The organism is Streptococcus sp. ELY_137, assembly GCF_058314515.1.
In genome coordinates this window covers 1-49,430 of record NZ_JBZFUL010000015.1, presented here as the reverse complement: position 1 = coordinate 49,430, position 49,430 = coordinate 1, and the positions used below count along the sequence as shown (strand labels likewise).

47 protein-coding genes, 1 tRNA gene, 1 rRNA gene and 3 pseudogenes are annotated in these 49,430 nt (G+C 41.2%); 7 read left to right on the top strand and 45 right to left on the bottom strand.

Annotation, left to right across the window (positions count from 1 at the left end):
• Positions 1-112: pseudogene (locus tag AC4HAO_RS09520) on the top strand (IS982 family transposase); the annotation flags it as partial.
• A gap of 94 nt (positions 113-206) precedes the next feature.
• On the opposite strand, the gene rnmV reads toward AC4HAO_RS09520, so the two are convergent.
• From rnmV to AC4HAO_RS09430, 18 genes and pseudogenes are all read right to left on the bottom strand, one after another.
• A complete protein-coding gene (gene rnmV, locus AC4HAO_RS09515) occupies positions 207-785 on the bottom strand; it encodes a ribonuclease M5 (RefSeq protein WP_491135223.1) in 579 nt (192 codons plus the stop codon).
• A gap of 42 nt (positions 786-827) precedes the next feature.
• Complete coding sequence (locus tag AC4HAO_RS09510) at positions 828-1,277, bottom strand: ASCH domain-containing protein (protein ID WP_491135222.1); 450 nt, start codon at positions 1,275-1,277, stop codon at positions 828-830.
• An 18-nt stretch (positions 1,278-1,295) separates the two neighbouring features.
• Complete coding sequence (locus AC4HAO_RS09505; RefSeq protein ID WP_491135221.1) at positions 1,296-2,069, bottom strand: TatD family hydrolase; 774 nt, start codon at positions 2,067-2,069, stop codon at positions 1,296-1,298.
• Positions 2,070-2,138: 69 nt separating this feature from the next.
• Positions 2,139-2,675, bottom strand: a complete 537-nt coding sequence (locus AC4HAO_RS09500; RefSeq protein WP_491135220.1) for a DUF1307 domain-containing protein — start codon at positions 2,673-2,675, stop codon at positions 2,139-2,141.
• Positions 2,676-2,790: 115 nt separating this feature from the next.
• The gene (rpmH, locus tag AC4HAO_RS09495; RefSeq protein ID WP_002885866.1) at positions 2,791-2,925 is read right to left on the bottom strand and encodes a 50S ribosomal protein L34; all 135 of its coding nucleotides are present in this window, start codon (positions 2,923-2,925) and stop codon (positions 2,791-2,793) included.
• A gap of 101 nt (positions 2,926-3,026) precedes the next feature.
• Entirely contained in the window at positions 3,027-3,434 is a 408-nt protein-coding gene (locus AC4HAO_RS09490) for a DUF3021 domain-containing protein (protein ID WP_491093579.1), read from the bottom strand.
• A gap of 9 nt (positions 3,435-3,443) precedes the next feature.
• Positions 3,444-3,899, bottom strand: a complete 456-nt coding sequence (locus AC4HAO_RS09485; protein ID WP_491093615.1) for a LytTR family DNA-binding domain-containing protein — start codon at positions 3,897-3,899, stop codon at positions 3,444-3,446.
• Between the two features lie 164 nt (positions 3,900-4,063).
• A complete protein-coding gene (locus AC4HAO_RS09480) occupies positions 4,064-4,909 on the bottom strand; it encodes an ABC transporter permease (RefSeq protein ID WP_491135219.1) in 846 nt (281 codons plus the stop codon).
• On the bottom strand, positions 4,909-5,763 hold the full coding sequence (locus AC4HAO_RS09475; protein WP_491093581.1) for an ABC transporter ATP-binding protein: 855 nt from the start codon (positions 5,761-5,763) through the stop codon (positions 4,909-4,911). The genes AC4HAO_RS09480 and AC4HAO_RS09475 overlap by 1 nt, the downstream gene beginning before the upstream one ends.
• A gap of 171 nt (positions 5,764-5,934) precedes the next feature.
• Positions 5,935-6,363 (bottom strand): annotated as a pseudogene (locus AC4HAO_RS09470) (Jag family protein); the annotation flags it as partial.
• A gap of 227 nt (positions 6,364-6,590) precedes the next feature.
• Positions 6,591-7,068 (bottom strand): annotated as a pseudogene (locus tag AC4HAO_RS09465) (Jag N-terminal domain-containing protein); the annotation flags it as partial.
• 55 nt (positions 7,069-7,123) lie between these two features.
• On the bottom strand, positions 7,124-7,924 hold the full coding sequence (locus AC4HAO_RS09460; RefSeq protein ID WP_447451963.1) for a YidC/Oxa1 family membrane protein insertase: 801 nt from the start codon (positions 7,922-7,924) through the stop codon (positions 7,124-7,126).
• Positions 7,902-8,267, bottom strand: coding sequence for a ribonuclease P protein component (gene rnpA / locus AC4HAO_RS09455; RefSeq protein ID WP_447451751.1), 366 nt, complete (start codon positions 8,265-8,267; stop codon positions 7,902-7,904). The genes AC4HAO_RS09460 and rnpA overlap by 23 nt, the downstream gene beginning before the upstream one ends.
• A gap of 125 nt (positions 8,268-8,392) precedes the next feature.
• Positions 8,393-9,787, bottom strand: coding sequence for an argininosuccinate lyase (argH, locus tag AC4HAO_RS09450; protein ID WP_491135218.1), 1,395 nt, complete (start codon positions 9,785-9,787; stop codon positions 8,393-8,395).
• Positions 9,788-10,383: 596 nt separating this feature from the next.
• Positions 10,384-11,580 carry an argininosuccinate synthase gene (locus AC4HAO_RS09445; RefSeq protein ID WP_491135217.1) on the bottom strand — a complete coding sequence of 399 codons (1,197 nt, stop codon included), beginning with the start codon at positions 11,578-11,580 and terminating at the stop codon, positions 10,384-10,386.
• Between the two features lie 470 nt (positions 11,581-12,050).
• A complete protein-coding gene (locus AC4HAO_RS09440) occupies positions 12,051-12,800 on the bottom strand; it encodes a response regulator transcription factor (RefSeq protein WP_447451748.1) in 750 nt (249 codons plus the stop codon).
• Positions 12,801-13,202: 402 nt separating this feature from the next.
• Positions 13,203-14,660 (bottom strand): glutamate--tRNA ligase, encoded by a 1,458-nt coding sequence (gltX, locus tag AC4HAO_RS09435; protein ID WP_491135216.1) that lies wholly within the window; start codon positions 14,658-14,660, stop codon positions 13,203-13,205.
• Positions 14,661-14,782: 122 nt separating this feature from the next.
• Positions 14,783-15,334 carry a cysteine hydrolase family protein gene (locus AC4HAO_RS09430; RefSeq protein ID WP_491135215.1) on the bottom strand — a complete coding sequence of 184 codons (552 nt, stop codon included), beginning with the start codon at positions 15,332-15,334 and terminating at the stop codon, positions 14,783-14,785.
• Between the two features lie 114 nt (positions 15,335-15,448).
• On the opposite strand from AC4HAO_RS09430, the gene AC4HAO_RS09425 reads away from it, so the two are divergent.
• Positions 15,449-15,841 (top strand): Lrp/AsnC family transcriptional regulator, encoded by a 393-nt coding sequence (locus tag AC4HAO_RS09425; RefSeq protein ID WP_491093587.1) that lies wholly within the window; start codon positions 15,449-15,451, stop codon positions 15,839-15,841.
• Between the two features lie 96 nt (positions 15,842-15,937).
• On the opposite strand, the gene AC4HAO_RS09420 is transcribed toward AC4HAO_RS09425, so the two are convergent.
• The 16 genes from AC4HAO_RS09420 to AC4HAO_RS09345 all read right to left on the bottom strand — a co-directional run bounded on the left by AC4HAO_RS09420 (position 15,938) and on the right by AC4HAO_RS09345 (position 32,179).
• Entirely contained in the window at positions 15,938-16,603 is a 666-nt protein-coding gene (locus AC4HAO_RS09420; RefSeq protein WP_491135214.1) for a LiaF transmembrane domain-containing protein, read from the bottom strand.
• A gap of 8 nt (positions 16,604-16,611) precedes the next feature.
• Complete coding sequence (locus AC4HAO_RS09415) at positions 16,612-17,058, bottom strand: LytTR family DNA-binding domain-containing protein (RefSeq protein ID WP_491093589.1); 447 nt, start codon at positions 17,056-17,058, stop codon at positions 16,612-16,614.
• Between the two features lie 236 nt (positions 17,059-17,294).
• Positions 17,295-18,041 carry a TIGR00266 family protein gene (locus AC4HAO_RS09410; RefSeq protein WP_491093590.1) on the bottom strand — a complete coding sequence of 249 codons (747 nt, stop codon included), beginning with the start codon at positions 18,039-18,041 and terminating at the stop codon, positions 17,295-17,297.
• A gap of 107 nt (positions 18,042-18,148) precedes the next feature.
• Complete coding sequence (locus tag AC4HAO_RS09405) at positions 18,149-18,646, bottom strand: beta-class carbonic anhydrase (RefSeq protein WP_491093591.1); 498 nt, start codon at positions 18,644-18,646, stop codon at positions 18,149-18,151.
• A 153-nt stretch (positions 18,647-18,799) separates the two neighbouring features.
• On the bottom strand, positions 18,800-20,440 hold the full coding sequence (locus AC4HAO_RS09400) for a CHAP domain-containing protein (RefSeq protein ID WP_491135213.1): 1,641 nt from the start codon (positions 20,438-20,440) through the stop codon (positions 18,800-18,802).
• 106 nt (positions 20,441-20,546) lie between these two features.
• A complete protein-coding gene (gene sufB / locus AC4HAO_RS09395; RefSeq protein WP_491135212.1) occupies positions 20,547-21,959 on the bottom strand; it encodes a Fe-S cluster assembly protein SufB in 1,413 nt (470 codons plus the stop codon).
• A gap of 21 nt (positions 21,960-21,980) precedes the next feature.
• Positions 21,981-22,541 (bottom strand): nitroreductase family protein, encoded by a 561-nt coding sequence (locus AC4HAO_RS09390; protein WP_491135211.1) that lies wholly within the window; start codon positions 22,539-22,541, stop codon positions 21,981-21,983.
• On the bottom strand, positions 22,507-22,629 hold the full coding sequence (locus tag AC4HAO_RS09385; protein WP_491093595.1) for a nitroreductase family protein: 123 nt from the start codon (positions 22,627-22,629) through the stop codon (positions 22,507-22,509). Before AC4HAO_RS09385 ends, AC4HAO_RS09390 begins: the two co-directional genes overlap by 35 nt.
• A 19-nt stretch (positions 22,630-22,648) precedes the next feature.
• Positions 22,649-23,083 carry a Fe-S cluster assembly sulfur transfer protein SufU gene (gene sufU, locus AC4HAO_RS09380; RefSeq protein WP_491093596.1) on the bottom strand — a complete coding sequence of 145 codons (435 nt, stop codon included), beginning with the start codon at positions 23,081-23,083 and terminating at the stop codon, positions 22,649-22,651.
• Entirely contained in the window at positions 23,070-24,296 is a 1,227-nt protein-coding gene (locus AC4HAO_RS09375; RefSeq protein ID WP_491135209.1) for a cysteine desulfurase, read from the bottom strand. Before AC4HAO_RS09375 ends, sufU begins: the two co-directional genes overlap by 14 nt.
• A 379-nt stretch (positions 24,297-24,675) precedes the next feature.
• A complete protein-coding gene (gene sufD, locus AC4HAO_RS09370; protein WP_491135208.1) occupies positions 24,676-25,938 on the bottom strand; it encodes a Fe-S cluster assembly protein SufD in 1,263 nt (420 codons plus the stop codon).
• A gap of 74 nt (positions 25,939-26,012) precedes the next feature.
• The gene (gene sufC, locus AC4HAO_RS09365) at positions 26,013-26,783 is read right to left on the bottom strand and encodes a Fe-S cluster assembly ATPase SufC (protein ID WP_491093599.1); all 771 of its coding nucleotides are present in this window, start codon (positions 26,781-26,783) and stop codon (positions 26,013-26,015) included.
• A gap of 229 nt (positions 26,784-27,012) precedes the next feature.
• Positions 27,013-28,176, bottom strand: a complete 1,164-nt coding sequence (locus AC4HAO_RS09360) for a glycosyltransferase family 4 protein (RefSeq protein ID WP_447451734.1) — start codon at positions 28,174-28,176, stop codon at positions 27,013-27,015.
• A complete protein-coding gene (locus AC4HAO_RS09355; RefSeq protein ID WP_447451733.1) occupies positions 28,173-28,991 on the bottom strand; it encodes an adaptor protein MecA in 819 nt (272 codons plus the stop codon). The genes AC4HAO_RS09360 and AC4HAO_RS09355 overlap by 4 nt, the downstream gene beginning before the upstream one ends.
• A gap of 370 nt (positions 28,992-29,361) precedes the next feature.
• On the bottom strand, positions 29,362-30,204 hold the full coding sequence (locus tag AC4HAO_RS09350) for an undecaprenyl-diphosphate phosphatase (RefSeq protein ID WP_491093601.1): 843 nt from the start codon (positions 30,202-30,204) through the stop codon (positions 29,362-29,364).
• A 49-nt stretch (positions 30,205-30,253) separates the two neighbouring features.
• Positions 30,254-32,179: a DUF2207 family protein gene (locus tag AC4HAO_RS09345; RefSeq protein WP_491135207.1), complete on the bottom strand. Its 1,926-nt coding sequence runs from the start codon at positions 32,177-32,179 to the stop codon at positions 30,254-30,256.
• A 289-nt stretch (positions 32,180-32,468) separates the two neighbouring features.
• On the opposite strand from AC4HAO_RS09345, the gene AC4HAO_RS09340 reads away from it, so the two are divergent.
• The 3 genes from AC4HAO_RS09340 to brnQ all read left to right on the top strand — a co-directional run bounded on the left by AC4HAO_RS09340 (position 32,469) and on the right by brnQ (position 36,324).
• Positions 32,469-34,004, top strand: a complete 1,536-nt coding sequence (locus AC4HAO_RS09340) for an ABC transporter substrate-binding protein/permease (RefSeq protein WP_491093603.1) — start codon at positions 32,469-32,471, stop codon at positions 34,002-34,004.
• The gene (locus tag AC4HAO_RS09335; RefSeq protein WP_447451729.1) at positions 34,004-34,744 is read left to right on the top strand and encodes an amino acid ABC transporter ATP-binding protein; all 741 of its coding nucleotides are present in this window, start codon (positions 34,004-34,006) and stop codon (positions 34,742-34,744) included. Before AC4HAO_RS09340 ends, AC4HAO_RS09335 begins: the two co-directional genes overlap by 1 nt.
• A 185-nt stretch (positions 34,745-34,929) precedes the next feature.
• Positions 34,930-36,324 carry a branched-chain amino acid transport system II carrier protein gene (gene brnQ / locus AC4HAO_RS09330; RefSeq protein WP_491135205.1) on the top strand — a complete coding sequence of 465 codons (1,395 nt, stop codon included), beginning with the start codon at positions 34,930-34,932 and terminating at the stop codon, positions 36,322-36,324.
• Between the two features lie 240 nt (positions 36,325-36,564).
• Here the strand turns inward: brnQ and AC4HAO_RS09325 are convergent, their stop codons facing one another.
• The 4 genes from AC4HAO_RS09325 to AC4HAO_RS09310 form a co-directional block, all read right to left on the bottom strand.
• Positions 36,565-37,455, bottom strand: a complete 891-nt coding sequence (locus AC4HAO_RS09325) for an SPFH domain-containing protein (protein WP_447451727.1) — start codon at positions 37,453-37,455, stop codon at positions 36,565-36,567.
• Between the two features lie 56 nt (positions 37,456-37,511).
• On the bottom strand, positions 37,512-38,762 hold the full coding sequence (gene ilvA, locus AC4HAO_RS09320) for a threonine ammonia-lyase IlvA (RefSeq protein ID WP_491093605.1): 1,251 nt from the start codon (positions 38,760-38,762) through the stop codon (positions 37,512-37,514).
• A gap of 148 nt (positions 38,763-38,910) precedes the next feature.
• Positions 38,911-39,405: a Fur family transcriptional regulator gene (locus AC4HAO_RS09315; RefSeq protein WP_447451725.1), complete on the bottom strand. Its 495-nt coding sequence runs from the start codon at positions 39,403-39,405 to the stop codon at positions 38,911-38,913.
• A gap of 73 nt (positions 39,406-39,478) precedes the next feature.
• Positions 39,479-39,913, bottom strand: coding sequence for a CoA-binding protein (locus tag AC4HAO_RS09310; protein WP_447451724.1), 435 nt, complete (start codon positions 39,911-39,913; stop codon positions 39,479-39,481).
• Positions 39,914-40,074: 161 nt separating this feature from the next.
• On the opposite strand from AC4HAO_RS09310, the gene AC4HAO_RS09305 reads away from it, so the two are divergent.
• Positions 40,075-40,725, top strand: a complete 651-nt coding sequence (locus AC4HAO_RS09305) for a TetR/AcrR family transcriptional regulator (RefSeq protein ID WP_491135203.1) — start codon at positions 40,075-40,077, stop codon at positions 40,723-40,725.
• Positions 40,726-40,817: 92 nt separating this feature from the next.
• Positions 40,818-41,870, top strand: coding sequence for an Acg family FMN-binding oxidoreductase (locus tag AC4HAO_RS09300; protein WP_491135202.1), 1,053 nt, complete (start codon positions 40,818-40,820; stop codon positions 41,868-41,870).
• Positions 41,871-41,927: 57 nt separating this feature from the next.
• Here AC4HAO_RS09300 and AC4HAO_RS09295 read toward each other — a convergent pair whose 3' ends face one another.
• The 7 genes from AC4HAO_RS09295 to rrf form a co-directional block, all read right to left on the bottom strand.
• A complete protein-coding gene (locus tag AC4HAO_RS09295; RefSeq protein ID WP_491135201.1) occupies positions 41,928-42,374 on the bottom strand; it encodes a DUF3021 domain-containing protein in 447 nt (148 codons plus the stop codon).
• An 11-nt stretch (positions 42,375-42,385) separates the two neighbouring features.
• Positions 42,386-42,823, bottom strand: a complete 438-nt coding sequence (locus AC4HAO_RS09290) for a LytTR family DNA-binding domain-containing protein (RefSeq protein ID WP_491135200.1) — start codon at positions 42,821-42,823, stop codon at positions 42,386-42,388.
• Between the two features lie 334 nt (positions 42,824-43,157).
• Positions 43,158-45,797 carry a DNA polymerase I gene (polA, locus tag AC4HAO_RS09285; protein WP_491135199.1) on the bottom strand — a complete coding sequence of 880 codons (2,640 nt, stop codon included), beginning with the start codon at positions 45,795-45,797 and terminating at the stop codon, positions 43,158-43,160.
• Between the two features lie 311 nt (positions 45,798-46,108).
• On the bottom strand, positions 46,109-47,827 hold the full coding sequence (locus tag AC4HAO_RS09280) for an ABC transporter permease/substrate binding protein (protein WP_491135198.1): 1,719 nt from the start codon (positions 47,825-47,827) through the stop codon (positions 46,109-46,111).
• Positions 47,828-47,829: 2 nt separating this feature from the next.
• Positions 47,830-49,035, bottom strand: a complete 1,206-nt coding sequence (locus AC4HAO_RS09275) for a quaternary amine ABC transporter ATP-binding protein (protein ID WP_491093612.1) — start codon at positions 49,033-49,035, stop codon at positions 47,830-47,832.
• A 191-nt stretch (positions 49,036-49,226) separates the two neighbouring features.
• Positions 49,227-49,300 (bottom strand) — tRNA-Asn (locus AC4HAO_RS09270).
• Positions 49,301-49,306: 6 nt separating this feature from the next.
• Positions 49,307-49,422: ribosomal RNA gene (rrf, locus tag AC4HAO_RS09265) — 5S ribosomal RNA — on the bottom strand.
• Positions 49,423-49,430: the final 8 nt, after the last annotated feature.

Below are 49,430 nucleotides of genomic sequence, written 5' to 3'. Positions count from 1 at the left end.
GTCACTTTGTCGTTTATTTGATATTGAAAGACCACTAGCTAGAAGTCTTACTGGAATGGAATTGTTTTTACAGCAAGCTTTCTTTGCACATAACTGCAGATATTTCAACTAGCACCACAGGTATTTTTTATATTCAAAGTATATCGAAATAATAACTAAAACAATAATAACTGATATTATATTTGTCATATTTAATCTCCAAAATATCACTCGCTTTCACTCTCATATCTCTCCATCACTTCTTCCGCTTCCGCCAAGGTCACACCGAAAAGTTCCAATCGCTTGAGGAGTTGCTTACCGTTAGTGTAGCCGATACGCAGCTGTTCACCTAGGTATTCACGGCGCTTGCGACTGTCAGCTCCCATGAGAAGCCCAAGACGGATAAGATCCGATTGAGTAATATCAAAACGATTGTCATCATCGTAGCTGCCAAGAACCCCAGACAGAGCTTTTTGCAGGTCCTCAAATCTAGCATGCTCAACACCGAGCGAGCGTCCCTTAGTTTTTGATTTTGGTACAGCCTCATCACGGTTAAGAAAAGCATGTTTAGCGGTCGGTACAGCCTCCATGATAATTTTGCGAATGCGCTCGCCATTGTAGTCTGGGTCGGTAAAGACAATCACCCCACGCAAGTCATTGAGGTAAGCAATCCTTTCTAAATCGTCATCAGTAATTGCCGAACCCTTGGTTTCGTAGGTATCAACCTCATAGAAACGACGCAGGTTAGCAGTGTCACTCTTGCCCTCAACGACGAGGACTTCTTGTATTTTTATCTTATTTTCCATTATTTTTATTTTTGATATGAATTCACTATCTACTAAGGAGAGTTAATAAACCTTTTCAAATACTTCACTCAGCATAGGGGCTTGTTCATAAAACTCTTTTCCGACTTTTTGGTATTCCTGAGTGAAAAAATCATCATGAACCTTTTTCCAATAGGCGTAACTCCTATCACCTTCTCCCTCATGCCAGGCATGCTCAGGTGAAATCAAATGATAGGGCATGATATAGGTCACTTTTGTTTGCGTGACACAAACAGGTTCATCCGAACCATTGAGGATGATGTTGTATTCCCCAATCTGGGGCACCCACTCTCCAAGCTCATACAATTCATAGGCTGAGGTTGTAGCCGTTTTAATCTTTCTATTCACTAAATCCGCTGGCTCGTCTGCCATCTCTTTAGTGTTTCCAAAGCTCCACGCCTCATACTTGGTATCTTCTGGTAAATGTAACTTCCTACAACAACGAACCCAGTAATCCTTGATCGTGTCAGTCATATCGTCTTTTTCTTCATCTTAGCAGTCAATTCCAAAAATGCGCAGAGCATTTTCAGTCGTAGCTTCAGCCACTTCCTCCACAGTCATACCTCGGAGTTCTGCAATTTTATCGACGACATAACGAGTATAGGCCGTGTGGTTTTCCCGGCCACGTTTAGGCACTGGTGCCAGATAGGGTGCGTCTGTTTCGACGAGGATTTTATCCAGCGGTAACTTCTGCGCTGCTCCCTGCACATCCAGAGCCTTCTTAAAGGTGACCACACCCGAAAAGGAAATCATTATGCCAAGTTCGACAAAACGCTGTGCCATTTCCAAGGATCCTGAGTAGGAGTGCATGATCCCACCACGGGGGCCGACGCCAACCTCCTTAACGACCTCATAAGTGTCCTCTAGGGCATCACGGGTATGCACCACAAAAGGCAGGTCATGGTCCTTAGATAGCTGGATTTGGCGTTTAAAGACCTCAATCTGAACGTCCTTAGGATCTTCCATCCAGTGGTAATCCAGCCCAATCTCACCAAGAGCAACCACGCGCGAATTGGACAAATGACTAACAATCATATTCTCCACTTCCTGCGTGTAAGAACCAGCCTCAGTCGGATGCCAGCCGATAGTCGAATAAAGCTCAGAAAACTGGGCAGACAATTCCAAACTCCGCTTAATCGTCGGTTCATCAAAACCAACAATATTCATCTTAGTCACACCGAGTTCACGCGCTGCTGCAATTTCTTCTGCTTCTTTTCCTGCAAAATTTTCTACGTTTAAATGAGTATGGGTATCGAATATATTCATGCCTTTATTTTATCACAAAGTCCAGATAAAAAGAGCCCAAATCATATTTGAGCTCTGCTATCTTATTCCTTAGTTTAGCTCTTGGAATTTACCATCTTTTACCTCAGTGTAACCACCAGCTAGCAAGGCTTGAATGGTTTGGCTGTAACTAATCTGATCGGGGGCTTTTCCATCTGTCAACTGAATCTGCAAAAGTTCAGCATTAGCTTGTAAATCAACCTTGGTATAATCAATAGTTGTCTCCTCTATCAGGCGATCTGTCTGATAATCAACCTTATGCTCAATGCCTTCGATACCATCCCACTTAGTCGCACCGTTTTGTTCATAGTGAGCCTGCGCAGCCTCTGGTGAATCAACGCCCAAAGCCGAGTAAAGGACAACTGTCCTTGTCTGCGACAACAATAGCTGATCCCCTGCGTACTCATAATGATTACGGATATCCCTTTCACCGGCAACAAATTTCTGATAATCAGACTGCTGCCGACTAGCCTGACTATTGCTGGTAGTATTTGTAGTATTATCAGGTGTCTTGCTACCGCCACATGCGCTCAAGCCGACAAGGACCAACAAGGCCAGCAAGCTGACAATCACCTTTTTGAAAGTCATAAAAATCTCCAATCTTTTCACTCCCTCCATTATAAGGTATTTTACTGCAGGGTCAAGAAAAATCTAAAAAGCCAATTCCCTCGAGTAAGAATTGGCTTTTTATTCATTATCACCCTTAAGCTGACAATACCTTACGTCCCTTACGACGGCGGGCTGCTAGCACGCGGCGGCCGTTTTTAGTTGACATACGGTGACGGAATCCGTGCTTACGTTGGCGACGAATTTTACTTGGTTGATACGTACGTTTCACCTTGAATACCTCCTCTAAGATTTTCGTATTCGTTTAGCCGGCTATTATTGTGATCAGTTACTAAACATACCTTATTATTCTATAGGAAATGGGTACGCTTGTCAAGATTTACTCTTCTTTTTTTCAGCTAGCTTATGGTTAATCTTATCAATACGATGAATCCATATACTATAAACTATTCCCCAAATAATAAGATAGCATAAAATAAAGTTACCAAACGAACTGAGGGAAAAAAGAGTCCCATCATAATCATTTAATCTATTCATAAGAATAACCAGACTATAGACCAAACAAAAATGAAGGAATAGCTGGGCTATAAAAGAAGGACGTTCAAAGCTAAAAATCATGGAAATCAATCCTATTAAAGCACTGATCCATACAACATTGGCAATCTGTTCCACAGACTGACTTTCTGCACCATTTAACCAGAGGATGACAACATAGGTGAAACCACCAAAGCCGACACCTATAAGAGCGTATAGGGCCATTTTTCTCAAAAATCTCTTCATTTTCTTACCTCATAAACCTAAACGTTCCTCTAAATTGCGCAGATAGCGACGGCTGACATCTAGTCTGCGTTTCCCTGTCAGAATAGCTAGCATGTTACCAGAAAAACTGGCCTCCAAAGCTTCCAGATGGTTAATATTCAAGAGGGCATGCTTAGATACCTGTACAAAATCTGGATTATTGAGCTGTTGACTGAACCTATAGAGTCGCTCATTGATCTGATAGCGCCCCTGCAAGGTTTCTAAGATCAAACTGCTGCCATCGACATCAACAAAGATCAAATCTTGCACCTTAAGCATTTCAATACGATCAGCTGTTTTAAGCGGCAACACGGCTGGAGTCTCGGTTTGGTAAGCCGATAGATAATTCAAAACTTGCTGCACCTCTGCATTTAGTATTTGGCTGCGAACCACTACCTCAATTGCTTCCCGGTCCAAGCTCTTATCTTCTTCAAAGCGGTAATTCATCTGTCTCTCTGCCCCCTTGGCATAGTATTACTGCATTCCACCACCAATCCGCCTCAAAATTCCGGAGAACCCAGCTCTGGTCTTTGGACAAGCAAGAAATGCCTAATTAATCATACCAGAATTTACACTAGCAACTCAAACTTTGCCCCAATACTCTTATCAGTTTATCGCAAAACTGACTTCTTGACAAATAGAAGAATACTCAAAACAAGCAAGCTGACAAGCGTGACACCAGCACTTAATAAAACATTCTGTGACAAGGTCATAACATGATCCTTTACAACCAGGCTAATGCCTAGGTATTCCTTTAAATCTAAGGGAGACTGCCATTTAGGAATCTTACCCCCGATGAGAATCTGACGGAAAGCCGCAGCAACATAGGCTCCTGGAACTAATTTAATCACCTTTTGAGCCATATCTGGCAAACCACCGATCGGCATGTAAACCCCAACTAAAAAACCAGACGCTGTCCCGATAATAACAGCCAAGCGTTCCGCAACTTCAACAGAATGAATAAATTGCAAGATGATCAAATTAAGGATAGCTGCCATGATCGAGCTCAAGAGCATGAGTCCCAGAATTTTAGGAAGAGAAGCTCCATCAAACCCTAAACCATCCTGCCAGGCAAAATAGAGCGACATAACACCATACATGACCAACTGCATAATACTGCCGATCAAGCTGGTGCTGATAAGATAGCCAAGATTCAATTTAAAAGCAGAGGTCTCTGTCAGCAAAAAATCATTAAATTTTTGACTTTCCTTATCACGAACCAGACGCACAGCACTAGACCAGGTCGTCGTAATGCTAGTAACCGCTAGAATACCTCCCATTACCCATTTATCTAAGAATTTTTCTGGATGGTCCAGACTGCTCCAAGCATCCAGCATATTTTTTTGCAGGAAGATAATATAGAGTGCAAAGGCAATCCAAGCCCCCATAAGGGAGAAAAAAACACTAGCCTTATTGCTAAAATAAAGTGCTAGATTTCGTTTAATAATAACTAACATTAGTCAATCTCCCTTCCAGTAATAGCCATAAAAGCTTCATTAATTGTCCCTTGTTTAAATTCAAAATCGATAATACTGTCCTGATAGTTAGCAAGTATAGTAATAACCTCCTGAGAGGATAATCCTTCCACCAGATAGCCCGCTTCGACCCTCCTTATCTCATAAGGGAAATCAAGTAATTTTTGCTGGTCCTTTGTTTTTAAAAGGAGCTGACTCTTTGCATATTCCTTGATTAATTCAAAGGCTGTTCCCTGTGCTAAAATTTTTCCTTGATCAATGACATAGGTCACTTCCGCATTTTCAGCTTCTTCTAGATAATGCGTTGTCAAAAAAATAGTCAAACCCTCTTCCTTTTTCAAGCGATAGAGCAAATCCCAAATCATCTGACGCGTCTGAATATCCAACCCTGTCGTGGGCTCGTCAAGAAAAAGGAGGTCAGGCTTACTGATAAGAGCACGCGCAATATCGACGCGGCGGCGCTGACCGCCAGATAAGGTGCCGTATTTTTGATGAAAAAAGTCCTTCAAACCAGTCATATCAATCAAATCAGTCAACCAGTCCCTGTCAATTTGACGATACAGACCTGCACGGTTGTTGAGATTAGCCTTGACAGTCAATTCTTCATCAAGCACGCTGTCTTGAAAGACAATACCAATCTTGACCTGAGGAAGGACCTTAATCTCACCAAAGCTTGGTTTTAAAAGTCCTGTTAACATTTTAATTGTCGTTGATTTTCCGGCACCATTGGTTCCTAAGTAAGCTACCAAACTGCCCTTGGGAATCTGTAAATCAAGCTGATCCACAACTGTCTGATTAGCATAGACTTTGCTTAATGATTTTGTTTCCATTAACATATCTCCCACCTCCACATCATATAGTAGCAAAAAAGCTCCTTCTCGTGACTGAAATACCGGTAAGCGGTAAAAACAAGGAGGTAAGTGGTAGCAAAAAAAAAGATATCACTTATTTAAAATTTTCCTCAAAAAAGAACCAGACCGTACGCGTCCAGCTCCCTTACATTATTGCTAAGTCCTGTCGGGAATCACAACGACATAACGCTTAGGATCCCTTCCTTCTGAATAGCTGTCAACCCCCTTAATATTAGCAATGGTCTTATGCACAATTTTGCGCTCATCATTGCTCATACTATCCATAGCATAAGATTTACCGCTATCCATAACCCTATAGGCAATTTTTTTAGCAAATTCACTCAGGGTCTCCATCCGCCGCTCGACATAATCATGCACATTGAGCGTGATAGAAAAAGCGCGCGAATAGTGGTCATGTAAATAATTTTGTGCCAAAACCTGCAGAGATTTGAGTACCTTCCCATGATAACCGATAACACGTCCTGCTTCAGGTGTTTCAATCTGAACAGTGATTTGACGGTTAGTATGTCTGGTGGTCAGACTGGCTTCAACATCCATTTCATAGATAATAGCTTCTATATAGGAAGCCACATCTGTTGCAGCCTTTTCGATATCTTTGCTGGTCAACGACTCTACTTGATCAAACTCACTGGCGACAAAAGCTTCAAAGGAATCAGCTTCTGATGATGAATGGGCAGTTGAAGCCGCTACAGCAATTTCCACTCCTTTAGAAACTGCTATCTCCGGCGCTGCAACAGCCCCCCCTTCAGACACCTCTTGCTGCTGCGATAAGGCAACAACATCCGCTGAACTATCGTCTAACTCATCCTCCCAATCCAGTCCTTCTTCATCCAGCTCCTCTTTCTTCCGACGATACTCCTCGACAATCTCATCTGGCAGTAAGTCGCTGAGAATAGCCGTCACCGATCGTCTGGCATCCAGCATTTCTGATTTCACATTATCATTGACAATCTGTCCACGCTTTTCTAAATACTTGATAATACTGGTAACCTTACGAGCTTCCAGTTGCTCTTGTTTCAGAGCTTCTTCAGACACTTCTTGCTTACTTAAAGCTCTTGGTAAACTGCGGACAATTTCTTGATCAGCCTGAGAAACCGTCGTGCGATTAATGACTTCGACATCGACCTCCGCTGGCTTCTTCCAAAAACCAAAAAATCCTTTCTTTCCACGGGATAGGACACGGATAGAGGCCTTAGTCCTCGTGATATCGAGTTCACGTAAGCCGTTCTCAATTGCCTCATCAACAGTGTTACCTGTGAATTTAACCATAATCTATCTTCTCCTTCGCTAACAGAAAAAAATATCTACCTTCTGATGCGTTTACTTAACGTCTTTTACGCGCCTTCTTCTTAGCACGACGAATTTTCGCTTCCCTCTCTTTGGCCTCACGCTCCTGACGCTCGCGCTCGGCAATAATCTTAAAGGGGTTGTTGAAAATCAGCATCTGAACAACCTGAAAAGCATTACCGATAGCCCAATAGAGAGCGATACCGCTGGTGAAACGGGCGCCAATCCAGAGAATAAAGAGGGGCATGATAATACTAGTTGCTGTCATGAAACCATTTTTCTCTTTGGCAGCCTTGTTGCTCAGCCACATGGACAAGAAAGTAAAGAGCGCTGCTAAGACTGGCAAAATATAAGTTGTATCGTTACGACCAAGATTCCAAATCAAAAAGCTACCGCGACTGAGCTCTGGTACCCTGATCAAGGCCTGATAGAGCGCCAACATTACAGGAAACTGAATCACTAAAGGCAGGAAAGCTGCCCATTGGTTGATTCCTTTCTCCTTGTAAAGTTCCTGGGTTTTTAGGGCCTGCATATTGCGATCGTCCGCATATTCTTTTTGAATACGTTTGAGTTCTGGCTGCAATTCCTGCATTTCCTGACTAGATTTAATCTGACGATTATAGAGAGGAATCAGGGCAATCCGAACCAAAAGAGTAAAAAGAATAATACCGATACCAACCGAGCCACCAAACGACATAAATTGGATAGCCCGACCGAATCCATAGACTAGCTGATCCCAGCCTGTCGAGGAACTGGTCACTTCGCCGTTGCGTCCGCAAGCCGATAAAAAGATAAGGGCGGCTAAAGCCAGTCCACTAAGCTTCATGGTTTTCTTCACAGTCATTTCCTTTCCGATACAGCTGAGCAAGTGCTAATACATGCTTCAAATTTTGCTTCACTTCCTGATAGTTCAAGTCCTCCACTCCTTTTCTGGCAATCACAACAAAATCATGTTTTGTCAGATCAGGCGAGAGCTCCATCAAAATATGCCTCAATTTTCGTTTAACACGGTTGCGGGTGACAGCATTCCCCAGCTTCTTGCTGACAGATAAGCCCACCCTGAAATGTTTTTGCGGCCTCTCAAGACTGTAGACGACGAATTTTCGGTTGGCTACACTCTTACCCTGACCAAAAATAGCCTGAAAATCTTGATGACGCTTTACTCGATAAGTCTTTTTCACCACGGTCTCCAAACACTCGAAATTATTCTTTATTATACCACAAAAGACCAAAAAGCCCAAAATCCCTCAGATTTTGGACTATCCTGATAGAAAATCTTACTTATAAACAGCTCGCTCGGTTGTTCTCAAAAAAACGACCTATCCAAAGCCTTCTTAGCCTGTTCAACTTGCCATTCAACCTGTTCAAAACCTGTCCCTCCTAGAGAATTGCGGCGCTCTACAGCTGTTTTGGACTGCAAGGTCACATAGATATCCTCCTCAATTAGATCTGAAATTTCTTGGTAACGCTCCAGAGGAAGATCCTGCAAGTAATGACCATTCTTGGTGCACTCCAGTACCAGCTTACCAACGATTTCATGAGCCTGACGGAAAGGCACTCCCTTAACTGCTAAGTAATCAGCCAGCTCGGTTGCATTAGAGAAGTCTTTTTCAGTCGATTCAGCCATATGGACATCATTGACAGTCATGCTGTCCAGCATTCCAGCTAGAATATCAATAGCAACCGTAATAGTTTCCACCGTATCAAACATGCCCTCCTTGTCCTCCTGCAAATCCTTATTGTAGGCTAAAGGCAAGGACTTCATCACGGTCAAAAGACCAGTTAAGTTACCATAAATACGCCCAGTTTTGCCACGAATTAACTCTGCCATATCCGGATTTTTCTTTTGCGGCATAATAGACGACCCTGTTGAAAAAGTGTCTGACAGGGTAACAAATTTAAACTCGTTGGAACACCAGCTGATGATTTCTTCACAAATCCGGCTCATATGCATCATTAAGATACTAGCATTTGCAAGAAATTCTAAAATAAAATCGCGGTCAGATACAGCATCCAGAGAATTACTGTAAGGTTGTTCAAATCCCATCAACTGAGCTGTCATTTCACGATCAATAGGAAAGGTCGTTCCAGCAAGAGCTGCTGCCCCCAGAGGGGAAATATTGGTATGTTTTTGGTTGAACTCAAATCGCTCGCTATCACGGGTAAACATATTGTAGTAGGCCATCAGATGGTGCCCAAAGGAAATGGGCTGAGCATGCTGCAAGTGCGTATAACCCGGCATAATCGTATCAGTATGCTCAGCAGCTAACTCGACCAAAATCTGACGCAGATGATGCAATTTATCAATGACCTCACTCAACTTAGCCTGAAGGTAGAGATGCATATCTGTCGCAACCTGATCGTTACGTGAGCGGGCAGTATGAAGTTTCCCTGCTACTGGGCCGATCTTTTGAGTCAACAATGACTCCAAGTTCATGTGGATATCTTCATTGCTGATATCAAACACCAGCTTCCCAGCCTTAAAGTCCTGCAACAACTCTTCCAAGCCAGCTTTAATTTGAGCAGACTCAGCCTGAGTAATGATTCCCGTCTCACCCAGCATTGTCACGTGAGCCAGCGACCCCTTTAGATCAAATTCTGCCATCTTTTGGTCAAAAGAGATAGAAGCTCCAAACTCTTCAACCCATTTTTCAAGGCCAGCTTCAAAACGGCCGCCCCACAGTTTATGATTTTCTGCCATTGTATTTTCTAGGACAGTTGCATTAGCTTATGCAACTCCCCATTCCTTTCTGATCTTTTCGAATAATTATCAGCCAATTTGATCATCCTGCCACAGCCAAAAAGCCTAGCAGTGACAAAACAGTACTTCCTCATTCTATCAAAAAAACTAGCCTATGTCACAGCTAGTTTTAACGGCCTCACGGGACAGCCCCTTGAAAGGAACTCACTGGTTCACCTTATTCAAGCTCGTAGGAGACCTCACTGAATCTCCCAATCGAGAATCGAAAATAATAAGAAAAGAGTCTCAGATCCAGCTCTCTGACTGTGATTATCTGATAAGGCTTCCCCTCTATTTTAAAATAGCCGGACTGCTTCAATAATCTGATAAAAATTCAAAGGCTGATAGTAAAGCCTATAAAGCAGCCACAACTCAAATGCTGAAGCTCAGTCAGCTCGGAAGCTCTCTTCTTAAAACCTCTAATTCAGGCACACTAGCGAACTATAAGGCTGAGCTGATTGATTATAGCTTGCCCTCAATCACTACAGTCCGTCTGAAACAACGAGTAATAGTGGCTATACTCTTAGAAACAGCTCTGATACCACCAGTCACCTCAACTATTCACCTGGCTTATTAATCTGGGCATTAACCTGTGTTGGCAGTCCCCAAAGCTTGATGAAACCAACCGCAGCATCCTGATCAAAGCTATCTGCTGAAGTATATGTGGCAAGATTTTCATCGTACAAGGAATTTGGTGATTTACGAGCCACAACCTTAGCAGAACCCTTGTACAATTTTACTTTGGCAGTACCGTTAACTACTTTTTGCGTTTCCTTGATATAAGCAAGAATAGCTTGTGTCGCTGGGCTGAACCACAGAGCATTGTAAATCAAGTTTGACAGCTCGTTTTCAAGGATAGGCTTGAAATGCGATACTTCACGCACCAAGGTCAGATCCTCGATCTCTTTGTGGGCCGTCAAAAGGGTAATAGCCCCTGGGCATTCATAGATTTCCCGAGATTTGATACCGACAAGCCTATTTTCCACATGGTCAATACGTCCCACTCCATGTTTGCCAGCGAGGTCGTTCAATTTTTGGATAAGATCAGCCAGTTTCATTTCCTGACCATCAAGAGCAACTGGCTTACCTTCCTTAAAAGTAATTTCTACAAACTCAGGGGTATCAGGAGCTTCTTCTACCGGGTTTGTAATCCCAAAGGCATCTTCTGGTGCTTCATTCCAAGGATTTTCAAGAACACCACATTCGTTAGCACGTCCCCAAAGATTTTGGTCGACTGAATATGGATTGTCAAGATCGGCAGGAACCGGTACACCATGAGCTTTAGCGTATTCGATTTCTTCTTCACGTGACCACTTCCACTCCCTTACTGGGGCAATAACTTTCAAACTTGGATCAAGAGCTGCAATGGCCACTTCGAAACGAACCTGATCATTCCCTTTACCAGTACAACCATGAGCGATAGTTGTTGCCCCTGTCTTGTGGGCAATCTCAACCAATTTCTTAGAAATCACCGGACGGCTGAGGGCTGATACCAGCGGATATTTTTGTTCGTAGTAGGCATGGGCTTGAAGAGCTGGCAGCACATAATCTTGCGCAAACTCATCTTTAACATCAAGGACATAAGACTCAACTGCTCCAACACTTAGAGCCTTATCATGAATAAACTCAAGATCCTTTCCTTCACCAACATCCATACAGACCGCAACAACATCGTAGTCCTTTTTCAACCAAGTGATAGCAACTGAGGTATCGAGCCCCCCCGAATAAGCTAGAATAACTTTCTCTTTTGACATAATTATTTCTCTTTTCTTATTTTTTTGGTTGTTTTTTGTATATCTCAACCTTACGAGCCCTATTGTATGGTATTTTTATTCACTCGTCAAGTGTTTTTTGTATTTTTATCGATTTTTTGCCATTTTTTTGATTTTTATGCATAATAAAGTAGAATATACACATAAAAATGAACAATCTATTAATCTGATTAATAAAACTTTTTAAGACAAAAAGAAACCTGCCGTTTGGGCAGGTTTCTTTCCATTTCACAAGTATATTGGGAGAGAGATGAGAAATGGGTTTCGAATAAATAAGAAGTTCGGGATAAGTTTGCGTCTGTTTCCTATTAGTGAAAGACTTGGGAGAGAGAAACTAATAGAAAACTTCATCCCTACGTTCACTAGTATATCTCAAATCTCTATTTTTTAAACCGCTATGTCTTGAATTGTCGTTTTTTTGTCCTGAAATGTCAAAAATAATCTTGAACTGCCTAAGCACCCTGACGTCTTTGCTCCCATTCTTTCATAAGAGACTTTAATTTCAGACGAGAGACCGGACAGGAATCTCCATTTTCAAAGAAAGCAAGAAGCTCTGCCTTATCCACACGGCTAATATTATCCAGATTGACAAGGAAAGATCGGTGGCAGGAGAAGAGTCGGGAATCTACTTCAGCAATTTCAGAAAGATTGCCGTAAAATTCCAGCCGCTCACTTTTTGTCATCAGCATCACCTTATGAGGGGTAGGGGAAGTCGCAAAGTAGTAAATATCCTTAAAAGGCAATTGGACACGCGCCTGAGCCGACTCAAAGGTAAAGACCTCATCCACCTCTTCAGAACGATGCATGTGGTCAGCTGTATATCTGATTGCCTCCCGTAAATCAATTTTAAATTCCTCATCTGTTCCAGTCTTATCAATAAAATCTAGGGCTGATACCTTATATTTAAAACTGATCGGAGCAAATTCTGAGTGGGTGGTCACAAACACAATGACAGCTGCCGGATCAATCTGCCGAATTTCAGCTGCGGTTTCCAATCCCTTTTTGGTCTCGCCTTTAATTTCAATATCCAAAAGGAAGAGCTGGTGATTTCCCTTTTCCGCAATCGCCTCTAATAAATTTTCTGCCTTGGAAAAGACCCCAAACTGACGAGCTGATGTCCCTTCTTCACGCAAGATCTCTGTTACCAGCGTTTTTATCCGCGTCTGTTGGATGAGATTATCCTCTAAAATAAATATATTCATAACTTCTTATCCTAATTTCAACTACTGTTTGAATTATTATATTATTTTATAATTAAAATAACAACACGCTATCTTCATTGAAAATAAAAAATCCCCCGACCATTCGGGGGATGTCCAAAACAGTGAACAGTATGTCTTATAATTGGCTTGGCTAGGAGAAGCCGTTACAATCGCCTTGAGAATATATCTCTCCCCCATTCTCTAAGGCAGCTTTCCATTAGAAGCCAACTTTTACAGTAAGCAAACTTATCACCAATCGTGTCTAGTATACCATAAGCTGCCTCCAATAGAAAGTAAAAAGACTGTAAATTATTTCCTACATTAAAAGCAGAGCGACCTAAACACTCTGCTATAATCTACCAATTTAAATGAGTTCTACAGAGCTATAGAGAAACGTTGTCCCTACCTCAAGCTCTCCAACATATTGGTAAGGTGCTCAATTGATTTTTCTCTACCTAAGAGATAGATTGTGTCGGGTAATTCAGGCCCGTGCATTTCCCCAGATACTGCAATGCGAATCGGCATGAAGAGGTTCTTGCCCTTGATACCCGTTTCTTTTTGAACGGCCTTAATTTGTGGGAAGATGTTTTCAACAACAAAATCCTCATCAGACATAGCTTCTAACTTAGCCTTAAAAGCTTCAAGCACTGTCGGAACCGTCTCACCAGCCATGAAATTCTTCTCTTCCTGTGTCAATTCTGGAAAGTCTTCAAAGAAGAGGTCAGTTAGAGGAACAATTTCATCAGCCGATTTTAGCTGAGGCTGGTAGAGCTGGACTAATTTCTCAGCCTTATCGGTCAGACGTCCTGCTGCCTCAAGGAATGGTTTGCAAAGCTCAAAAACCTTATCAAAATCAGCCTTCTTGATGTACTCGTTGCTCATCCAGTCCAGCTTCTTTTGGTCAAAAGCAGCTGGTGACTTGCTGAGACGATTTTCATCAAAGAATTTGATCAACTCCTCGCGTGAGAAGATTTCATCTTCTCCACCTGGATTCCAACCCAGAAGAGCGATAAAGTTAAAGACTGCTTCTGGCAGATAACCTTTTTTACGGTAGTCCTCGATAAATTGAAGGGTGTTGGTATCACGCTTCGACAGTTTTTTACCAGTCTCAGAGTTGATGATCAAGGTCATATGGCCAAACTCTGGTGCCTCCCAGCCGAGTGCTTCATAGACCATGAGCTGTTTAGGGGTGTTGGCGATATGGTCATCGCCGCGGATAACATGGGAAATTCGCATATCGTGGTCATCAATGACAACGGCAAAGTTGTAAGTTGGATAACCATCGCGTTTCTGAATAACCCAATCACCACCGATATTGCCGCCTTCAAACTCAATGTCACCTTTAACGATATCAGTCCATTTATAAATACTGGCATCATTAACAGCCAAACGAACCGTTGGGATAACACCGGCTGCCTCACGCTCAGCAACATAAGCTGCTTTTTCTTCCTCGTTCATCCCCAGATATTCATTGATATAACGAGGTGTTTCACCAGCTGCTTCTTGACGCTCACGCTCAGCTGCAAGTTCTTCTTCTGTCACATAAGACTTGTAAGCCTTTCCTTCCTCCAAGAGTTGGTCAATATATTTTTGGTATAGAGGCAGGCGTTCGGACTGACGATAATTTTCATGAGTTTCTGGGCTCTCATCCCAGTCTATTCCCAACCAGCGTAAATTGTCCAGCTGGGAACGCTCGCCATCTTCAACATGGCGCTTGCGATCCGTATCCTCAATACGAATGACAAAGGTACCGCCATAGTGACGAGCATAAAGATAATTAAAGAGCGCTGTCCGCGCATTTCCGATATGTAGCAATCCCGTTGGACTTGGTGCGTAACGCACACGAATTTCATTAGACATAGTCTTCTACTGTCTCCTATTTTCCTGTTATAGCTGTCCTAAAAGAACAGAAAGCAAACCACTTAATTAGCCGTTTGCGATCCTTTTTATTATAGCACAAATATGAGGAATTATGATGTTAACTAGAAACTTTGCCTCTTGATAAAATCCACTGTTGTTAAAACCTCTGCAAATCTCTGAAGAGACACTAAAAAACTTAATTGGACATTTTCAGCTTTTACTAACTGGGAGCCATAATATAAATCCCTAGTTGTTGTAGTATCCTCAATCACTATAGGATTGTAACTTTTTTCATAAGCAGCCCTTGTGGTTGAGTCAATACACATGTGAGTCATCATCCCTGTTATAACCAGCTGTGAGACGCCTAATTTTTTAAGAAAAATTTCCAACTCAGTATTCAAAAAGCTGTTAGGAAACTGTTTTTGAATAACAATTGAACCGTTTAATTGAATCAGGTTTGAGTGCATTTCCGCACCTTGGGTCCCTCTTACAAAAAACGGGGCATCCTCACTTTCATTAATATGCTGGATATAAATAACAGGTAGTTCCTTCTTATTAAATAGCCTTATTAGTTGATTAATAGAATCTAGCGCCTCATCAGCCTTAACTAGCTCATACTTACCACCAGGAAAGTAGTCCTTCTGGACATCAATAACAATCAATGCTTGTTTCATTTGCTACTCCTTTAATTTTTGATATGATTAAGTATAAATATTTCTAACCTGTTTGAACATACTTTGGTGAAAAAATAATTACTTCTATCATTTCAACATGAAAGGAATTAGTTTATGGATCAAATGGATCTACAGATTATTGAACTTTTAAAATCAAATAGCCGCCTAAATAATAAAGAAATCGGAAAAATCGTCCATTTGACAGGACAAGCCGTTGGACAGCGAATCATCAAGTTGCAAGAATCAGGCACGATTAGGGCTTTTACAGCCTCTATTCAATATACAACTCAACAATTCATTTTAGTGTACATGGATAATAATAAATTCCAATCATTCGAGAACTTTTTAGCCAGTCAGCCTAGTATTGACGAATTTTATAAAACAGCAGGTCGAGCCTGTTATATTATTAAAGCCCATTTTTCAGATAATGAGCTCAAATCATTTTTAGAAAAACTTAATGAATGGGGACGTTATAACGTTGAAACAATCATACAACAGCTAAGATAAATTGGTAAGTATGAGTCTGAGCCAGACATAAACATTATAGCTCCACTGTCATCCATAATTCCCATAGGATTAATATCTGGTTCCAGCTCTTCCAGTTCAAATATATTCAATGCTCAGTCGTCCAAAATTAACGTCACCGGTCACAACTAAACGCTTATTCTGACCGGATAGCCTTTGCGGAGCTTGAGCCATTCCCAAGGCGGTCTTTACTTGCAAATCAACATACCAATCTTTGGGAATATAAAGGGTAATATTACCAAAATTGACTTCTACCTCAAAATTAGCAGTATCACCTAAAATTAAGGCATTATCAAAATAAATAGTGGAATTTCCAAAATTGACCTCTGCTTTATCTGACAGAAAATTATCATTATGAATATAGCGAGTAGAATTGCCAAAATTATATTCTTTCCCATCATTGGAGGAGGAATAGAATCGTCCATAGGTCAGAGTCCTGTGCCATTTATGCTCAGGCTTAAAAATTAATTCCAAGCCAATGCAGGCAAGGATAGCAGCTAAGAACAGTGTCCAAGTCTCAATGCGAACAAAATGGTACTGACTATTTAGGATAATAACTATCAAAACGCCACAGATTCCTAGTCCCATGATAGAACCTGTCAGTAGGTTTTTAATAGCATGATAGGCCAAGAAGACCAGGGCAAGTAGTGCCCAAATGGATAGGGGAGAAGGCATTAAATAGTCTTTAAATAATAGAAAAACAGATAAAAAGAGCAAAACGATACCTAAGAAATACTTTTTCATGATAGAACCTACCTCATTTCATTTAGCTTGTCTTTCAAATATTGATAATAGTGACGCGAAACATGAATCTGCTTGTGTGTATCTTCAAAATGGATCGTACTGGTTCCTGAAAATGATTTATCCAGAGAATAGATAGTTTGAACATTAACAATAGCCGATTTTGAGATACGGCAAAAGTAAGCAGGTAATCTGTCTTCTAGCTCATAGAGCCTCATTTTGACCCTATAAGCGTCCTCCTTAGTATGGGCATAAATATTTGCTCCCTCAGTTTCAAAGAAAAGGAGCTCTGCTAAGTCAATAAAATATTCACTCGTCCCTTTATACAATGGAAAAGGTGCCCTATCCATACAACTGAGTAAACGGCAGATTTCATCTACTTTACCACTAAGATTAGGCGTTTTTAAAACAACTTCAAGAGTCTCTAATCTTTTATCCAGCTCAACCCTAATCTTCATAAGAATTACCTTTCCATCTCTAGTAACTTTATTATAGCAAGTCTGCTGCTATAAACAAGGGAACTCTCATAAGTGGTAACATTCGGCTGATAAGTCGTTAAGATGGACTTGTTGACTTTTAATAAATAAAAATCCAGGGCAGTATAACAACTCCCTAGATTTCCATTAACCCTTTATTAAGGTAGTAACGGCATAGACCTCTAGCCACAAGATAGGCTATAAAACCAAAAGTTCAATTACATCAACCCTAAAATTCCTGAACCATTACTGTTCGTATTTGAAACCGTTAAATGGCCGCCAATAACCTGAGAGAAAGTCTCGATATTGAGACTTTGAACATAAACTTCACCACTTCCCCGGAAGGTATTAACAATTCCTTCGCCTGTACCAAACGACTGCAAAAGGCCATTCTCTAGGTGAATCTGATAATCTAATTCCTTAGACCAAGCGACAACATGTGCATTATCAATCGTAATCTCCTGTTGATCAAGCTCCAGCTTCTGAATAGAACCGAAACTGTTAGCCAGTAAGGTGCCAACTCCTTCTGTTGACATGACAAAGAGCCCACCTTGCCCACCAAAGAAGGCACGACCGACAGACTGGCGCTCCATGGTATACTGGGCCGAGCCATCCAAGGCCAGAAAAGCACCATCATTGAGACGGTATTGTTTAGCTCCAAGCTCTAAGGCAATAATCTGACCCGGCATTGAAGGAGCAATCGCCAAACGACCATCATTACCATTAGCAATCGCCTGTGTAATAAAGGCCGACTCCCCTGAAACTACAGAACGACCAACAGCCTTAAAGATTTTACCAAGACCTGCACCTTTAGCGTTAAGCTTTGTGTTCAAGCTAATAGACGGCGTGTGGTAGACCATGCTGCCTCGTTGGATATAAGCTGACTCCCCAGCTTCTAAAAATATCTCAACTAAAGGAAATTGCATATGGCTATCAATACGGTAAGTCATATGATTATCGGACATAATATTTCTCGCTTACTTATTTAATAATAGTTTCAGTATAGCGGTATATCCCAAAGATTGTCAATAGGCCAAAAGAAAAATCAGCCCAAAGTCTTAGGCTGACGTCCCTAGCACTCAACTGCTGAAATGCGGCCGCTATCAACATCATAGATAGCACCAGATATGATAATATCATCTGGAATTAACGGAGAGTCTCGTAAGAGGTTGACATCCTCTCGAACACTGGCTTCAAGATCATCAAATGGACGAAAATCATGATCATGTACATTTTGGTTTAACTTACTCTCAACAAGGTTAGCTAGCTCTTCATTTTTAAAAGTAAGCATGCCACAGTCCGTATGGTGGAGAACAACGATTTCATGTGTCCCAAGCAGTTGTTCTGAAATAACAAGAGAGCGAATAGTATCCTCGGTTACCCGACCGCCTGCATTGCGTAGAATATGGGCATCACCCAGTGCTAATCCCAGAGCTGGAGCAACATGCAAACGAGCATCCATACAGGTGATAACAGCTACTTCTGTTTTGGGTTTAATCGGTAAATGGCTTGTCCCATGTAATGCAACATAAGCACTGTTGGCATTTATAAAATTATCAAAATATGACATAATTTTCTCCTTTACTACCGCTAAGTATAAAACGCTGTTATTATAACACAAATAGCAAAGAAAAGCCTGAGTTCAGACTAGGATCAAAAAAGCTTGTTTCTTGTTTACGAAGAGAACCCTTTTGGTCAATAGCCCCAAAATTCTAACCTAATCTTACCCTTTCCCAATAACATAGGTCAACTCTGCTGCTTGTTTGGCTGTGAAGGTGCGATAGGAAACAAGGCCTAGCCCTAAAGCATTAGATTCAGAAATTAAAATTGATCCATCCTTTCGAACCTCCTCCACAATAGCGACATGGCCATAATTAGGATCAGCACCGGCCTGATTAGGAGCAAACGATACGGCATAGCCTAGCTTGGGTTCATGAGTTAATTCATAACCAGATTTGTAAATCCATGCACCGCCATTCCCCATATAGGCATCAAATTGATAGCCCAATTCATGAGCACGATTATAAACATACCAAGTACACTGCCCCCAAGGATAGGAAAGAGCAACATAGTTTTCTATGTGCATTGGCTTAGATAAGTGATAACCTGCGGGGACGACCTCAAGGCTAATCCCACTGAAATTCTTAAGTTCTTCAGGGATAGTCGGCGTTCCCCCGTGCTGATCAATCCAGCGATCTATATTCTGCATGGCTTGCGCGCGGCGTTTACCTGTACCGGAAGTATCCGTAAAATAAACACCCCCTTCCGTTAATAAATCTAGTTGTCCTTGAGCGTACTTTGTCGCTTTGTCATCTTGACGCTTAAAACTCCAATTTTTATTTTGAATAATTGTTTCAGCAGTCATCCGCCTAATAGCAATCTCGTCTGAAAAATGAGTAGCATTGCTAACATTAGTATCAAAAGCTCCGTAACCAAACATATTAGCACCAGCTTCTTTGGCTACACCAGCAGTTCCTAGTGAGCTTTCAAAAAGTGCGATAGCAATGATAGCACGGACATCTAGGCCGCTCTCTCTTTCCCATTTAAGCAGACGCTGTCCATTGATACGATTTCGATCGTAAGCTATTCCTAAGGAATTGAGGTAACCATCCAGTTGTTCAGCCTTGATCCCATAGCGATGAGACAGAAGATTATGACTGTAGGCATTTTTGCCAGACCAGTGTTCTACATACTTTGTATAAGAAAAAGCTGGAGTAACCTCACCATCATCGTTATCAAAAACCGATGTTGCGCTCCACAATGGGCTAGCAATTACTGAAGCTTGGGAACTTGATGTGACCGTTCCAGAGCTCTCTGAATATATAGGTAAAGATAAATTGAATGGGTCATATGATTTAACAGGCGCTTGCTGGTCTCTTGAGGGAAGATCTGAAGAAGAACCTTTGGCTGCATCTGAAGAAACCTCTTTTTCCGTTATTTCAGTTTCCTCCATTGCCCTCTCTGATGTGATCGAACTATCCTCAGTACGATCAGCCATTTCGGTTTTACTTTTCTCCTGCTCACTTTCTACTTTATCCTCAGATGATGGCTGAGGAGAATCTTTAAAAGTTTCCTTAGAATCTGCTGAACTCTGGTCTGACGCAGAGAACGAGACTTCCTGGGCACTACTCTCTGTCTGCGTTTCCGCCTTGTTCTCATCTTCATCCTTAGTTTCTTCTACCTCCGTCGAATCCTCAGAAAAAGAAATATCATCCGAACTGCTGCTCGACTCGCTACTTTTCCCTTCTTCCTTAGACCGGCGAACCGTTCTTTCTGCCGTTTCGGCTCTTGTTATGGGAGGAACAAGATAGGCCCCACTTAAGATAAGTAAAAGCGTCAAAGCCACCAATTTTTCTTTTTTCATGGCCCAAAACTCCTTTCATAATATGATTCACCTATTTATTCGCGAAACATATAAAAAAGCTTTAGAAACATCTTTGTAACAATGTTCCTAAAGCTTCATTTTTAAGTTAACCAACTGAACCTTCCATTTCATAGCTAATTAAGCGATTAAGCTCAACAGCATATTCCATTGGCAGTTCTTTGGTAAAGGGTTCGACAAATCCCATAACAATCATCTCTGTCGCCTCTTGCTCGGACAATCCTCGACTCATAAGGTAGTAGAGCTGTTCTTCTGAAATTTTTGAGACTTTTGCTTCATGCTCAAGGGCTACTTGTGAGTTATGGATTTCATTAAAAGGGATGGTATCAGATTTAGATAAATCGTCCATCAAAATCGTATCACATTCGATATGACTAACAGACTTTGTCGATTCACGATTAAAAGTCACCTGACCGCGGTAATCCACTTTACCCCCATTTCGAGCAATAGATTTTGACACAATAGACGAGGAGGTGCGGGGCGCATTGTGAATCATTTTTGCACCAGTATCTTGGTGCTGCCCTTCATTGGCAAAGGCAATAGATAACATAGTCCCGCGCGCTCCCTCACCTTCAAGGTAAACAGAAGGGTACTTCATAGTCGTTTTAGCACCAATATTACCATCAATCCACTCGACGGTAGCATTTTTTGTTGCCTTAGCCCGCTTGGTTACTAGGTTATAGACATTATCAGACCAGTTTTGAATGGTTGAATAACGCATATAGGCACCATCCAAGGCAAAAATTTCCACAATGGCAGCGTGAAGACTGGCCGTTGAATAGGTCGGCGCTGTACAACCTTCAACATAATGGACACTAGCTCCTTCATCTACAATAATCAGGGTTCGCTCAAATTGAGCTGTCGCCTCATTGTTCATGCGGAAATAGGTCTGCAAAGGAATATCAACCTTAACTCCCTTAGGCACGTAGATGAATGTTCCTCCTGACCAGAAAGCAGAGTTGAGAGCTGCCAGCTTATTATCCGTGGGAGGAACCAGTTTTGAGAAGTACTGTTTAAAGAGGTCTGGATATTCCTTGAGCGCTGAGTCTGTATCTGTAAAAACAATTCCCAGCTTATCATATTCCTCTTTCATATTATGGTAGACCACTTCTGACTCGTATTGAGCTGAGGCGCCAGCCAGATATGCCCGTTCTGCCTCTGGGATCCCTATCCTCTCAAATGTTTCCTTGATCTTATCGGGAACGTCATCCCAATCACGAGCAGCCTTGTCTGTTGCTTTTGAGTAATAAATCAGATCATCAAAGTTGATGTCTGAGAGATCTGGTCCCCACTCCTGCATAGGCATCTTATTAAAGGTTTCTAAGGACCTTAGGCGAAAGTCCAACATCCAGTCAGGCTCGCCTTTTTCCGCCGACATTCGACGCACAACCTCTTCACTGATCCCCTTACCTGTTGAAAATACAGGAGTAACGTCATCGTGGAAACCATATTTATATTCACCGAGGTCAATCGGTTTTGGCTCTACTTTTTCTTCTGCCATGTTCCCTCTTTCTATTTTAACTTAGTCTAAAATCTTCAAAATTTTGTCTAGTGATTGTCGCTCAGGGCGGAAAGTATTAACAGAATGGTCACTTTCATAGCCTAAGGCCGTACCGATTACAATCTCATAAGCACTATCAACCCGTAAGGTTTGCGCTAAATTTCCTGGAAATTTAACTAATTCATAAGCCACTATGGTTGCCAAACCTTGGTTATTGGCCGATAAACTTGCTGTTTGCAAAAAAGCTCCCATATCTAAAATAGACCACTCAGGTGAGTTTTTGGGCAAGGCAAAATACATAATCACTGGAGCTTGAAAAAGTTCTTGGTTAAGTTGCCAAAAGGTCTCATTTTTAACCTCTGTAAAGTTATCTAAGCGATTAGACCAAGCCGCCATGTGAGACTGCTGATCTTCTTGAAAACCTGTCCGAGAACGAACTGGAAAAATCGGAGTTGATTTTTGTCCAACTTCGATTAAACTCCTGTGGTCTGACTTTATTTTCTCCAAGGTTTTTCCAGTCGCTACATAGACTTTCCAGGGCTGTGAATTAACCCAAGAAGCCGTTTGACTGGCTTTCTGCAACAATTTGCTTCAGCATTTCTGTCTCGACTGGTTGATCCTTAAAGTGACGTGTCGAATGACGATTGGCCATTAATTTACTAAATTCCATAAGTAGCTCCTTATCTCGATTACATCTCACTACGTTCGATGGCCTTTTTGAGGGCATTCCATGAGAGGGTGGCACATTTGATACGCTGTGGAAATTTTGACACACCAGCCATGAGCTCAGCTTCACCTAGCTCTTTTTGCTGGTCGTCTGTTTCTCCTTGGACCATCTTTGAAAAGATATCCGCCAAACGAAGCGCCTCCTCCTTGGTTTTGCCAATAACCGCATCTGTCATCATACTAGACGAAGCAGTCGAAATCGTACAACCATGGCCGGCAAAGGCGATATCCTCAATAACACCATCCTTAAACTTCACCGAAAGGTTGATGACATCACCGCAAGTTGGATTATTGAGCTGCAATTGCTCAACTCCTTCTAAAAAACCATGATGGTGAGGACTCCTAGAGTGATCAGCAACAACCGCCTTATAAAGACTATCTAACCTAGAAAGTGCCATTAAAGAACTCCTTCGCTTTTAAAATTGCATCCACTAATCGATCACAATCTTCTTTGGTATTGTAAATATAAAAACTAGCCCGTACGGCTGAATGAATACCCAGATGATTAATCAAGGGTTGAGCACAGTGGTGACCGGCTCGTACAGCTACTCCCTCATAATCTAGGGCTGTCGCCACATCATGAGGATGCAATCCCTCTAAATTAAAGGCAATAACACCTGCATGCTGAGACGAATTCTGCGGCCCATAAACTGTTAGCCCTGTAATCGCCTGTAACTGAGGCAAGACATAATCAACAAGCTCTTGTTCGTGTTCCTGCACATTAGCCATTCCCAACTCACCTAGATAATCAACCGCCGCTCCTAAAGCGATGGCTCCAGCAATATTGGGAGTCCCCGCTTCAAATTTCCACGGCAGCTCTTTCCATGTTGCCTCCTGTTCGTAGACAAAATCAATCATTTCACCACCAAATTCAACTGGTGACATCTGATTGAGAAGCTCTTCTTTACCATACAAAACACCAATACCTGTCGGACCTAACATTTTATGACCAGAAAGAGCATAAAAATCACAATCCATATCCTGCACATCAATAGCCATGTGAGGAGCTGATTGCGCACCATCAACAACCATATAAGCACCATATTGGTGAGCTAAGTCAGCAACAGCCTTGACAGGATTGATGCAACCCAGAACATTAGAGACGTGGGCAAGGCTGACAAATCTAGTCCGTTCACTGAGCTTAGATTTGAGGTCATCCATATCCAATTGACCATCTTTTAGATAGACATAGACTAACTCAGCACCTGTTTCCTGACAGACTCTCTGCCATGGAACCAAGTTAGAGTGATGCTCCATAACCGAAATCAAAACTTGATCTCCAGTTTGTAAAATCTCCTTGGCAAATTGAGCTACCCAATTGAGCCCCGTCGTTGTTCCGCGCGTAAAAAGAATCTCCTTAGTTGAACGCGCATTTAAAAAGAGGCGTAACTTCTCACGACTGTCTTCATAAGACTGAGTTGCTCGTTCAGCTAAGGTATGTACACCACGATGAACATTGGCATTATTTGTACGGTAATAAGATTCTAAAACCTCAAGGACTGCTTGAGGTTTTTGCGTTGTAGCCGCATTATCTAAATAAACTAATGGCTCATCATTTATTACCTGGTCTAAAATCGAAAAATCTTTCCACAGTTTTCTTGCATCCAACAATGATAAACTCCTTTTTATAAGATATAAGGACGCCAAATAGTCATTTTTGAGATATGGGATAAAATTTCCTAGACTTATGCATTTTTATAGTTCTACTTGCAAGACGCAAGAGGGTGCTTTCCGCCTTCTAGGCTTAAACCTTTGACAGTGCCAACGGACTGTCAAACTGTTATATCTCAAATAATTGGTGGAGGGAGGACATTTGCTCCAACCCCTTAGGTCAGCAACTAAAAATTAGGACTTACTGAAAAATCAAATGCTTCTGAATTACTGTTTTTTATCCCACTCGCAAGGGGCCTTCCTTTTACCGACACTTTTACATGGGATTTAGCCCATAAAATGCAATAATCAGACGACAAAAAGCAAACTAAAACAAGATTTAGCGCTTATCCAGCTTTGTATCTAGAACTGAAATCATTTCATCACGAACTTCCTTAATGGGGATCTCTGTAATAACAGCTCCTAAGAATCCGCGAATAACCAGACGTTCAGCTTCTTCAAATTTTAAACCGCGGCTCATCAGATAATACATGTCCTCTGGATCAATTTGACCAATCGAGGCTGCATGACCAGCCGTTACATCATTTTCATCAATCAACAAGATTGGGTTAGCATCACTGCGCGCCTTATCAGACAGCATAAGGACACGACTTTCCTGTTGGGCGTCAGCCCCTTTGGCACCTTTAATAATATGACCAATACCGTTAAAGGTCAAGGTCCCCCGTTCTAAGATAACACCATGTTGGAGAATATGCCCAACAGAATTTTTCCCATAATTGGTTACTCGTGTATCGATCCCTTGTACCTGACGACCACTGGAAGCCGCAACGACCTTGAGATCAGCATGGCTACCGTCCCCTTTAAGATCGCTATCAAAATCGGCAATCACATTGCCTTCATTCATAACGCCAAGAGCCCAATCAACAGTAGCATCACGCTCTAGACGTCCCCGCCGGCTCATATAGGTTGTCAAATTATCTCCAAGCCTATCAATAGCGGAAAATTTAACCTGACTACCAGCACCGGCAATAACTTCGACACTAATATTAGCTGTTGTTTGAGCACTGCCATCACCAATAGACTCAAACCGCTCCAAGTAACTCACACGCGCATTGCGACCGGCAATAATCAACACATGCTTATTAAAAGGCACTGCACTGTCGCTATCCTGCAGAAAAACACCTTCAATTGGTCGGGAGACTTCAACATTGTCCGGCACATACAGAACAGCTGCGCTGTTGAAATAAGCATAGTGATAAGCAGCTAATTTATCCTCATTCAGAGCCAGTGCTTGACCAAAGTGGCTCTCAATAATCTCTGGGATCTCCTCTAGGGCAGAAGCTAAATCAGTAAACACAACACCTTGTTCTAACAAATCTGCCGAGAGCTGCTCAAGTACCGTCTGCGTCCCCAGCTGGACAAGCTTGGGATTATCCCCAAGCGCTGTGAAATCAGGCACATTGTTACTAGCCTCACTTTCGGCTATTCTACCGTCACCCAAATTCCAACGATGAAACTTAACACGTTCAATATCAGGCAAAGGCAGATTTTCGATCTGATCAAAAGCTGCTAAACGCCGTTCACGTAGCCAAACCGGCTCAGCCTGCGCCTGTGAAAATTTTACAATAGATTCCTTTGACATGAGATGGTGGTTGCTCCTCTCTTCTAACACGTCTAGGTAATTCTAGCCTAAACTTGTTTTAAATTAGACGCCTATTAAACTTCTTCGTGGTATTCTAATCCCAACTCTTCAGCTACTTGGGCATAGCCTTCACGCTCAAGTCGGGCTGCCAACTCAGCATCACCTGAAAGAACAATCCGGCCATCCATCATAACATGAACAACATCAGGCTTAATGTAGTTGAGTAGGCGTTGATAGTGGGTGATAATCATAGCCCCAAATCCTTCACCGCGCATGGCATTAACTCCTTTAGAGACAACCTTCAGGGCATCGATATCCAAGCCAGAGTCAATCTCATCTAGGAGAGCAAATTTAGGTTCTAACATCAGAAGCTGTAAAATTTCATTGCGCTTTTTCTCACCACCAGAGAATCCCTCGTTGAGATAACGCTCAGCCATTTCTTCTTTCATGCCCAATAGTTCCATTTTTTCATCCAATTTAGTGATGAAATCGCGAATGGAAATCTTTTCTTCATCCTCCTTGCCAGCATTCATCGCCGCACGGATAAACTCTGCATTAGTGATTCCTGGAATTTCTGACGGATACTGCATCGCTAAGAAAAGGCCTAAACGTGCACGTTCGTCCACTTCTAACTCAAGAATATTTTGCCCCTCGAACCAAATTTCACCTTCAGTCACCTCATAATTAGGGTTTCCCATGATAGCCGCAGAGAGTGTTGATTTCCCTGTACCATTTGGCCCCATAATGGCTGCAATTTCACCTGTTTTCAGGGTCAAGTTCAGTCCTTTCAAAATTTCCTTATCCTCAATGGAGACGTGAAGATTTTTTATTTCCAGTACAGACATGTATAACTCCTTTATCATTGTTGGCCAGCGTCAATCGCAAGGGCCTGTCTTTAGAAGAGACTAATACTCAAAAAACACATTAGTGAAACAACAGCTGCGCGCAATACAACATATTGCCATCTATAAAGTGCTACCCTAAATTTTAAAGAGTACAATACACAACTTAGCCTCTAATCACCCTTCATTATAACAAAAAAAGACAAGCTTAGCTTTGTCTTTGATTATAAAATTATCTATTAAACTTTTGCTTCCACCTGTCCAATACCGATTGGCGGTAAGAGCTGTTGCCAATAAACTTCAAGGCATCAAAGAGCGGCGTTCGGCCGATCCCCCAAATTTGTAATCCCTCAATGAGCACCTCTGCTGTAAACAGAATACCAATCATCAGAAGGACTCCCCCAAGACGGCTGGAAACATTTAAAAGCAGGGAGGTTAAAGAGAAAACCATAGCAATCCCATAAACAACCAAGACTGCCCCTCGATGAGTAAATCCCATAGCCAACAGACGGTGGTGCAGGTGCATTTTGTCAGCCTCTATGGCTGAACGTCCTGACAGTTTCCGCCGAATAATAGCCACGAAGGTATCCAAAATTGGTACTCCTAAAATGATAACCGGTGTGATAACTGCAACTGCTGTCGAATTTTTTAATCCCTGCAGGGACAAAACACCAATCATAAAACCAATAAAGAGCGCACCAGTATCCCCCAGATAGATAATAGCAGGATTATAATTGTAAGGAAAAAAGCCAGCAATCGCTGCGATTAAAAGAAAGATCGTCAGAGTAGTATAAAGATTACTATCAAAAAGAAAGAAATAAGAAATCAGCCCCATAGTCGTTAGACTGATAATTGATACTCCGCAGACCAATCCATCTAAACCATCAATCAAATTAATAGCATTAGTAATGGCAATAATCCACAGAACAGTCAAAAAGAAACTTAAAACAGGCCCAAAATAGAGCATCGGACCCCCAAAGGGAATCTTGAAGCTGTCAAAACGATAATCTGTAAAGGTCCAGACAACGATGGCGCCAAGCACAATTCCCAACATCTTCCACTTTGGTGTAAGTTCACGTATATCATCAATAAAGCCAGTCATTGCTACGATAAGTCCTCCTAGAGAAACTGGCAAAATATAATCAAAGTAGGACTGTAAAAAATGATGTCGCTCGGTAATAATCGGCATCAAAATCAGAGAACCAATCAAAAAGGCAATTAAAATTCCCAGCCCGCCGCTGCTAGGCATGGGAACCTTGTTGATACGTCTGGCGTTAGGATTATCAACTGCACCAATATGTAAAGCCAAAAACCGCACCAAGGGAGTCAGGATAAGAGAAATCAAAAATACCCCAATCAAGACCAAGATGTATTGTAAACGAAATGGATTTATCATTTAGAGGGCACCAACTTTATTTTTTTCAGGTGTTCAATGGCGTTGTCATCAACCAGCTTAATCATATGCTCCAACAGGTAGGCCCGCGTATATTCTGAAGGATAACCGTACTCATAAAAACGAGCCTTTAGCTGATCGGACCGCTGAGGAGACTCATTTGCAATATAAAAGAGAACCGTCATATGGTATTTGTCTTCCGACTTAAAAAGCTCAGAAGCTTCTGTTGGTACATCCAATGCCTGTGCTGCTATAATCGCATCCTTTAAAGTAGGATAATCCGCTGCAAAATGCACATAGTGAGTCTCTGGGATCAGATCTTCCGGTTTAAATTTGAAAGGTTTATCTTCACCATCATCCTCATCAGCTTCCGATGTTTCCGTCGTTGAGACAGGTGAGTCCGATAGATTACTAAGGGCATCATCCAGCATTTCTTCGATGTTTTTCAGCTTTTCATGAGCTTCTGTATCCCCTTGTTCCATCATATTTTTTTCCAGATTTTTAAAAAAATCTTCTGGGGTCAAGTCGGACCAATCGTTCACTCCTTCTGCAAACTGCTCAAAGTCTAAATCTTCACTGAGGTCCGATTTGGTGACAAAAACATCAACCCTATCCTGACGGGGGGTTACCCGAAAGCTCAACATACCAGTTGATTTAAAGTTATCAGGAATATCCAACTCATCCAAAATGGTATAGAAAAACTCTTCTGTTTTTTCTTGTGGCATGAGGAAATCTTTCAATTCCATGCCATAAGTATCTAGATCATCCATACTAACTGAAATCTTCAACGTGGATTCATTGATCTGTTTCATTTCCATAGTCTTTACCTCGCACGAGTAGTTATTTTATTATACAAGAAAAGTCCTAAAAGTTCAATTTTACAGTATGTCTCTAAAGCCAACTAGAAATAAGATAAAAATCATGATTTCGCAGAAATCAACTATTCAACAAATCTTAATTTCTAGTTGCTGGTTCGAAATAATTGAACTCCAGACCGTTTTAGGCTATCGCCTAGAAACTAGAGAGCCGTGTGAATCAAACTTAAAATTTTTGTGCTGGTCTCCCACCATAAGGACAAGGCCAGATCATGAAGTTTTCAAAAGATATTAAACAATCAGTACAAAAAATAAGAGCAGGGAACACGGATGTTCCAAGCCCTTTTCTACTCTTTGCACAATAAAAACTGTCTTAAGCCACCAATACTTTGACTGCTGCATATAGCAAAAGAACAACACCTAATACAATTCGGTACCAGCCAAAAACTGTAAAATCATGCTTTTTGACAAAATTAGTTAAGAATTTAATAACAACCATGCTGACTGCAAAAGCCACCACCGAAGCCAGCAGCAGAATAAGCCACTGAGGACCAGTCAGATGATGACCATCGAGAAAGAATTTGACAAACTTAAGCCCGCTGTAGCCAAACATGGTCGGAATTCCTAGAAAGAATGTAAAATCAGCAGCCACACTGCGGCTGGTCCCAACCAGGATGGCACCTAATATTGTCGCACCCGAACGACTGGTCCCCGGAATAATACTAAGAACTTGAAACAATCCGATATAAAGAGCGGTCTTATAGTGCATACGTGCTAAATCTTTCACTGCTGGCTCAACATTTTGATTACGTCTTTCAATCCAGATAAAAGCAATACCGTAGACAATCAGCATCGTAGCAACACTGGTGAAATTACTAAAGTGAGCATCCATCCAATCATCCAAAAGAAGTCCCACTACAGCCGAGGGAATGCAGGCAATAACAACCTTCAGCCAAAGCTGCCAAGTCAGACGTACCTCTCTAGCCGTCTTACCTCTTTGAAAGGGATTAAGGCGCTCAAAGTAAATAACCATGACTGCCAAGATAGCACCCAACTGGATGACAATATTAAAGAGTTCGCGGAAGGCATCTCCCTGATTGAGATTGATAAATTCCTGTACCAGAATTAAATGCCCTGTGCTAGAAATCGGCAACCATTCAGTAATACCTTCAACAATGCCGAGAAATACTGCCTTAAGCAGTTCAATAAATAGCATAGCATCTCCTAGATAAGTTTTGTTCCATTATAGCAAAAAGAAGTAGATTTTAGAAGGCTCCGCCTCCTCCACCTCCACCGCCTCCGGAAAAGCCGCCGCTATTGAAACCACCTGACGAAACATGAAAGTTTTGAGCTGCCACCGCTTGATGTCCGTAATCAGCAAAGTGATGAGCAGATAGATAAAGCAAGGGATACCAATCGTGATAAACATAGCCTGCCATTGCAGAAGGAACTTCTATTCGGTGAACCCTAATAACCTCTTCGACCTCCTTGGCATAGCCAAAGAGCGTAGCATATACAAGAATACGATTCCACACCACAATACTTTCCAATTCAGCCTGATTAAAAGTCTTAATATCCTTCATCATACGGCGAAAGGCTTGCCAAGCATAATAGTCAGGTAAAAACTCTTCTTTGAGCACCCCATTTTGTTTTTCCAAACGGCTAAAAGCATTAAACAGAATCCAAAGCAGCAAAGACCCTAGACTCAGTAAAACGTACCCCAAGGAAAGTTGCCAATTAAGCAGCGTTAACTTCCCTGAAATCAGAAGATAGAGGAGGGATACCACGGAAAATAGACTCGCTCCTAAAAGCAGAGCTAGGCTGAGCTGTCTCAGACCGTTCTCCCGTAAACTCAAAGGTCTGTAGTAATCCCCCAAACGGTAAATTTGCTTTTCATCAGCAACAGCTTGCGTCAACTTCTTTAGCGACCGTGTAAACGCGCTTGTCTTGCGGCGTCCATAATCGTTGACCTGCGAAGCATTATACCCCTTTTTAACACTAATACTCTTGTCAACTTTGTAATCAGAAAACAGCCCTTCCACAGCAAGTTTACTATCCAAATGTTCTCCCATAGCCATGTGAATAAAATACTCCTCAGGTGGAGTTAGCCCCTTAGATGTCATGTAGGAAAGCCAAGCACCCTTCTCATCTACTTCTAACTTGAGATTCCCTCGATCAATTAAGTCAAGTAGCGTTGCCTGAACTAAATTTTCAAAGGAAAATAGCCCCTTTCCTCCTGTAATAGGGTTGACATCAGACCAGTCTGTACTGTAAACAGTAGAAGCAACCAGTTGCGGAGACCAGTCTGCAGGTGCAACGTAGAGCCATTTGGCTCCCTGATAGGTATTGCGGGGTTTTAGCAAAAGCTTATAAAGAATAAAAACGCAAACGGCAATAAGGACAGCAGCACTTATGACAACCGGAAAAATTACAGAGAATACCCTGCGAAAAAGAAGACTCTTTCGATGAATTTTCTTTTCTACACTTTGAAATTGTCCCAGAGCTAGCTTTCGATCGTCCTTTTTAGCTGTAAAACTATTTGAATCCCAGAATCCATGCAGCTCTAAAGCTTTACCTTCACCAATATAGTCAGCGTCCACACCAAATGTGTTCCCGTTCCCCATATTCTTAATACGAGCAGCCGGTTGTAGATACCCTAAATGCACAAATAATTGCTGCTGTGAACTACTTGGAGCCGATATTTTAAAGCTCACGTGACGCAGAGGGACATCCCAATCGCTGACTGGTTTCCAGTTTAATTCAGCAATGTCTCGATGAACCGTCAAAATATGATTCAACTGCCAAGTCACTGTTACTCGAACTTGGTCTCCCTTTTGTCCAGCATTATATATTTTAAGGGCATATCCTTCTTTTAGTGATTCTAAGTGAGCTTTAGGCTTCCTTTTCACCCCTCTATTGTTCTCGACCCAAGAGGTAACCTTTGATTTATCAATAGAAAATCCCTTGGGGTTATTTCCAGCACTCCCTAGGGTAACATATTGACCCTTATAAGCCGAATCAAATTTATAGGTTATCACTTGAGTAAAAGTCGCTGTGTTATCCTTACGAATATTAAGTCGTCCCTCATAACAGCTGATGCTATAATCCACCTCATCATCCGCCTGAATCTTAGGCGCAAAAATAATTAAAGATATTAGCAAAGACAGACAAAACAAAAATTTCTTTCTCATAAACTCCTCTCTTACGACAGTACAAAAGCGCCGAGAAAACAAGCAGATAGAGAATATTCTAACCCTCAAAAGGCAAGAAAACTATTCTTTAACCTACTTAAACCTAGACTTAACTGTATAACTTCTTATACCCCCCATTTTATCATAAATTTAAACGGTACTTGAGAAATTCCTCTTTAAAAAGGGGATACTCCCATTGAAATCGACTGATATTTCCTGTAAAATAGGATAGTATGTATATTTGTGTCTTGATAGCTAGAATTAGGACCTTTAACTATAGGAGTATCTCATGAAAAAACTAATCCTAACCTTCGTGTTAGCTGCTGCCCTAGTTTGGGGTGGGACAACATCTGTTCAAGCAGATGAATATTTACGTGTCGGCATGGAAGCGGCCTATGCCCCCTTCAACTGGACACAAAATGATGATTCTAACGGTGCCGTTCCCATTGACGGCAGTCGTCAGTACGCCAATGGTTATGATGTCCAGATGGCTAAGAAAATTGCTAAGAAGATGGACAAAAAGCTCATCGTCGTCAAGACTAAATGGGACGGGCTGCTGCCTGCCCTAACTTCCAATAAAATTGATATGATCGTCGCTGGTATGAGTCCAACAGCGGAACGTAAGAGAGAAATCAATTTTTCCAACACCTACTATACTAGCGAGCCTGTTCTAGTAGTAAAATCGGATAGCAAATACGCGGATGCCAGCAGCCTTTCTGACTTCTCCGGTGCAAAAATTACATCTCAACAAGGGGTCTACCTTTACGGTCTTATTGATCAAATTCCCAATGCTAAAAAAGAAACAGCTGTCAGTGACTTTTCTCAAATGCGCCAATCTTTAACGTCAGGAAAAATTGATGCTTATGTATCTGAACGGCCCGAGGCCCTGACTGCGGAGACATTTAGTGATGACTTCAAAATGATCGAGTTGGATAAGGGCTTTAAAACAAATCCAGATGATACGGCACTCGCTATCGGCTTGCGCAAAGATGATACCCAAACGCTCAATAAAGTTAATGAAATCCTGGCCACAATCCCTGAAAAAGAACGACTCCAGCTCATGGATAAGATGACTAAAGAACAACCAGGAGCTGGGCAAGACAACCAAACTTTCTTCAACCAAGCTTGGACAATTCTTACCGAGAATTGGTCCCAATTCCTGCGCGGAACGGGCATAACCCTGCTCATCTCAATTGTCGGAACTCTGGTTGGCATGATTATTGGCCTTTTGATCGGCGTCTACCGAACTGCTCCCAAAGCTGCCAACAAGGTCCTTACCCTTTTGCAAACTCTTTTCAATTGGCTCCTTAATATCTATATCGAGGTCTTTCGTGGGACGCCAATGATTGTTCAGGCCATGGTTATTTACTACGGTCTCGATCAGGCCTTTGATATTTCACTCGATCGCACCTGGGCAGCCATCTTTATTGTTTCCATAAATACAGGTGCTTACATGAGTGAAATTGTCCGTGGCGGCATCTTTGCAGTTGATAAGGGGCAGTTTGAAGCTGCCACAGCTTTAGGTTTTAACCACAGCCAGACTATGCGTAAGATTGTTTTGCCACAGGTTATTCGCAATATTCTGCCTGCTACTGGCAATGAATTTGTTATCAACATCAAGGACACATCCGTTCTTAATGTTATCTCGGTGGTAGAACTCTACTTCTCTGGTAACACTGTGGCCACTCAAACCTATCAATATTTCCAAACCTTCTTTATCATCGCCACTATCTACTTTATCCTTACCTTTACCGTTACCCGCATCTTGCGTTACGTTGAACGCCGCCTTGACCAAGATAATTACACACAGGGAGGTGCCCACTAATGACTGATACCATCTTAGAAATTAAACATTTAAAAAAATCCTACGGACAAAATGAAGTCCTCAAAGATATTTCACTAAGTGTCAAAAAGGGAGAAGTCATCTCAATCATCGGGAGTTCCGGATCTGGTAAATCAACCTTTCTGCGCTCTATCAATCTTCTTGAAACTCCAACCGATGGACAAATTCTCTACCACGGACAAGACGTTCTTGAAAAAGGGTATGATTTAGCAACCTACCGTGAAAAATTAGGAATGGTTTTCCAATCTTTTAATCTTTTTGAAAACCTCAATGTCCTTGATAATGCTGTTGTTCCTCAGACAACTGTTCTGAAACGTCCTAAAGATGAAGCTATAGCGGTCGCTAAAGCCAATCTAGAAAAAGTAGGAATGGGAGAGCAGTACTGGAAAGCCAAGCCAGCTCAACTTTCCGGAGGACAAAAACAGCGGGTCGCTATTGCACGCGCGCTCTCAGTCAATCCTGAAGCCATTCTTTTCGATGAGCCAACATCCGCTCTGGATCCTGAAATGGTCGGCGAAGTCCTTAAAACTATGCAGGATTTAGCCAAATCAGGTTTAACCATGCTCATCGTTACCCATGAGATGGAATTTGCTAAAGATGTTTCTGATCGCGTTATCTTTATGGATAAAGGTGTCATCGCTGAACAAGGAAAGCCAGAACAGCTTTTTGAACATCCGCAAGAGAGTCGTACCAAAGAATTCCTGCAACGTTTCCTCGGATAAAGCCATAAACGAACTGGGGAAACAGCTCCCTTAAAGCAGATCGTAAAATAATAAAATCTTCAGCAAGGGTCTTGTTCCTTATTTCAAAAGGGGCAAGACTCTTATGCTTCTCTTGACAGCTTTAAACAAAGCTTGCTATAATAATTTGTCATACAATTCTATACAATTCAATACTGGAGGTTACAATGCAAAAACGATCAACCTATTGGATCATTGGTTCCATGCTCTTTGCACTCTTTTTTGGTGCAGGCAATCTTATTTTCCCAGCCTATCTTGGGATTTATTCTGGTGTTAATCTTTGGTTAGCTATCATCGGCTTTTGCTTAACAGGGGTAACCTTGCCCCTGCTGGGAGTAGTTGCCGTTGCCTATTCAGGTAAGACTGATGTAGAGTCTATCGCTCAACCAGCCTCACGAATTTATGCTCTTTTCTTTGCCATTGCCCTTTACCTGTCAATTGGCCCCTTCTTTGCTATTCCACGTACTGGGGCTGTTTCTTACGAAATTGGCATCATGCCCTTCTTTGGAGATAGTCAATTTATACATATTAGCTATGGTATTGTCTTTTTTGGCCTATCTTATCTCATTGCTGTTCGCCCAAGTAAAATTGCTGACCGTGTTGGAAAGTACCTCACACCGGCTCTTTTGATTTTTCTAGGTATACTTATCCTCGCTTCCTTTATCTCGCCGGCCGGTAACCTTGGGCAAGCTGTCAACGCTTCAAATGCGGTAAGTGACAGTTTCCGCGACCTGCCTTTTGTCGCAGGCCTGATTCAAGGTTACAGTACCATGGATGCCCTTGCCTCTTTAGCTTTTGCCATTTTAGTTATTGATGCTGCTAAAAACCATGGCGCTGAGACACCTGCTGCCATAGCTCAACTAACACTAAAATCTGGTATTATCGCCGCTGCTCTCCTAGCCGCGATTTATATCTTTGTCGGCCGTTTGGGGGCAACATCGCAATCTCTCTTTAGTCTGTCTAATGGCCTCTTTATGCACCACTCAACAGCCGTTACGGATGGTGGCCCAGTTCTCATCCAATCAGCCAGTCACTATATGGGCTCTCTTGGTCAAATTGTGCTAGCTCTGGCTATTTTCCTAGCCTGTCTAACAACAGCTACAGGGCTCATTACAGCCTGCGCTGAATATTTTCACAAAATTATCCCCCGACTCTCCCATATCGCTTGGGCGACCATTTTTACCCTTATTGGGGTGACATTTTACTTCGGAGGACTATCAGAGATTATCAAATGGTCTTTGCCAGTCCTCTACCTTCTCTACCCACTAACTATCGTAACGATTATTCTTATTTTCTTAAAGGGCTTCATTGGAGACAATTCTATCGTTTATAAGGCTACGTTAGCTTTCACTGCTATTGCTGGACTTTTTGATGCCTTTAATACTCTATCAGCCCAAACTCAACTTTTTACACTGCCAAATTGGTTGATGACCTTCTTCATTAAAGTCATCCCACTTGGCAGCTATAACATGGGGTGGATTAGCTTCGCCGCAGTTGGACTGCTAGCTGGCCTAGTCTTAGCAAGACTTAATCCCTTTCGCAAAAAGCAATTAAAATCATAAAAGATATTATCTTTTTAACCAGCCTGCTTTATTCAGCGTTTTATCCTTAATATCGTATCACCAATTCAAATGAGCAAGAAGATCTAACATCTATTATAAAACAGGCCCTGGTACTGTTAACACTTGACAATCAAAAGCTTTAAAAGTTGGCAAAGGAGGTTGTTAAAGCAATTTCTACTTTAACGTCAAAAAAGAGCGATCCAGACTGATTCCTAAAAATCAGATTGGATCTGCCCTTTTTTATTTTGCTTTTAAAGCTGATAATATCTGCGTCCGAATATCTTCAGCCCCTTCTGGATTATTAGGCAAAAATAGAGTTTGATTGCCACCAGCAGCAAATTGATTCAGAGTGTCAAGATATTGGTTGGTCAAAAGGATAGACATAATCTGTTCCTCTGTCATGCCGACATTAGCTTGCTTAAGTTCTGCAATAGACTCAGCTAAACCATCAACAATCGCCTTACGTTGTTGAGCGATACCAACACCGTGCAGCCGATCCTTTTCTGCTTCCGCAGAGGCTGCTGTAACAATCTTAATCTTATCAGCCTCTGCTAATTCTTGAGCAGCTACTCGCTTACGTTGAGCTGCATTAATTTCATTCATGGACTGCTTAACTTCAGCATCTGGCTCAACCTTAGTAATCAGGGTTTTAACAATGATATATCCGTATGTAGACATCTCCTCTGCCACCTGATGCTGAACTTCGAGGGCAATCTCATCTTTTTTCTCAAAGAGTTCATCCAGGGTCAATTTAGGAACAGACGAGCGCAGGGCATCTTCAATGTAAGATTTAATCTGTGCTTCTGGGCGCATTAATTTGTAATAAGCATCAATAACATTCTGCTCGTTAACCCGATACTGTGTTGCTACATTCAAGGTAACAAAAACATTATCTTTAGTCTTAGTTTCAACAACAATTTCACTCTGTAAAAGCCGTAACTGCACGCGCGCAGCAATCTTATCTATACCAAGCGGCAGACGAACATGAATTCCACTGCTAGAAGTGGTTTGGTAACGCCCAAAACGCTCAATAATCGCTACTGATTGCTGCCGAACAACATAGAGCGAACTGACTAAAAAGATAATAAAAATAATAAAACAAATGAGACAAAAAATTAAAAATCCACCCATAATAACTTTCCTCCAGTAATAAATTAAACATCTAAAGATAATACATGCATATCACACTAAACTAACATATTATAAAGACTTTCATTGCCGTGCAAATTAATATAGTTAGGGTCAAAGTTTGACAAACGTTGAAGTAAACTGTCGTAATCATTTTTGTCAGATAAAGTTACTCCAACCAGACACGGCCCTGTCCCTTTGGCAGCCCGTTTGATATACTCAAAACGTGTAATGTCATCATTCGGTCCTAAAATATTATTAACAAACTCTCGCAGAGCACCCGGCCGCTGTGGAAAATTCACAACAAAATAATGCTTAACCCCATCGTAAATCAGCGCACGCTCTTCCATTTCCTGCATGCGATTGATATCATTATTACCGCCAGAAACGATGCAGACAAGGGTCTTACCCCTGATCTCCTCTTTGAGAACTTCCAGAGCAGCAATAGAAGCTGCACCGGCAGGCTCCGCAATAATGCCTTGCCTTGAATACATATTAATCAGCGTTTCAGAAATCAGGCCCTCATCTACCCCGACCAGATCATCAACATGACGGCGAGCCACATCGTAAGTACGCTCTCCAACCTTCTGAACAGCGATACCATCTGCAAATTTATCAATACGCTCCAGCTTAACTGGATGTCCCTTATCAAAAGCAGCACGCATGCTACGGGCACCGTTGGATTCTACACCAATCACCCTTATTTCCGGAGATACATCCTTCATATAAGTCGATACACCAGCGATTAACCCACCACCACCGACAGGAACTAAGATACTGTCAAAATCAACGCCTTCTTCCTTGGCTTGCTCATAAATTTCATAAGCAACTGTTCCTTGACCTGCCTGAACATTATCATCATCAAAAGGAGGAATAAAAGTCCGACCTTCCGCTTTGGTAAACTCCTGTGCAGCCTGAGATGAAGCATCAAAGGTATCACCAACTAGTTGGATATCAACATAGCTACCACCGAAGAACTTAACCTGTGTAATCTTTTGCTGAGGTGTCGTAATCGGCATAAAAATAGTAGCTGGAATCTTCATCTCGTTGCAAGTATATGCAACACCCTGAGCATGATTACCTGCTGAAGCGCAGACCACTCCGTGTGCCTTATCTTCATCTGATAATTGATGAATGGCGTAATAAGCTCCCCGCAATTTAAAAGAGCGTACCTTTTGCATATTCTCACGCTTCAAATAAATCGTTGCCTGATATTTCTCTGACAAATAACGGTCAAAATCAAGAGGTGTTCGTTCAACCACATCTTTTAGAACACTGTGAGCTCGGATAACATCGGTTGCAGTTAGCATAACCCCTCCTTATTACTTATTGTCTAAATTTTCTGTAGATTTATTATAACAAAATCGTCTATGAAATAAAAGAGAATTTTCTAGACAATAAAAAGCTTGTACCTTTTCTGATACAAACCTTACCTCCGATAGACCTCTCTTGACATCCTTAAGCTAGATTTTCTCTATCATACTTGTCATCTGGATTATCACCTGCTAGTTGGGCTTGACACTCTGGACAGATGCCATAGAGCATAACCTGACTGTGGGTCACCTGATAGCCCGTCTGATTGCTAGCTTCCTGGTACATATCCCTAATATCAGCATCCATGAAATCTGTAATTCTCCCGCAATTTTCACAAGCAATATGGATTTCACGATGCCCCAAGAAATCATAATAAGTCGTACTGTAATGGCAGAGCTTGAGCTCTGTCACAAACCCTTCCTCTACCAAGACCTTGAGGTTATTGTAAACCGTTGCCAAACTCATGCTAGGATAATCTGGCAAAAGATCCTCATAAATCATCTCAGCACTAGGGTGTTTCTTAGTTCCAATCATATATCTAATGATGGCCTTACGGCTCTCTGTAATTCTTATATGCTTACTTCTTAGGCGCTCCAGAACAGTCTCATAAGCTTCCAAGGCCATGCGATCCTTTTCCATAGCCACCTCCTATTCACTATTCATACTAGCCTTATTATAGCATAAATAAAAGCGGAAAAGCCGTATTTCAACGTTATGAACCAAGTAAACGCCGGTGCTCCACCTTAATACAACGGTTCATAACAATATCATTTCTACCAGCTTGACGCAAAAAGTCCTCTGCATCCTGCGCCTCTAAACCTAACTGAGCCCAAAATACTTTAGCATCTGTCTCTACAAAATCTTGAGCCACATCAATCAAAAATTCTGAACGGCGGAAAACATCAACAATATCAACAGGGACAGGAATATCCTTCAGGGAAGCGTAAACTGACTCTCCAAGAATTTCTTGACCAGCTAGCTTAGGATTAACAGGAATAATACGGTATCCTGCATTTTGTAACACCTGGGCTATATCATAGGCTGCCGTTTCTACCCGCTTAGATAAGCCTACAACTGCAATAGTTTGAGCTTCCTTCAGATAAGACTTGATAACAGTATCATCAGGATTACTAAAATGATAAGACATAAAGCACCTCCATCTTAAATATATTGCCAATATGGATTAAAAACATTGCTAGTTCAATCTACTATAGCACATCCCTTGCCAAAAGTCTAAAGCTTGACATTATCAATAGGTCACATTATAATTAAACTATCGGTTTAATTAACTCAAAAGGAGACTCTTATATGGGACGTCGTAAAAAAGCACCCGCCGAAAATCATAGGAAAACCATTGCACAGGCCGCCCATCAGCTCTTTATCAAAAACGGGGTAGAAGCTACTAGTGTCAGCAAGATTGCCCAAGCTTCTGGTTACAGCAAGGCCACACTTTATGTTTACTTTAAAAATAAAGAAGAAATTTTCTTTACCCTTGTCTATGAGCACATTAAAAACCTCTATGAAGAGATCAAAATCATTACAGCTTTTCCTGCGCAATCGCAAGAGAGTGGACTACAGCAGTATCTACAGATATGCTTTGCTGTACAGCATTTCTGTCGTGAGTATCCTCTCTATTTTGAAGGCTTTATTGGTCATATCAATGTCAATATTGAGGATATAGCAACTCCTCGTATCTACAAGGATATCTATCAACTTGGGTTAGCTATTAACCAAAAGATCCATCTCATGATCGAGCAAGGAAGCAAGCTCGGTTATCTTTCTAATGACATTGATCTTGATAAAGCTACTTTATTTATTTGGAGTGCCCTCTCCGGTATCATCCGTATGGCTGAACAAAAAGCAGAATATTATCAATTGTTAGGACTTAATACAGAAGACTTCCTAAAAGAGGAATTTTTAACGCTTCTTTCCTGTTACCAAAAGAAGGAAACTATATAAAAAGGAGTAGACAGGCCATGAAATATACTTTCTCCAAATTAATCCTAGGGATTATCTTACTACTAATCCTAACAGGAGGAACAACAATAATCATGATTGGAAGACCTGTAAACTCGACAGCAGCTAACCTTTCTCTACCCGGGGTAGCACCCGAAATTGAACAGGCCTTGTATGATGCTTCTTTCGCCGCCAATTCTCATAACACTCAGGCATGGGAGGTTTCCTTAAACCCCAAAAAAGGAAAACTAAGTATTGCCATCGATGATAGTCGAACTTTAAGCATTGTAGATCCCCACAATCGAGAACTTTATATCTCACTCGGGGCTTATATCCAATCCCTAAAAACGACATTTAAAGCTTATGGCTATGATATAGAAGCTGACTATGCCTCCCCTTTATCTAAAAGCAACCAGGTAGTGACTATTCACTACCAACAAAAAAGCAAAGGAGGAAAAAGGATCAAACAAGATAAGATTGATCTCATTCGAAAGCGCCACACAGATAAACGACCCTATCAATCAGCAGCAATTACTCAAAAACATATCAACCAATTACAAAAGAAATATCCTGATATTGCCTACTATGCTAAAGGATCTCCTCCTTTTGACTACATCAAGAAAAATAGCATCGCTGCAGCGAAAAAACAGTATAAAAATAAAAACTTTCTTCAAGAGCAAGGCGAGTGGCTGCGTTTCTCCAATCAAGAAACACAGACCAAATTAGATGGAATTTCTGCCGATATGATGGGATTAAATATGGTGACGAAATCACTTTACTACCTAACAAGTAATCACCGAAATGCTACTAGTAAGACTTTCGCCAAACAGAGTCTTGACACCTTATCCAAACAGGTTAACCACAGTGCTGGATTTTTCGTCATAACTGGCAGACAAACGATTTCCGATTGGATTCAAGTTGGAGAAAAAACACAGGCTTTTTGGTATGATTGCACTGAGAATGATATTGCCATCCAGCCCATTAGTGCTATGATTGAAGTTTCAATCTATGAACAAGCTATGAAAAAGCACTTTCATTTATCTCAAGATGCCCAAATGATCTTAAGAGCAGGCCGTGTCAAAGACTACGGCAAAAACGAAGGATTGCGTCGCTCTTTAAAAGATTATATTACAGTTACCAAGCAATAGAGAGCAGGCTCAACAGTGATTATGGCTGTTGAGCCTGCTCTATTTTTACTATTGAAACTAACCTAGTTTTGCATTGATTCTCCCAATATCTCTACGCACACTAAGATAATTTACCAAAAAAATCAAGGTATAAACCAAACTGATAGATAAAAACATACCAGCAAAAGATAGCCAAGTTAGGGAAAACCAGTGTAAATACCAACCTGCTGCCAGAAGAGGCAGCACCACTAAACCATAGTGCAAACTTGTGATAAATAGTAACCCCTGTTTATCTCTAACAGATTGAAAAAGGGAAGATGCCATTCCCTGAACACATCCTAATACCGCAAATATCAACAATTGTACACCAACCGCCTGAGTGACAGTGTCAAATTCTTGAATAAAGCTAGGGACTGCAGGCGCATAGCCTTTCCCTACCAACACTACGGATAGAAAAGAAATTAGCTCACCAGCACCAATCCCGATTAGAGCTCCTACAATACCTTTTTTAATCATTCGCATCATATGCAACCTCCTTAGACTCCCAAAGCCTTTTTAAATTTCTTTATGGAACGACGAGATACAAAACTCCGTTCACCATTTTTTAAAACAACCTGAATGGTTCCTTTAATAGACAAATCTAAACGCTTAATATAAGTAATATTGACCAGCTCTCCTTGAGAAATCCTGACAAAAGTCCTAGGGAGTTCCTCTTCCAGCTGATACAAGCGCCGCTTAGCTTGATAATGCTCCCGATCAATAGTTTCAAAATATACTTTTTTGTCACTTGTATAGACCCTAATAATATCGTCAGGACTAACCATCTGCGATCTAGTACCAATAAAACCATAGATGTATTGACCGCCATACTCAACCCAATTAATTAAATGTTGAGTTTTTTTGTCAACATAACTAGTATAAATCTTAACTAGTGTTTCCTTAAAAGTCTTATCTTTAATTATTTCTAACCTCATTAAAGCTCGCCTCCTTCCTAGTAATTAAAGTATAATCGAAACTGCACCTAATAGCTAGTACTTCTAGCTATATGGTTACTTTCAGGGGATATTCGGAAAATCAATACAAGAGCACATCTTCTTATAGTAACAGAAATCATCAGGTAACTTTCTAAGCAAGTTTATCAGGACAGTACAAATAAGTACAAGGATCTATTAGTTTGATGGTCAAAGCACATAAAGTTTACATACTCATATAACAGCTCCCCTTTTTCTGAAATCTCTTAGCTTGTGTTAGAGCTAAACATTAAAAACCTCCAGCTCTTTGTGACTGGAGATTTCTTATTTATCAAGGTTATTTTGCCTCATACCAAGTATAGCCCGAATTTTCATCTGCCACAAGTGGTACGGCCAGCTCAGTCGCCGATTCCATAATTTTCTTAACCAATTGACTAACAGCTGTTAACTCAGCATTGGGAACTTCTAAGACAATTTCATCATGAACTTGCAGGAGCATCTTGGACTTGAAGCCACCGTCTTCAAGAGCCTGATCAAGATTTATCATAGCAATTTTTAAAATATCAGCCGCACTCCCCTGAATAGGCGAGTTAATAGCTGTCCGCTCTGCAAAATTTCGAATATTGAAATTACGTGAATTGATATCCGGCAACATACGGCGACGTTTAAAGAGAGTCTCTACGTATCCTTTATCACGCGCTTCACGAACCACCCTCTCCATATAATTTTTGATACCGGGAAAGCGTTCAAAATAAGTATCAATATAGTTCTTAGCGGCCTTGCGGCTAATGCCCAGATTTTGAGATAGCCCGTAATCAGAAATCCCATAAACGACACCAAAGTTAACAGCCTTAGCATTACGGCGGTCATTGGGGGTGACATCCTCAGGACTTCCAATATTAAAAACCCTCATGGCTGTCGCCGTATGAATATCCTCACCATTTTGGAAGGCTGCGATCAGATGTTCATCACCTGAGATGTGGGCTAACACTCGCAATTCAATCTGCGAATAGTCTGAACTCAATAGGACGCTATTTCCCCACTCGGGCGTAAAGGCCTTACGGATCAACCGCCCTTGCTCTAAGCGAACTGGAATGTTTTGCAAGTTAGGATCCACACTGGATAGACGACCGGTCTGAGTTAAATCCTGCATATAGCGTGTATGAATTTTCCCATCACCCAAAATAAAGTCCTGCAAACCTATCAGATAAGTTGACTGAAGTTTAGCAATCTGGCGATATTCCAATATTTTGGCAACAATTGGAGCATGGGGAGCCAAACGCTCTAGAACATCTACAGCCGTCGAATAGCCGGTCTTAGTCTTCTTGGTCATAGACAGGGGCAATTCCATCTTTTCAAAAAGAATTGTTCCTAACTGTTTGGGAGAATTGATGTTAAATTCTTCTCCAGCCATCCTGTAGATATCCTGAGTCAAGACTTCAAGCGCCGCCTCATTTTCCAAAGCCATATCCTTAAGCGTTTGCTGATCAACGCGAATACCAGCAATTTCCATCTTAGCTAGGACATTAGCCAGAGGCAATTCCATATCAAAAAGCAAATCAGACTGTCCATGTTCAGCCAGTAACTCTCTTAGTCTACCTTCTGTTTCCACTAAAACTTGGATCTTGTTAGCTAGGTGCTTAAATAAAACAGTATCTTCTGGTACAGCTTTTTTGGCTCCCTTACCAAAGATTTCAGTATCTTTTGGCAAAGGCGTTTTCCCATAAAGCGCGGCAATAGTAGATAATTCATTATCCTCCACCGTAGACAAAAGATATTTAGCCAAGCGGCTATCAAAAGCTGCTGTCGGTATATCAACTCCTAAGTGACTTAGGAGCACTTTTGTGCGTTTGAAATCGTAAGTCTTAAACGGCTTAAGCAAAGCCTCTAAAAATTGGGGTGCTTTCAAAAGATCTAAATCTTTACTGACATAAATATTTTCACTATCCCCCCAGGCAAAAGCTAAAATATCTTCCTGATGGTAGTTATCATTAAAGACTTCAAAGTAGAAGAATTGCTCCGGTCCAAACATCGCAGCATCTAATTCATGTTCAGTAACATGCTGAAAACCTACAGCAGTCTTTATAGGTTCATCGTCCAAACCAAGCTGAGCTTTCAACTGCTTAAAGCCCATTTCATCGTAGAAGGCTCCCAGAGCGTCTATATGTGGACCTTGGTAACGAGTATCATCCAAGCTTATTTCTAAAGGAGCCTGCGTATTGATCGTTGCTAGTGTTTTTGAAAGAAAGGCTTGTTCCCTATCATTAATCAAATTTTCCTTCATTTTAGAAGGCTTAAATTGATCAATATTATCATAGATAGCCTCCAAGCTCCCATATTCTAACAGGAGTTTAAGGCCAGTCTTCTCACCAATCTTAGTTACCCCCGGAATATTATCCGACTTGTCTCCCATCAAAGCCTTAAGATCAATGAATTGGGTGGGAGTAATCCCCATTTTTTCCATAAGATAGGCTGGACTAAATTCCTCAAATTCAGCCACACCCTTACGAGAGATCTCTACAATAGTATTGTCATCGGTTAGCTGAATGAGATCTTTATCGCCACTTACAATGGTAACATCAAATTCCCCATTTTCAGCCTGCTTATCCAAAGTTCCAATGATATCATCGGCTTCATAATTTTCAAGGTCATAATAAGCAATACCAAGATGATTCAAGAGTTCTCGAATATAGGGAAATTGCTCTCGAAATTCATCTGGAGTCTTAGCTCGCCCCGCCTTATAATCAGCAAACATCTCCGTTCGAAAAGTCGTCTTACCGGCATCGAAGGCAACCAATATGTGAGTTGGTTCAATGCGTTTCATCATATGGTCCAGCATTAAATGAAAACCATAAATAGCATTGGTATGGAGACCAGCAGGACTTTTAAAGCGATCAATCTGATTATAAAGAGCAAAAAAAGCTCGAAAAGCAATGGAAGATCCGTCAATTAACAATAATTTATTCTTATTAACCATAGGCCTATTATACCACAGATACACCACTTCCAATAAATTGTAGGTAAATTCAGACGATAACTAGCTTTTCAAGTGTTGCAAATTTTATCGGAATGATTAATAAAGAAGGCAGCAACACGACTTTAACTACTGAAGCATTAATTAAACAAAAAACTAAAAGAAAGAACCCAGCAAAAAGCTGGGCACTCTCAGGAGATTATGAAAAAGAAAAGTTTATTTAGGATACTTGTAGTATAACCTAACTCACTTAATAGTGACTTAAAAACCATTCAAATCTCAATTTTTTATCAATAATTCAAAATTCTTTAAGACTACTTCGTCCAGTCTGACACCTTATCAGGATTGTTTTTAATCCATTTCTGAGCAGCTTCAGATGGTGATTTTCCATTGCTGATATCTAACATGACTGACTCCATATCCTTAGAAGTCCAGTGGAAGTTATCAATAATTTTATAGGCACCAGCATTATCATCCTTAAGTCCTTTTCTGGATATCGTATGAATGTCTTCCGATCCACCAAAAACACCTTTTGGATCTTCCAAAATCTTTAAATCATACTTGGCAAAAATCCAATGCGGCTTCCAACCCGTAATAACAATATCTTCTTTATTTTTTAAAGCCTGTTCTAGGCTGGTAATCATGGCACCAGTAGAAGAAGAACTTACCTCCCAATCAGAGAGGTTGGAATATTCTTTTTGTGCCTTCTCGGCACTAGTCGTAATACCGGCCCCGGGTTCAATACCAGTGATGGTCGAATCGGCTTGATTAGATAGATCTTCGATACTGTTAACATCAGTCATATAGGCTGGTACAGCTAATCCTAGTTGGGTTCCTTTTAGATTAACTCCCAGATCATCTAATTGTCCTTTATATTTTTCATACTGTGCCTTATGTGTGGTCGGTAACCAAGCACTTACAGATGCATCAACACTACCATCGGCAACAGATTTCCAAGTAATAGCGTTGTCCAGAGGCTTGATTTCAACATCATATCCCTTATCTTTGAGGACCTCAGCTAAAACATTGGTTGAGGCAACCTCTGAATCCCACTCAACATAAGCCAAAGTAACCTTTGGTTTTTGAACACCCATATGACTTAATACCGTCTGGGTAATACCAGTAGCTATAAATGCTAGGACTAGAACTGGTGCAATCCATTTTTGCCACTTAGGTTTGTTGGCTTGCTTTTGACCAATTGGTGCATTTAATTTTTGAGTAAAACGATCAATAATAATGGCCAAGATTACCAGAGCCAAACCATTGACAAAACCGTTACCAATTTCAGCATGTTGCAGAGCTGACAAGACACCATTACCGAGGCCAGGAGCCCCAATCATTGAGGCTGTGACTACCATAGAGAGAGACAGCATAATAGTCTGATTGACCCCTGCCATAATTGTATTTTTCGCTAACGGCAATTCAATACCAAACAACTTTTGTGAACTAGTACTACCAAAAGCATCCGAAGCTTCAATCAGCTCAGTTGGAATCTCACGAATCCCTAAGTTAGTCATACGTACTGTCGGTGGTAAGGCAAAGATAACAGAAGCAAATACCCCAGGTACCATACCGATGCCAAAGAAGGCAACTGCAGGAATCAAATAAACAAAGGCTGGCATAGTTTGCATAAAGTCTAGGATAGGATTAATAACCTTTTTGGCATTTTCACTTTTAGCCATCCATATCCCCAGAGGAATCCCAATCAAGATAGAAATGAGACTGGAAAGCAAAACCAAAGTAAAGGTATTAATTAAATCTCCCCATAATTCTTGATTATAGATAAAGAGCAATCCAATAGCCGTAAGAATTGTAAAGCTCCATTTCTTAGAAAGAATATAGGCTAGAGCCACAATTAAAGCAATAAGAATCCAAGGATTGATGAAAGTCAGGGTATTAGAAATAAAGCCCATAATACCATCACCAACGACTTTAAGGATATTGAAAAGCCCTGAGAAAGTATTAGTCAACCAATCCACAAAACTATCAACATAGTTTGCAATCGGTAATTTTGCTGCTAATAATATTTCCAAAATTACTCACCTTCCTTTTCCGTGTCAATTCCTTGCTTCGTTAACGCTTCAATCACACGTCCCTTGATAATAACTCCCACGGGACGCTTATCATCATCTAGAACAGCAATCGGAGCTGCAGAATCGTAAATTAAAGGCAAAATATCTGTCAAAACAGTATCCTTCGACACTGTTCGAATATTCGGATCAACACTGTCCGCTAGTTTCGTACCATTTTTGCGAGCCTCATAAGCAGCATCAGCCGTAATGACACCTAAGAGTTTACGTTTACGGTTAGTAGCCAGAAGCATACTGACCTCTTCGGTATCCATACGCTTGAGGGCTACGTTAGGTCCGTCTATTTCAACATTAGCGGTAATAGGTTTGATCATAATATTTTGTGCTGTCAAAACCTTAGAGCGATCGACATCTTCAACGAACTCACGTACAAAGTCATTAGCTGGTTGTGTGAGGATTTCTTCTCCTGTACCGATCTGCATGATTTGCCCATCTTTCATAAGAGCAATCCTATCACCGATTCTAAGTGCTTCATTCAAATCATGTGTGATAAAAATGATGGTCTTCTGTACTCGGTCTTGTAAATCTAGCAGCTCATCCTGCATTTCCTTACGAATCAAAGGATCTAAGGCTGAAAAAGCTTCGTCCATCAAAAGAATATCAGGATTATTTGCCAATGCACGTGCTAGGCCAACACGTTGCTGCATTCCTCCAGACAGCTGATCTGGATACTGATCTTTAAAAGCAATGAGATTAGAATTTTCCAGAGCTTTCTCAGCCGCAGCAGTGCGCTCCTCTTCAGGAACGCCACGTAGTTCTAGGCCGTACTCTGTATTCTCCAAAATAGTTTTATGTGGAAAAAGTCCAAAATTCTGAAAAACCATATTGACAGAGTGACGACGAATTTCACGCAAATCGGCTGTATTCATTTCGGAAACATTTTTCCCTTTGATTTCGATGTCACCAGACGAAGGTTCAATCAAACGATTGATCAAACGAACCAAAGTTGACTTCCCGCTTCCTGACAATCCCATGATGACGAAAACTTCGCCTTCTTGCACCTCAAAATTAGCGTCATAAACACCAACAGTGCAGCCTGTCTTTTCAAGAATCTCAGTTTTACTCTTTTCTTCTTTAACCATTTGAAGAGCCATTTTCTGCTTTTTTCCAAAGATCTTGGTCAAATGGTTCACTTTAAGAATTGTTCCCATATATATCCTTTCTCTAATATTATTAAAGCGATTATCCTAACATAGGATAAAAAACATATCTGTACTATTATATCAAATTCAAGCCCTTATTAAATTAAAAAAAGTTTACAAATGAAGTTCTCCAGTCACCCCCCCCCTAGCCTGCCTCCCAAAACACAAAAAAAGAGAAGGACTTCCTCCTCTCTACTAAACTCCGCCAGTAGGACTCGAACCTACGACATCATGATTAACAGTCATGCGCTACTACCAACTGAGCTATGGCGGATAATCTGCTAAGCAACTCCCCTATCTCGCAGGAGGCAACCTCCAACTACTTCAGGCGTACTAGGGCTTAACGACTGTGTTCGGCATGGGTACAGGTGTCTCTCCTAGGCTAGCGTCACTTAACTATGAAT

Excerpts from the sequence above, each read along its gene's own strand:
- AC4HAO_RS09340 (WP_491093603.1), top strand. The coding sequence starts at position 32,469 with ATGAAAAAACTAATCCTAACCTTCGTGTTAGCTGCTGCCCTAGTTTGG.
- sufU (WP_491093596.1), bottom strand. The coding sequence starts at position 23,083 with ATGGCACTTTCTAGGTTAGATAGTCTTTATAAGGCGGTTGTTGCTGAT.
- AC4HAO_RS09315 (WP_447451725.1), bottom strand. The coding sequence starts at position 39,405 with ATGGAAAAGGATCGCATGGCCTTGGAAGCTTATGAGACTGTTCTGGAG.
- AC4HAO_RS09500 (WP_491135220.1), bottom strand. The coding sequence starts at position 2,675 with ATGACTTTCAAAAAGGTGATTGTCAGCTTGCTGGCCTTGTTGGTCCTT.
- AC4HAO_RS09345 (WP_491135207.1), bottom strand. The coding sequence starts at position 32,179 with ATGAGAAAGAAATTTTTGTTTTGTCTGTCTTTGCTAATATCTTTAATT.
- AC4HAO_RS09305 (WP_491135203.1), top strand. The coding sequence starts at position 40,075 with ATGGGACGTCGTAAAAAAGCACCCGCCGAAAATCATAGGAAAACCATT.
- AC4HAO_RS09310 (WP_447451724.1), bottom strand. The coding sequence starts at position 39,913 with ATGTCTTATCATTTTAGTAATCCTGATGATACTGTTATCAAGTCTTAT.
- AC4HAO_RS09355 (WP_447451733.1), bottom strand. The coding sequence starts at position 28,991 with ATGGAAATGAAACAGATCAATGAATCCACGTTGAAGATTTCAGTTAGT.
- ilvA (WP_491093605.1), bottom strand. The coding sequence starts at position 38,762 with ATGCTAACTGCAACCGATGTTATCCGAGCTCACAGTGTTCTAAAAGAT.
- AC4HAO_RS09290 (WP_491135200.1), bottom strand. The coding sequence starts at position 42,823 with ATGAGGTTAGAAATAATTAAAGATAAGACTTTTAAGGAAACACTAGTT.
- AC4HAO_RS09295 (WP_491135201.1), bottom strand. The coding sequence starts at position 42,374 with ATGATGCGAATGATTAAAAAAGGTATTGTAGGAGCTCTAATCGGGATT.
- AC4HAO_RS09335 (WP_447451729.1), top strand. The coding sequence starts at position 34,004 with ATGACTGATACCATCTTAGAAATTAAACATTTAAAAAAATCCTACGGA.
- AC4HAO_RS09325 (WP_447451727.1), bottom strand. The coding sequence starts at position 37,455 with ATGGGTGGATTTTTAATTTTTTGTCTCATTTGTTTTATTATTTTTATT.
- AC4HAO_RS09275 (WP_491093612.1), bottom strand. The coding sequence starts at position 49,035 with ATGGGAACAATTCTTAAAGTGAACCATTTGACCAAGATCTTTGGAAAA.
- AC4HAO_RS09490 (WP_491093579.1), bottom strand. The coding sequence starts at position 3,434 with ATGAAGAGATTTTTGAGAAAAATGGCCCTATACGCTCTTATAGGTGTC.
- AC4HAO_RS09440 (WP_447451748.1), bottom strand. The coding sequence starts at position 12,800 with ATGAATATATTTATTTTAGAGGATAATCTCATCCAACAGACGCGGATA.
- AC4HAO_RS09385 (WP_491093595.1), bottom strand. The coding sequence starts at position 22,629 with ATGGAATTTAGTAAATTAATGGCCAATCGTCATTCGACACGTCACTTT.
- argH (WP_491135218.1), bottom strand. The coding sequence starts at position 9,787 with ATGGCAGAAAATCATAAACTGTGGGGCGGCCGTTTTGAAGCTGGCCTT.
- rnmV (WP_491135223.1), bottom strand. The coding sequence starts at position 785 with ATGGAAAATAAGATAAAAATACAAGAAGTCCTCGTCGTTGAGGGCAAG.
- sufC (WP_491093599.1), bottom strand. The coding sequence starts at position 26,783 with ATGTCTGTACTGGAAATAAAAAATCTTCACGTCTCCATTGAGGATAAG.
- AC4HAO_RS09410 (WP_491093590.1), bottom strand. The coding sequence starts at position 18,041 with ATGTCCGATAATCATATGACTTACCGTATTGATAGCCATATGCAATTT.
- sufD (WP_491135208.1), bottom strand. The coding sequence starts at position 25,938 with ATGTCAAAGGAATCTATTGTAAAATTTTCACAGGCGCAGGCTGAGCCG.
- AC4HAO_RS09480 (WP_491135219.1), bottom strand. The coding sequence starts at position 4,909 with ATGTTAGTTATTATTAAACGAAATCTAGCACTTTATTTTAGCAATAAG.
- AC4HAO_RS09350 (WP_491093601.1), bottom strand. The coding sequence starts at position 30,204 with ATGCTATTTATTGAACTGCTTAAGGCAGTATTTCTCGGCATTGTTGAA.
- brnQ (WP_491135205.1), top strand. The coding sequence starts at position 34,930 with ATGCAAAAACGATCAACCTATTGGATCATTGGTTCCATGCTCTTTGCA.
- gltX (WP_491135216.1), bottom strand. The coding sequence starts at position 14,660 with ATGTCTAATGAAATTCGTGTGCGTTACGCACCAAGTCCAACGGGATTG.
- AC4HAO_RS09300 (WP_491135202.1), top strand. The coding sequence starts at position 40,818 with ATGATTGGAAGACCTGTAAACTCGACAGCAGCTAACCTTTCTCTACCC.
- AC4HAO_RS09445 (WP_491135217.1), bottom strand. The coding sequence starts at position 11,580 with ATGTCAAAAGAGAAAGTTATTCTAGCTTATTCGGGGGGGCTCGATACC.
- AC4HAO_RS09510 (WP_491135222.1), bottom strand. The coding sequence starts at position 1,277 with ATGACTGACACGATCAAGGATTACTGGGTTCGTTGTTGTAGGAAGTTA.
- AC4HAO_RS09485 (WP_491093615.1), bottom strand. The coding sequence starts at position 3,899 with ATGAATTACCGCTTTGAAGAAGATAAGAGCTTGGACCGGGAAGCAATT.
- AC4HAO_RS09415 (WP_491093589.1), bottom strand. The coding sequence starts at position 17,058 with ATGAAGATTAGGGTTGAGCTGGATAAAAGATTAGAGACTCTTGAAGTT.
- AC4HAO_RS09420 (WP_491135214.1), bottom strand. The coding sequence starts at position 16,603 with ATGAAAAAGTATTTCTTAGGTATCGTTTTGCTCTTTTTATCTGTTTTT.
- AC4HAO_RS09425 (WP_491093587.1), top strand. The coding sequence starts at position 15,449 with ATGGATCAAATGGATCTACAGATTATTGAACTTTTAAAATCAAATAGC.
- AC4HAO_RS09430 (WP_491135215.1), bottom strand. The coding sequence starts at position 15,334 with ATGAAACAAGCATTGATTGTTATTGATGTCCAGAAGGACTACTTTCCT.
- sufB (WP_491135212.1), bottom strand. The coding sequence starts at position 21,959 with ATGGCAGAAGAAAAAGTAGAGCCAAAACCGATTGACCTCGGTGAATAT.
- AC4HAO_RS09405 (WP_491093591.1), bottom strand. The coding sequence starts at position 18,646 with ATGTCATATTTTGATAATTTTATAAATGCCAACAGTGCTTATGTTGCA.
- polA (WP_491135199.1), bottom strand. The coding sequence starts at position 45,797 with ATGGTTAATAAGAATAAATTATTGTTAATTGACGGATCTTCCATTGCT.
- AC4HAO_RS09475 (WP_491093581.1), bottom strand. The coding sequence starts at position 5,763 with ATGTTAATGGAAACAAAATCATTAAGCAAAGTCTATGCTAATCAGACA.
- AC4HAO_RS09360 (WP_447451734.1), bottom strand. The coding sequence starts at position 28,176 with ATGATAAATCCATTTCGTTTACAATACATCTTGGTCTTGATTGGGGTA.
- AC4HAO_RS09400 (WP_491135213.1), bottom strand. The coding sequence starts at position 20,440 with ATGAAAAAAGAAAAATTGGTGGCTTTGACGCTTTTACTTATCTTAAGT.
- AC4HAO_RS09505 (WP_491135221.1), bottom strand. The coding sequence starts at position 2,069 with ATGAATATATTCGATACCCATACTCATTTAAACGTAGAAAATTTTGCA.